55 protein-coding genes and 1 tRNA gene (1 of these 56 cut by a window edge) are annotated in these 56,756 nt (G+C 70.2%); 42 read left to right on the top strand and 14 right to left on the bottom strand.

Features of this window, described 5'->3' with window-relative positions; genetic code table 11:
- The 7 genes from ACFYRY_RS17970 to ACFYRY_RS18000 form a co-directional block, all read left to right on the top strand.
- Positions 1 to 518: the 3' portion of a DUF2637 domain-containing protein gene (locus ACFYRY_RS17970; protein ID WP_389145871.1), read on the top strand. It extends 169 nt beyond the left edge of the window; only the last 518 of its 687 coding nucleotides appear in the window; its start codon lies beyond the left edge, outside the window; it ends in the stop codon at positions 516 to 518.
- A gap of 12 nt (positions 519 to 530) precedes the next feature.
- Positions 531 to 722 carry a mobile element transfer protein gene (locus ACFYRY_RS17975; RefSeq protein ID WP_004986816.1) on the top strand — a complete coding sequence of 64 codons (192 nt, stop codon included), beginning with the start codon at positions 531 to 533 and terminating at the stop codon, positions 720 to 722.
- A 15-nt stretch (positions 723 to 737) separates the two neighbouring features.
- Positions 738 to 932: a hypothetical protein gene (locus ACFYRY_RS17980; protein WP_389145874.1), complete on the top strand. Its 195-nt coding sequence runs from the start codon at positions 738 to 740 to the stop codon at positions 930 to 932.
- Between the two features lie 25 nt (positions 933 to 957).
- Positions 958 to 1,203, top strand: a complete 246-nt coding sequence (locus ACFYRY_RS17985; RefSeq protein ID WP_389145877.1) for a SpdD protein — start codon at positions 958 to 960, stop codon at positions 1,201 to 1,203.
- Between the two features lie 155 nt (positions 1,204 to 1,358).
- Complete coding sequence (locus tag ACFYRY_RS17990; RefSeq protein ID WP_389145880.1) at positions 1,359 to 2,669, top strand: replication initiator; 1,311 nt, start codon at positions 1,359 to 1,361, stop codon at positions 2,667 to 2,669.
- Positions 2,645 to 2,839, top strand: a complete 195-nt coding sequence (locus tag ACFYRY_RS17995; protein ID WP_389145883.1) for a helix-turn-helix transcriptional regulator — start codon at positions 2,645 to 2,647, stop codon at positions 2,837 to 2,839. The genes ACFYRY_RS17990 and ACFYRY_RS17995 overlap by 25 nt, the downstream gene beginning before the upstream one ends.
- Positions 2,836 to 4,242, top strand: coding sequence for a tyrosine-type recombinase/integrase (locus tag ACFYRY_RS18000; RefSeq protein WP_389145886.1), 1,407 nt, complete (start codon positions 2,836 to 2,838; stop codon positions 4,240 to 4,242). Before ACFYRY_RS17995 ends, ACFYRY_RS18000 begins: the two co-directional genes overlap by 4 nt.
- 232 nt (positions 4,243 to 4,474) lie before the next feature.
- Here ACFYRY_RS18000 and ACFYRY_RS18005 read toward each other — a convergent pair.
- Positions 4,475 to 4,546 (bottom strand) — tRNA-Arg (locus ACFYRY_RS18005).
- Between the two features lie 289 nt (positions 4,547 to 4,835).
- Here ACFYRY_RS18005 and ACFYRY_RS18010 point away from each other — a divergent pair.
- From ACFYRY_RS18010 to ACFYRY_RS18130, 25 genes are all read left to right on the top strand, one after another.
- Positions 4,836 to 5,348: a response regulator gene (locus tag ACFYRY_RS18010; protein WP_389146327.1), complete on the top strand. Its 513-nt coding sequence runs from the start codon at positions 4,836 to 4,838 to the stop codon at positions 5,346 to 5,348.
- Positions 5,349 to 5,474: 126 nt separating this feature from the next.
- Positions 5,475 to 6,614: an ArgS-related anticodon-binding protein NrtL gene (gene nrtL / locus ACFYRY_RS18015; RefSeq protein ID WP_389145889.1), complete on the top strand. Its 1,140-nt coding sequence runs from the start codon at positions 5,475 to 5,477 to the stop codon at positions 6,612 to 6,614.
- Between the two features lie 49 nt (positions 6,615 to 6,663).
- Entirely contained in the window at positions 6,664 to 8,055 is a 1,392-nt protein-coding gene (gene lysA / locus ACFYRY_RS18020) for a diaminopimelate decarboxylase (protein ID WP_389145891.1), read from the top strand.
- Between the two features lie 184 nt (positions 8,056 to 8,239).
- Positions 8,240 to 9,532 carry a homoserine dehydrogenase gene (locus ACFYRY_RS18025; RefSeq protein WP_389145894.1) on the top strand — a complete coding sequence of 431 codons (1,293 nt, stop codon included), beginning with the start codon at positions 8,240 to 8,242 and terminating at the stop codon, positions 9,530 to 9,532.
- Positions 9,533 to 9,538: 6 nt separating this feature from the next.
- Complete coding sequence (gene thrC, locus ACFYRY_RS18030; RefSeq protein WP_389145896.1) at positions 9,539 to 10,597, top strand: threonine synthase; 1,059 nt, start codon at positions 9,539 to 9,541, stop codon at positions 10,595 to 10,597.
- A 291-nt stretch (positions 10,598 to 10,888) separates the two neighbouring features.
- A complete protein-coding gene (thrB, locus tag ACFYRY_RS18035) occupies positions 10,889 to 11,818 on the top strand; it encodes a homoserine kinase (RefSeq protein ID WP_389145899.1) in 930 nt (309 codons plus the stop codon).
- Positions 11,819 to 12,242: 424 nt separating this feature from the next.
- Positions 12,243 to 14,315: a transcription termination factor Rho gene (gene rho, locus ACFYRY_RS18040; protein ID WP_389145902.1), complete on the top strand. Its 2,073-nt coding sequence runs from the start codon at positions 12,243 to 12,245 to the stop codon at positions 14,313 to 14,315.
- A gap of 370 nt (positions 14,316 to 14,685) precedes the next feature.
- On the top strand, positions 14,686 to 15,819 hold the full coding sequence (locus ACFYRY_RS18045; RefSeq protein WP_389145904.1) for an LCP family protein: 1,134 nt from the start codon (positions 14,686 to 14,688) through the stop codon (positions 15,817 to 15,819).
- A gap of 247 nt (positions 15,820 to 16,066) precedes the next feature.
- A complete protein-coding gene (rpmE, locus tag ACFYRY_RS18050) occupies positions 16,067 to 16,288 on the top strand; it encodes a 50S ribosomal protein L31 (RefSeq protein WP_093720256.1) in 222 nt (73 codons plus the stop codon).
- A 106-nt stretch (positions 16,289 to 16,394) separates the two neighbouring features.
- The gene (gene prfA, locus ACFYRY_RS18055; protein ID WP_389145907.1) at positions 16,395 to 17,471 is read left to right on the top strand and encodes a peptide chain release factor 1; all 1,077 of its coding nucleotides are present in this window, start codon (positions 16,395 to 16,397) and stop codon (positions 17,469 to 17,471) included.
- 106 nt (positions 17,472 to 17,577) lie between these two features.
- Positions 17,578 to 18,417, top strand: a complete 840-nt coding sequence (gene prmC / locus ACFYRY_RS18060; protein ID WP_389145910.1) for a peptide chain release factor N(5)-glutamine methyltransferase — start codon at positions 17,578 to 17,580, stop codon at positions 18,415 to 18,417.
- A 64-nt stretch (positions 18,418 to 18,481) separates the two neighbouring features.
- On the top strand, positions 18,482 to 19,129 hold the full coding sequence (locus ACFYRY_RS18065) for an L-threonylcarbamoyladenylate synthase (protein WP_356763798.1): 648 nt from the start codon (positions 18,482 to 18,484) through the stop codon (positions 19,127 to 19,129).
- Complete coding sequence (locus tag ACFYRY_RS18070) at positions 19,126 to 19,797, top strand: protein-tyrosine-phosphatase (protein WP_389145913.1); 672 nt, start codon at positions 19,126 to 19,128, stop codon at positions 19,795 to 19,797. Before ACFYRY_RS18065 ends, ACFYRY_RS18070 begins: the two co-directional genes overlap by 4 nt.
- Positions 19,798 to 19,915: 118 nt before the next feature.
- Positions 19,916 to 21,157 carry a serine hydroxymethyltransferase gene (gene glyA / locus ACFYRY_RS18075; protein ID WP_389145916.1) on the top strand — a complete coding sequence of 414 codons (1,242 nt, stop codon included), beginning with the start codon at positions 19,916 to 19,918 and terminating at the stop codon, positions 21,155 to 21,157.
- A gap of 129 nt (positions 21,158 to 21,286) precedes the next feature.
- Positions 21,287 to 22,615, top strand: coding sequence for an MraY family glycosyltransferase (locus ACFYRY_RS18080; protein ID WP_389145919.1), 1,329 nt, complete (start codon positions 21,287 to 21,289; stop codon positions 22,613 to 22,615).
- 288 nt (positions 22,616 to 22,903) lie between these two features.
- Positions 22,904 to 23,317, top strand: coding sequence for a hypothetical protein (locus ACFYRY_RS18085; protein WP_389145922.1), 414 nt, complete (start codon positions 22,904 to 22,906; stop codon positions 23,315 to 23,317).
- A gap of 225 nt (positions 23,318 to 23,542) precedes the next feature.
- Complete coding sequence (atpB, locus tag ACFYRY_RS18090) at positions 23,543 to 24,364, top strand: F0F1 ATP synthase subunit A (protein ID WP_389145925.1); 822 nt, start codon at positions 23,543 to 23,545, stop codon at positions 24,362 to 24,364.
- 70 nt (positions 24,365 to 24,434) lie between these two features.
- Positions 24,435 to 24,665, top strand: a complete 231-nt coding sequence (gene atpE, locus ACFYRY_RS18095) for an ATP synthase F0 subunit C (RefSeq protein ID WP_187826499.1) — start codon at positions 24,435 to 24,437, stop codon at positions 24,663 to 24,665.
- A gap of 39 nt (positions 24,666 to 24,704) precedes the next feature.
- Positions 24,705 to 25,250, top strand: a complete 546-nt coding sequence (locus ACFYRY_RS18100) for a F0F1 ATP synthase subunit B (RefSeq protein ID WP_389145928.1) — start codon at positions 24,705 to 24,707, stop codon at positions 25,248 to 25,250.
- On the top strand, positions 25,247 to 26,062 hold the full coding sequence (locus ACFYRY_RS18105; RefSeq protein WP_389145931.1) for a F0F1 ATP synthase subunit delta: 816 nt from the start codon (positions 25,247 to 25,249) through the stop codon (positions 26,060 to 26,062). The genes ACFYRY_RS18100 and ACFYRY_RS18105 overlap by 4 nt, the downstream gene beginning before the upstream one ends.
- A gap of 124 nt (positions 26,063 to 26,186) precedes the next feature.
- Positions 26,187 to 27,776, top strand: a complete 1,590-nt coding sequence (gene atpA, locus ACFYRY_RS18110) for a F0F1 ATP synthase subunit alpha (protein WP_389145934.1) — start codon at positions 26,187 to 26,189, stop codon at positions 27,774 to 27,776.
- A 21-nt stretch (positions 27,777 to 27,797) separates the two neighbouring features.
- Positions 27,798 to 28,715 (top strand): F0F1 ATP synthase subunit gamma, encoded by a 918-nt coding sequence (locus tag ACFYRY_RS18115; RefSeq protein WP_389145937.1) that lies wholly within the window; start codon positions 27,798 to 27,800, stop codon positions 28,713 to 28,715.
- Entirely contained in the window at positions 28,715 to 30,151 is a 1,437-nt protein-coding gene (gene atpD, locus ACFYRY_RS18120; RefSeq protein ID WP_389145940.1) for a F0F1 ATP synthase subunit beta, read from the top strand. The genes ACFYRY_RS18115 and atpD overlap by 1 nt, the downstream gene beginning before the upstream one ends.
- Positions 30,152 to 30,282: 131 nt before the next feature.
- Positions 30,283 to 30,657 (top strand): F0F1 ATP synthase subunit epsilon, encoded by a 375-nt coding sequence (locus ACFYRY_RS18125; RefSeq protein WP_356763820.1) that lies wholly within the window; start codon positions 30,283 to 30,285, stop codon positions 30,655 to 30,657.
- Positions 30,658 to 30,802: 145 nt separating this feature from the next.
- A complete protein-coding gene (locus ACFYRY_RS18130; RefSeq protein ID WP_389145944.1) occupies positions 30,803 to 31,249 on the top strand; it encodes a DUF2550 domain-containing protein in 447 nt (148 codons plus the stop codon).
- Between the two features lie 38 nt (positions 31,250 to 31,287).
- Here ACFYRY_RS18130 and ACFYRY_RS18135 read toward each other — a convergent pair whose 3' ends face one another.
- The 3 genes from ACFYRY_RS18135 to ACFYRY_RS18145 all read right to left on the bottom strand — a co-directional run bounded on the left by ACFYRY_RS18135 (position 31,288) and on the right by ACFYRY_RS18145 (position 35,164).
- Positions 31,288 to 33,114: a glycosyl hydrolase family 18 protein gene (locus tag ACFYRY_RS18135; RefSeq protein ID WP_389145946.1), complete on the bottom strand. Its 1,827-nt coding sequence runs from the start codon at positions 33,112 to 33,114 to the stop codon at positions 31,288 to 31,290.
- A 115-nt stretch (positions 33,115 to 33,229) separates the two neighbouring features.
- On the bottom strand, positions 33,230 to 33,871 hold the full coding sequence (locus ACFYRY_RS18140) for a response regulator (protein ID WP_389145949.1): 642 nt from the start codon (positions 33,869 to 33,871) through the stop codon (positions 33,230 to 33,232).
- Positions 33,872 to 33,955: 84 nt separating this feature from the next.
- Positions 33,956 to 35,164, bottom strand: coding sequence for a sensor histidine kinase (locus ACFYRY_RS18145; RefSeq protein WP_389145952.1), 1,209 nt, complete (start codon positions 35,162 to 35,164; stop codon positions 33,956 to 33,958).
- A gap of 153 nt (positions 35,165 to 35,317) precedes the next feature.
- Here ACFYRY_RS18145 and ACFYRY_RS18150 point away from each other — a divergent pair, with 153 nt between their 5' ends.
- Entirely contained in the window at positions 35,318 to 35,905 is a 588-nt protein-coding gene (locus tag ACFYRY_RS18150; protein ID WP_389145955.1) for a hypothetical protein, read from the top strand.
- A complete protein-coding gene (locus ACFYRY_RS18155) occupies positions 35,902 to 36,099 on the top strand; it encodes a DUF5708 family protein (RefSeq protein ID WP_389145957.1) in 198 nt (65 codons plus the stop codon). Before ACFYRY_RS18150 ends, ACFYRY_RS18155 begins: the two co-directional genes overlap by 4 nt.
- Before the next feature lie 2 nt (positions 36,100 to 36,101).
- Here ACFYRY_RS18155 and ACFYRY_RS18160 read toward each other — a convergent pair whose 3' ends face one another.
- Positions 36,102 to 36,674 (bottom strand): cob(I)yrinic acid a,c-diamide adenosyltransferase, encoded by a 573-nt coding sequence (locus tag ACFYRY_RS18160; protein ID WP_389145960.1) that lies wholly within the window; start codon positions 36,672 to 36,674, stop codon positions 36,102 to 36,104.
- 41 nt (positions 36,675 to 36,715) lie between these two features.
- On the opposite strand from ACFYRY_RS18160, the gene ACFYRY_RS18165 reads away from it, so the two are divergent.
- The 4 genes from ACFYRY_RS18165 to ACFYRY_RS18180 all read left to right on the top strand — a co-directional run bounded on the left by ACFYRY_RS18165 (position 36,716) and on the right by ACFYRY_RS18180 (position 41,281).
- On the top strand, positions 36,716 to 36,886 hold the full coding sequence (locus ACFYRY_RS18165) for a hypothetical protein (RefSeq protein WP_389145963.1): 171 nt from the start codon (positions 36,716 to 36,718) through the stop codon (positions 36,884 to 36,886).
- A 171-nt stretch (positions 36,887 to 37,057) separates the two neighbouring features.
- A complete protein-coding gene (locus ACFYRY_RS18170) occupies positions 37,058 to 37,906 on the top strand; it encodes a 3-hydroxyacyl-CoA dehydrogenase family protein (RefSeq protein WP_389145966.1) in 849 nt (282 codons plus the stop codon).
- A gap of 173 nt (positions 37,907 to 38,079) precedes the next feature.
- Positions 38,080 to 38,403, top strand: a complete 324-nt coding sequence (locus ACFYRY_RS18175; protein ID WP_031040714.1) for an STAS domain-containing protein — start codon at positions 38,080 to 38,082, stop codon at positions 38,401 to 38,403.
- 265 nt (positions 38,404 to 38,668) lie between these two features.
- Complete coding sequence (locus ACFYRY_RS18180; protein WP_389145969.1) at positions 38,669 to 41,281, top strand: ATP-binding protein; 2,613 nt, start codon at positions 38,669 to 38,671, stop codon at positions 41,279 to 41,281.
- A gap of 74 nt (positions 41,282 to 41,355) precedes the next feature.
- Here ACFYRY_RS18180 and nucS read toward each other — a convergent pair whose 3' ends face one another.
- Entirely contained in the window at positions 41,356 to 42,027 is a 672-nt protein-coding gene (nucS, locus tag ACFYRY_RS18185) for an endonuclease NucS (RefSeq protein WP_356763840.1), read from the bottom strand.
- 245 nt (positions 42,028 to 42,272) lie between these two features.
- On the opposite strand from nucS, the gene ACFYRY_RS18190 reads away from it, so the two are divergent.
- Entirely contained in the window at positions 42,273 to 42,665 is a 393-nt protein-coding gene (locus ACFYRY_RS18190) for an SCO5389 family protein (RefSeq protein ID WP_124436702.1), read from the top strand.
- Between the two features lie 95 nt (positions 42,666 to 42,760).
- Here ACFYRY_RS18190 and ACFYRY_RS18195 read toward each other — a convergent pair whose 3' ends face one another.
- Entirely contained in the window at positions 42,761 to 43,789 is a 1,029-nt protein-coding gene (locus ACFYRY_RS18195) for an LLM class flavin-dependent oxidoreductase (RefSeq protein WP_389145973.1), read from the bottom strand.
- A 220-nt stretch (positions 43,790 to 44,009) separates the two neighbouring features.
- Here ACFYRY_RS18195 and ACFYRY_RS18200 point away from each other — a divergent pair, with 220 nt between their 5' ends.
- On the top strand, positions 44,010 to 44,342 hold the full coding sequence (locus tag ACFYRY_RS18200; protein WP_389145976.1) for an ATP/GTP-binding protein: 333 nt from the start codon (positions 44,010 to 44,012) through the stop codon (positions 44,340 to 44,342).
- 32 nt (positions 44,343 to 44,374) lie between these two features.
- Here ACFYRY_RS18200 and ACFYRY_RS18205 read toward each other — a convergent pair whose 3' ends face one another.
- The 7 genes from ACFYRY_RS18205 to mce form a co-directional block, all read right to left on the bottom strand.
- Positions 44,375 to 45,244, bottom strand: a complete 870-nt coding sequence (locus ACFYRY_RS18205; RefSeq protein WP_389145979.1) for an ABC transporter permease subunit — start codon at positions 45,242 to 45,244, stop codon at positions 44,375 to 44,377.
- Positions 45,241 to 46,563, bottom strand: coding sequence for an ATP-binding cassette domain-containing protein (locus ACFYRY_RS18210; protein WP_389145982.1), 1,323 nt, complete (start codon positions 46,561 to 46,563; stop codon positions 45,241 to 45,243). Before ACFYRY_RS18210 ends, ACFYRY_RS18205 begins: the two co-directional genes overlap by 4 nt.
- A 132-nt stretch (positions 46,564 to 46,695) precedes the next feature.
- Positions 46,696 to 47,466 carry an ABC transporter permease gene (locus ACFYRY_RS18215; protein WP_389145985.1) on the bottom strand — a complete coding sequence of 257 codons (771 nt, stop codon included), beginning with the start codon at positions 47,464 to 47,466 and terminating at the stop codon, positions 46,696 to 46,698.
- A 1-nt stretch (position 47,467) separates the two neighbouring features.
- On the bottom strand, positions 47,468 to 48,421 hold the full coding sequence (locus ACFYRY_RS18220) for an ABC transporter ATP-binding protein (RefSeq protein WP_389145988.1): 954 nt from the start codon (positions 48,419 to 48,421) through the stop codon (positions 47,468 to 47,470).
- 234 nt (positions 48,422 to 48,655) lie between these two features.
- Positions 48,656 to 49,591 (bottom strand): cellulose-binding protein, encoded by a 936-nt coding sequence (locus ACFYRY_RS18225; protein ID WP_389145990.1) that lies wholly within the window; start codon positions 49,589 to 49,591, stop codon positions 48,656 to 48,658.
- A gap of 183 nt (positions 49,592 to 49,774) precedes the next feature.
- Positions 49,775 to 53,686, bottom strand: a complete 3,912-nt coding sequence (scy, locus tag ACFYRY_RS18230) for a polarized growth protein Scy (protein ID WP_389145993.1) — start codon at positions 53,684 to 53,686, stop codon at positions 49,775 to 49,777.
- A gap of 233 nt (positions 53,687 to 53,919) precedes the next feature.
- The gene (gene mce, locus ACFYRY_RS18235) at positions 53,920 to 54,360 is read right to left on the bottom strand and encodes a methylmalonyl-CoA epimerase (protein ID WP_389145996.1); all 441 of its coding nucleotides are present in this window, start codon (positions 54,358 to 54,360) and stop codon (positions 53,920 to 53,922) included.
- A gap of 150 nt (positions 54,361 to 54,510) precedes the next feature.
- Between mce and ACFYRY_RS18240 the strand changes: the two genes are divergently transcribed.
- Positions 54,511 to 55,713, top strand: a complete 1,203-nt coding sequence (locus ACFYRY_RS18240; protein ID WP_389145999.1) for an acetyl-CoA C-acetyltransferase — start codon at positions 54,511 to 54,513, stop codon at positions 55,711 to 55,713.
- Between the two features lie 34 nt (positions 55,714 to 55,747).
- Positions 55,748 to 56,704 carry a methylmalonyl Co-A mutase-associated GTPase MeaB gene (gene meaB / locus ACFYRY_RS18245; RefSeq protein WP_389146002.1) on the top strand — a complete coding sequence of 319 codons (957 nt, stop codon included), beginning with the start codon at positions 55,748 to 55,750 and terminating at the stop codon, positions 56,702 to 56,704.
- Positions 56,705 to 56,756: the final 52 nt, after the last annotated feature.

Below are 56,756 nucleotides of genomic sequence, written 5' to 3' on the forward strand. Positions count from 1 at the left end.
GCCTGCGGACCGGCGACGCGAAAGCCTCCGGGTGGTGCTGGTTCGTCATCGCCCTCGCCGCCTCCCTCGGCGCGAACGTCGCCACCGCCGGACTCCTCGACCTGAACGCCGTGCCGGCCTGGCTCCGCATCCTCGTCGCAGGCTGGCCTGCGGTCGCCTTCCTCGGCGGAACCCTCCTCGCCCACTCGACACCGACCGCGCACAACGTGACCAAGGAGACCGACGCCAGCGAGGGCGAGGGCGAGGAGACCGAGTTCCCGCAGGATCGCGAGGACATCGAGGACCAGGAGGACGCGCCCGATCCCGTACCGGAGCTCCCGCCGCCACCAGTCGCCGCGCCCACGCCCGCCCCGACTCCTCCGCCCGCCGTCTCCGTCCCGGCCGCCCTGGTCGAGCACGCCCGCAAAGTCGCCACCGAGCACCACACCCGCACCGGGTCGCCTATCGACACTCCCACCCTCCGCGCCCGGCTCGGCGTCCCCGCCCCCATGGCCGACGCCATCGCCGCCCACCTCTGAGAGGAGATCCACATGAGCGCCAACCGCCGCTTCCGCTCCGTCACCCGCATCGGCCCCGTCCAGGTCGGCACGTCCTACGACGGTCGCGGCCGCGAGAAGCACACCGCCGCCTGCACGGCCCCGCGCTGCGGCTTCTCCGCCGACTACGACAGCCGCGCCGCCGCCGAACTCGCCGCCCGCACCCACCGCTGCCCCGTCCGCTGAAAGGACCCGCACACCGTGACCGTCAGCCTGCCGCTCGTCCTCGTCCTCGGCCTCTTCGCCTGGGGAGCGGTCAAGTTCCTCGGCGTCCGTACCTGGATCGTCGTCCTGGTCGCCCTCTTCGGCTTCTGGCTCTCGCACACCTTCATGGCCCCGGCCATCGAGTCCGGCACGCGCTCCGGCGTGGACGTCATAAACGGCTCACACGACTAGACGAGTAGATAAGGAGAACCCCGCTGTGTTCCTGCCCAAGTACCCCGACACCCCGACGCCGCCGCCCGCGCACACCCACACCGTGGCCGACCCGGCCCCCATACGGCGTCCGGCGCCCCAGATATCCGTCAGCACCGGAGCGGTCGCGGCCGTCCTCGTCGGCGGCGTCGTGCTGACCGCGCTCCTGGCCGCCGTCGCCGTCACGGCCATCTCCGTAGCCGTCGCCGCCGTGGTCCTGCGCTCGATGCTCCGCGAAAAGCACCGCCGCTGACACACCAGCCCCCGGGGCGGCTCTGATACCGCCAAGCATCCGCCGCCCCGGGGACCCTGCCCCTCCTGCCCGAAGCCAGAAGGAGAACCACCATCTTCACCCGCGCCACCCCGCCCCCGCTCCACGAACTCGGCGAGCTGGCCGCCCTCGGCACCATGCCCGCGCTCCTGCGGCAGCTCTCCGGGCTCGGCGGCTGCACTCACCCGATCCGCCTCGACGGCCACCGCACCGAGTACGACCTGAACACCCGAACTGGCGAGATCGGCAACGCCCTCCACCACCTCGACTCCTCCAGCCTCCCGGCCGGTCACCTCCTGGTCCGCTGCAACAACCGCCGCACGACCCGCTGCGTGGCCTGCGCGGAGGTCTACCGCCGGGACACCTTCCACCTGATCACCTCCGGACTGCGCGGCGGCAAGGGCATCCCCGAACGCGTCGCCGCCCACCCCCGCGTCTTCGCCACCTTCACCGCCCCCGGCTTCGGCCCGGTCCACAACCGCCCCACCGGCCCGGCCCGAACGGTCCGCCCCTGCCGCTGCGGCACCCTCCACGACCAGGACGACGACGCCCTCGGAACCCCACTCGACCCGGACACCTACGACTACGAAGCCGCCGTCCTCTGGAACGCGCACACCGGCCCGCTGTGGCGACGCTTCTCCACCTACCTCCGCCGGGAAGTCGCCAAGCGCGCCGGCCTCACACAGCGGGCCTTTCGCCAGTACGCCCGTGTGTCCTTCGCCAAGGTTGCCGAATACCAGAAGCGTGGAGCCGTCCACTTCCACGCCGTCATCCGCATCGACGGCCCCGAAGGCGGCGACACCCCGCCACCTGCCTGGGCCACCGCCGAACTCCTCACCGACGCCATCCGCGCCGCCGCTGCCAACGTCCACGTGGACGGCCCGGTCATCGACGGACGCGCGCACGCCTTCACCTTCGGCCGTCAGCTCGACGTACGCACCATCCGCTCCGCCGACTTCGACGGCGGCCAGGAACTCACCGAACGGGCCGTCGCCGCCTACATCGCCAAGTACGCCACCAAGGGCGCCGAAACCGCGACGGGAGCTCTCGACCGACCGCTCAAGTTCGCCGCCGAACTCGCCCAGCTCGACATCAGCGACCACGCCCGCCGCATGATCCGCACCGCCTGGTTCCTCGGCGCACGCAAGGACCTCGAACACCTCCGGCTCCGGGCCTGGGCCCACATGCTCGGCTTCCGCGGCCACTTCTCCACCAAGTCCCGCCGCTACTCCACCACCCTCGGCGCCCTCCGCACCGCCCGCGCTGAATGGCGCCGCGCCCAAGCCGCAGCAGCCAACGGCCCCGAGACCGACACGACGTACGTCCTCGCGCACTGGGTCTTCGCCGGAACCGGCCTCTCCGACGCCGAAGCCTGGCTGGCCGCATCCCTCGAACCCGTCCCCGGAACGGAAGGAGAACCGACATGGACCGCCGACGGGACGAACTGATGACTGTCCCGCAGATCCTCGCCGAGCTCGGCGGAGTGTCCCGCCGAACCTTCTACCGCTGGCGCGAGGTGGGGCAGGCTCCGGAAGCGATCAAGCTTCCGAATGGTGAGCTCCGCGTTTGGCGCAGTGACTTCAACGCCTGGCTCCACGGGCTCGCGGAGGCGGCGTGAAGTCGCATGACGTGAGGGTGTGGGGCATCCGCAAGCGGCCGTACAAGACGCCGTCGTATGACGTGCGATGGAAGGTCGGCGATGCCCCGCCATTCTCCGAGACCTTCCGGACGAAGGCACTTGCTGACAACTTCCGGGCCAAGCTTCTTCTGGCTGCCCAGAAGGGCGAGGCCTTCGACACGGAAACCGGTCTGCCGGACTCCATGGCACCCGCCAAAGCGTCTCGCACCTGGTACGACTTCGCACGGGCGTACGTCGCCATGAAGTGGCCGCACGCAGCTCCGAACTCCCGCGACAGCTTGAACGAGACGATGACGCTCGTCACGACTCAGCTGCTGAGTGATCGGCCTGGGCGTCCGGCTGACGATGTCTTGCGCCGTGCGCTCCGGGGCTGGGGTTTCGTCGTCCAAGCCTCGAACGAGGAAGCCCCGCCCGTCGACATCGCGAACGCTCTTCGCTGGGTGGCAAAGGCCTCGCTGCCGTTGGCGACACTCAAGAATCCGGCAGACATCCGCCTCGTCCTCGATTCGCTCAAGCTCAGACTGTCGGGCGCCCCAGCGGCCGCCGAGACGGTACGGCGCAAGCGCGCAGTCCTCTTCAACGCCCTTGCCTATGCGGTCGAACTGGGGGAGCTCCCGGAGAACCCGGTCACGCTCGTGAAGTGGAAGCCGCCGAAGGTGACCAAGGAAGTCGACCGCCGGGTAGTGGTGAACCCTCGGCAGGCACGCGAACTCCTGGTCGCAATCTCTTACGTCGGCGGCTACCGCCGGGCCCGTGGGCGGCGCCTCGTCGCGCTCTTCGCCTGCATGTACTTCGGTGGGCTTCGGCCGGCGGAAGCTGTGGCTCTGCGCCGCCCGGACTGCACGCTGCCGGAGACCGGGTGGGGTTCGCTGATCTTGGAGAAGACCCGCCCGACCGTTGGGAAACGCTGGACAGGAACCGGGGAAGTTCACGACAACCGCGGCCTCAAGAACCGTGCTGCGAACGAGACCCGCATCGTTCCGATTCCGCCTGGCCTCGTGCGCATGCTCCTCGCGCACATTGAAGAGTTCGGCACGGCCAAGGATGGACGGCTGTTCGCCAACGAGCGCGGGGGAGTGGTCGCCTCCACTACGTATTGGCGCGTCTGGGACGAGGCGCGGCACCTGGCGCTGACCCCGGAACAGGTGGCCTCGCCGCTGGCCGCTCGGCCGTACGACCTGAGGCACGCCGCGCTCTCTTCCTGGCTCAACGCCGGCGTCGATCCCACCGAGGTCGCGGAGCGCGCGGGCAACAGCGTCGAAGTGCTGCTAAGCCGGTACGCGAAGTGCCTCGACGGGCGCCAGGACATCGCCAACCGCCGGATCGCCGAACTCCTCGGCGAGGGCGACGACCAGGAGGACGGGCCCGGCGACCAGCCCTGATCCCGACAGGCCTCCGACACACGCACCTGCGGCATGATGGCCCCTGGACTACGGTCCGGGGGCTCCGTGGTTTCCGGGTCTGACCTGCGGATTCCTGCCCTGACGCCAGTCCACGCATAGTCCACAACACCCGACATACAGCCGCTCCGAGCGACACACGGCTGCACATACGCGAAGACCCCGTCCTCAGCGAAACCGCTGATGGCGGGGTCTTTAGGCACCTGAATCAAGGTGCCCCCGGCAGGATTCGAACCTGCGCACACGGCTCCGGAGGCCGTTGCTCTATCCCCTGAGCTACGGGGGCGTGTCGGCGGCTGAGCGCTTGCTCGTGGCGACGGGTAGAACACTACCAGCTCCGTCCGGGTGTTCATGAACGGGTTTTGTGGCGTCGGGCGAGGTCGTGTCGTCGGGCGAGGGGAGGGCGGGTGACTGGGGCTCGACGGGGGGAGAGGCGCTCGCGCGAGGCGGGCTTGGGGGGTGGAAGTGGGGCTGGCGTGGAGGAGGGTTGCCCGCACGGGGTGGAAGTGGGGAAAAGCCGGACGCGGTGGCCGGTCCCGACCTACTCTCGAGTTGTGCCAGGCGTGTCCGGCCGGGTGCTTGTTGTGGACGACAACAAGGTCATCCGGCAGCTGATCAGGGTCAATCTCGAACTGGAGGGTTTCGAGGTGGTGACCGCGGCCGATGGTGCCGAGTGTCTGGATGTCGTTCATCAGGTGCGGCCCGATGTGATCACCCTCGATGTCGTCATGCCCCGCCTCGACGGGCTCCGGACCGCCGCCCGGCTGCGTTCCGACCCGCGCACCCGTCATCTGCCCCTCGCCATCGTCAGCGCGTGCTCGCAGTACGAGGTCGAGAGCGGGCTCGACGCCGGGGTCGACGCCTTCCTCGCCAAACCCTTCGATCCTGCCGAACTCGTGCGCCTCGTGGGGCAGTTGATCGAGGGGGAGGGGAATAGGGGGAGCGGGAGCAGCGGGGGGAGCATGGGTGCTTTGGACGGGGCAACCGAAGGGCATCCGGAGGGGGTCGCGTTCGACGGCGTTCTCGGGACCGCCGGAGAGGCCGAGCCGGCTGGACGGGCCGATCGGGCCGGGCGGTCCGGCGGCTGATTGTTCCCGTCGCCATCCCCCGGGGGGCGTCAGAGGTGGCCGCCCGCGTCCCTGCCCCGTCCACATCCCGGAACCTTGCTCAAACCGGCTCGCCTACCCACCCCCCTCCTCCCCTACGCTGGTCCCGTGATCCCCGTCGAGCTCTCCCGTACCGTGCTGCGCGCGGTGCGTCGGGCTGTGGACCGGGGGGAGCTGACCGTGACCGTTCCGGAGCGGGCCGTGGTGACGGTGCCGGGGCCCGGGGGCTGTGGGGACTACGCCACCAACATCGCCCTTCAGCTCGCGCGGCCGGCTGAGCGGACACCCCGGTACGTCGCCGAGGTCCTCCGGCACCATCTGCTCAGTGACGACATCGGTACGGACGCCAGGGACGCCAGGGACGCCACGGACACCATGGGCGCCCGTGACGACATCGGCACCGACACCATCGACGCCGCCGACACCAGCCGTATCGCCGACGTCGTCATCACCGGCCCCGGCTTCCTGAACTTCCGCCTGCGCGGCACCGCTTCCGCCGGTCTCGTCGGCGAGATCCTGCGCAGGGGACAGGCGTACGGGTACTCCGACGCGCTCACCGGGCAGCTGCGTCGACTGCATGCCGCCCACGAGGTCCGGGCCCTCGTCGTCGCCGACGCCGGCGCCCGCCTCCTCCGCGCCCAGGGCGCACGCGTCCGCGTCACCTGTGAGGCTCGGCCCGAGCCGGAGTGGGTGGGGGGCCTCGGCGTCCACGTCGACGCGTACGGCACCCCCGAGTCCTCGGCGGAGACCACGCGCCTCACCCCCGTCCCCACCCCCGCCGACCCCACCCCCCTCGGCCCCGACGCCGCCCGCTGGGCCCTCCTCCACCCCGCCGCCCACGACCGGCCCCGGATCGGCGACGAGCACCTCGTCCAGCGTGAGAGCAACCCGCTCTTCCGTGTCCGCTACGCCCACGCCCGCACCCGGGCCGTCAGCCGCAACGCCGCCGACCTCGGTTTCCACGCCGAACCCGGCGACGTACCGGAAGAGGAATACCTGACGGGCGTCCTCGCCGATCACCCACGGATCCTCGCCGCGGCCGCCGCGCACTGCGCGCCGGACCGCCTCGCCCGGCACCTCGTCACCGTCGCCGATGCCGTCCTCCCCTTCCTTCCTACTGTCCTTCCGCGCGGCGGGGAGAAACCCTCGGCCGCCCACCGGGCCCGGCTGGCGCTTGCCGAAGCCGCCGGGACGGTGCTGGCCGGTGGCCTGACCCTGCTCGGTATCGACGCACCTGATCACCTGTGAGACAGCGCATACAGACGCACACAGACGCACAGAGAGCCCAAGAGAAGCCATGAGCCGTTCCGCACACCCCGCCGGGCCCCGTCACGCCGATGTGTATCCGGAGGGGCACTACTCCGCTCCGCCCGCCGACCTCAACACCCTCGACGCGAAGGTGTGGGCCCAGACCGTCGGCCGTGACCAGGACGGTGTCGTCACCGTCGGCGGCGTCGACGTGAAGACCCTCGCCGAACAGCACGGCACCCCCGCCTACATCGTCGACGAGGCCGACTTCCGCGCCCGCGCACGGGCGTGGCGCGCAGCCTTCGGGACCGACGCCGACGTCTTCTACGCCGGCAAGGCGTTCCTGTCCCGGGCCGTGGTCCGCTGGCTGGACGAGGAAGGGCTCAACCTCGACGTCTGTTCCGGCGGAGAGCTCGCCACCGCACTGTCGGCCGGCATGCCCGCCGACCGCATCGCCTACCACGGCAACAACAAGTCGACGGACGAGATCCACCGGGCGGTCAGCGCGGGCGTCGGCCGGATCGTGCTCGACTCCTTCCAGGAGATCGTCCGCGTCGCCCACATCGCCCAGTCGCTGGGCAGGCGGCAGCGGGTGCAGATCCGTGTCACTGTCGGGGTGGAAGCGCACACCCACGAGTTCATCGCGACCGCCCACGAGGACCAGAAGTTCGGCATCCCGCTCGCCGGCGGGCAGGCCGCCGAGGCCGTACGGCGTGCGCTGCAGCTGGACGGGATCGAGGTGATCGGGATCCACAGCCACATCGGGTCCCAGATCTTCGACATGTCCGGCTTCGAGGTCGCCGCCCACCGGGTCGTCGGGCTGCTGAAGGACATCCGCGACGAGCACGGCGTCGAACTGCCGGAGATCGACCTCGGAGGCGGTCTCGGTATCGCCTACACCAGCGACGACGACCCCAGCGAGCCGCACGAGATCGCCAAGGCGCTCAACGAGATCGTCACCCGTGAGTGCGAGGCCGCCAAGCTGCGCACGCCCCGTATCTCCGTCGAGCCCGGGCGGGCCATCGTCGGTCCCACCGCCTTCACGCTGTACGAGGTCGGCACCATCAAGCCCCTCGACGGACTGCGGACGTACGTCTCCGTCGACGGTGGCATGTCCGACAACATCCGTACCGCGCTCTACGACGCCGAGTACAGCGTCGCCCTGGTCTCCCGCACCTCGGACGCGGAGCCGATGCTGGCCCGCGTCGTCGGCAAGCACTGCGAGAGCGGCGACATCGTCGTGAAGGACGCGTTCCTGCCGGCCGACCTGGCGCCGGGTGACCTGATCGCCGTACCGGCGACGGGTGCGTACTGCCGGTCGATGGCCAGCAACTACAACCACGTACTGCGGCCGCCCGTCGTCGTGGTCAACGACGGTGAGTCCCGCGTCATCGTCCGCCGGGAGACGGAGGAGGACCTGCTGCGCCTCGACGTCGGGTGAATCCCGCCGGAGAACGTCGGTGAATCCGCCCGGATACGGAGCCGGATACAGGGGGCGGAAGATCTCCTGTCTTCCGGCCCCGTACAAATGAAATAGATGTCTCACGATCCGGACATGGGATAGAAAGTCCCGTCCGGTGAGTGAGACTGGACCAACCGTAGACGGTATGAGGAAACGAGGTCGGATGATGCGTACGCGTCCGCTGAAGGTGGCGCTGCTGGGCTGTGGAGTGGTCGGCTCAGAGGTGGCGCGCATCATGACGACGCACGCCGACGACCTCGCCGCCCGGATCGGCGCCCCCGTGGAACTCGCCGGGGTGGCCGTCCGGCGGCCCGCCAGGGTACGTGCGGGCATCGACCAGAGCCTCGTCACCACCGACGCGACCGCCCTCGTCAAACGCGGCGACATCGACGTGGTGGTGGAGGTCATCGGAGGGATCGAGCCCGCCCGCACGCTCATCACCACCGCCTTCGAGCACGGCGCCTCCGTCGTCTCCGCCAACAAGGCGCTGCTCGCCCAGGACGGCGCCGCCCTGCACGCCGCCGCCGAGGAGCATGACGCGGACCTCTACTACGAGGCCGCCGTCGCCGGAGCCATCCCGCTGATCCGGCCGCTGCGCGAGTCCCTCGCCGGTGACAAGGTCAACCGGGTGCTCGGCATCGTCAACGGCACCACCAACTTCATCCTCGACAAGATGGACACCACGGGGGCGGGCTACCAGGAGGCCCTCGACGAGGCCACCGCGCTCGGTTACGCGGAGGCCGACCCCACCGCCGACGTCGAAGGCTTCGACGCCGCCGCCAAGGCCGCCATCCTCGCCGGGATCGCCTTCCACACGCGGGTGCGCCTCGACGACGTCTACCGCGAGGGCATGGCCGAGGTCACCGCCGCCGACTTCGCCTCCGCGAAGGAGATGGGCTGCACCATCAAGCTGCTCGCGATCTGCGAGCGGGCCGCCGACGGGGCGTCCGTCACCGCGCGCGTGCACCCCGCGATGATTCCGCTGACCCACCCGCTCGCCTCCGTGCGCGGCGCGTACAACGCCGTGTTCGTCGAGTCCGACGCCTCCGGTCAGCTGATGTTCTACGGCCCCGGTGCCGGCGGCGCCCCCACCGCCTCCGCCGTCCTGGGTGACCTGGTGGCCGTCTGCCGCAACCGGCTCAACGGCGCCACCGGCCCCGGCGAGTCCGCGTACACCGCACTGCCCGTGTCGGGCATGGGCGAGGTCGTCACGCGGTACCACATCAGCCTCGACGTGGCGGACAAACCGGGAGTTCTCGCCCAGGTTGCCACCGTGTTCGCCGAGCACGGCGTGTCGATCGATACGGTTCGCCAGCAGGGGAAGGACGGCGAGGCCTCCCTCGTCGTCGTCACGCACCGCGCGTCGGACGCCGCCCTGGGCGGGACCGTCGAGGCGTTGCGCAATCTCGACACCGTGCGTGGTGTCGCCAGCATCATGCGGGTTGAAGGAGAGTAACCAGCAATGACCCACCAGTGGCGCGGAATCATCGAGGAGTACCGGGAGCGGCTGCCGGTGTCCGACACCACGCCGGTCGTGTCGCTCCGCGAGGGCGGTACGCCCCTCGTCCCCGCGCAGGTGCTCTCCGAGCGCACCGGCTGCGAGGTCCACCTCAAGGTGGAGGGCGCCAACCCCACCGGGTCCTTCAAGGACCGCGGAATGACGATGGCGATCACGCGTGCAAAGGAGGAGGGCGCGAAGGCTGTCATCTGCGCCTCCACCGGCAACACCTCCGCCTCCGCCGCCGCGTACGCGGTGCGCGCCGGCATGGTCTGCGCCGTGCTCGTCCCGCAGGGCAAGATCGCGCTCGGCAAGATGGGCCAGGCCCTCGTGCACGGCGCGAAGATCCTCCAGGTCGACGGCAACTTCGACGACTGCCTCACTCTGGCCCGCGCGCTGAGCGACAACTACCCCGTGGCCCTGGTCAACTCGGTCAACCCGGTGCGTATCGAGGGTCAGAAGACGGCCGCCTTCGAGATCGTGGACATGCTCGGTGACGCGCCGGACATCCACGTCCTGCCGGTGGGCAACGCGGGCAACATCACCGCGTACTGGAAGGGGTACAAGGAGTACGCCGCCGACAGCGTCGCCGCGAAGACTCCCCGCATGTGGGGTTTCCAGGCGTCCGGCAGCGCCCCGATCGTGCGCGGCGAGGTCGTCAAGGACCCGTCGACCATCGCCACCGCCATCCGGATCGGCAACCCCGCGTCCTGGCAGTACGCGCTGGCGGCGCGGGACGAGTCGGGCGGCTTCATCGACGAGGTGACGGACCGTGAGATCCTGCGCGCCTACCGGCTGTTGGCCTCTCAGGAGGGTGTCTTCGTCGAGCCGGCGTCCGCCGCTTCCGTGGCCGGTCTGCTGAAGGCCGCCGAGCAGGGCAAGGTCGACCCCGGGCAGAAGATCGTGTGCACCGTCACCGGCAACGGGCTCAAGGACCCCGACTGGGCCGTCGCCGGCGCACCGCAGCCGGTCACCGTCCCGGTCGACGCGGCGACCGCCGCCGAGCGCCTGGGCCTCGTCTGACCTGAGGGATGACCTGAGCGATGACCTCTGGGAACGGGTGACCGCCAGAGGGGGTGCACAGGGGGCTTACGACACGCATCGTGCGCCTCCTGTGCGCCCTATGTCGCCACAGAACCTTCCTTCGATAGGCTGTAGGCGAACCCGCCCGCCGCATATGCCTCGCATACGGCCGGGTGCCGCGCCGTCTCCGCGGCCCGGAAGCGGTCCCACGGTTCCTCAGAGGTCCCCAGGACCTCATGCACGTATCGAACGTCTTCGACAGTTCCGCAGCTCAAGGAGAGTCATCGAGCGATGGCCGGTCCAGCTTTCCGCGCCGCCGCCGTCCGGGTGCGCGTCCCCGCCACCAGCGCCAACATCGGTCCGGGCTTCGACGCCTTCGGCCTGTCGCTGGGGCTCTACGACGACGTGGTCGTCCGGGTCGCCGACTCCGGGCTGCACGTCGACATCGCGGGAGAGGGCAGCGAGACGCTCCCGCGTGACGAAAACCACCTTCTCGTACGGTCCCTGCGCACCGCCTTCGACCTGCTGGGCGGACAGCCGCGGGGCCTGGAGATCGTCTGCGCGAACCGTATCCCCCACGGCCGTGGCCTGGGCTCCTCCTCGGCCGCCATCTGCGCCGGCATCGTCGCCGCGCGTGCCGTGACCATAGGCGGCGACTCCCGGCTCGACGACGCCGCGCTGCTGGAGCTCGCCACCGAGATCGAGGGCCACCCCGACAATGTGGCCGCTTGTCTGCTCGGCGGTTTCACGCTCTCCTGGATGGAGTCCGGAGCCGCCCGGGCGATCAGGATGGAGCCCTCGGATTCCATCGTTCCGGTGGTTTTCGTGCCCGGTAACCCGGTCCTGACCCAGACCGCGCGCGGACTGCTGCCGCGCACCGTGCCACACGTCGACGCCGCCACCAACGCGGGCCGCGCGGCCCTGCTCGTCGAGGCCCTGACCAGGCGTCCCGAGCTGCTGCTGCCCGCCACCGAGGACCGGCTCCACCAGGAGTACCGCGCACCGGCCATGCCGGAGAGCACGGCACTGGTGGAGCGGCTGCGGGCCGACGGGGTCCCGGCGGTGATCTCCGGCGCGGGACCGACGGTGCTGGCCCTCGTCGACGAGGCCAGCGCCGACAAGGTCGCCCATCTGGCGGGCGAGGGCTGGGCCGCCAACCGGCTGAAGCTCGACGCACGGGGTGCCGGCGTGATGCCGCTGGCCAGCACCAGCGACATCTGACGTTGACAGGTGAAATCCGGCGGCGCTCGCCGGATTTCGAGAGGGGGAATGTTTGTTGGATCCGGTAGTGTTAACCTCAAGTCTGCACCCGACCCCACCATGGCGAGGTGCATCGCGTCCCCGTCCGGGACAGACATCCTTCCGGGAGCCTCCCAAGCCGCACTGTGTTCAGTACGCCGTACGCGGGCAGTACGTCGTACCCGAGCGCTGAGCGACCTGCCGGGCACGCTCCGGAACCGGTGCGACCAAGCAACGTGACACAGACACTCAGTGCCACGGCTTTGGGAAGCGCCGTCACCACATTCCTCCGCCGTTCAGGCGGACCACCGCCCCGGCAGGGTCCACACAGCAAGGACCACTGCCGGACAGCACAAACGGTCGCCGAGCCAGACAGGCCGACGTCCGCTCCAGGGAAGGACCCTTCGTGAGCGACACCACCGATCTGATGGGCGCACGTGTCGAGGAGACCGCTGCCGCGCCCGCCACGGACGCCTCCGCGCCTGCCACCGGTGCCGGCTCCCGGCGGCGCCGCGGTACCGGCCTCGAGGGCATGGTGCTGGCCGAGCTGCAGCAGGTCGCATCCGGCCTCGGCATCAGGGGCACCGCGCGTATGCGCAAGAGCCAGCTGATCGAGGTCATCAAGGAGGCGCAGGCAGGTGGGGGCGCCCCGGCCGCGAAGGCCGACGCCACCGAGACCAAGCCGAAGCGCCGGGCCACCTCCAAGGCCCGTACCGGCGACGACACCGCGTCCGTCGCCGAGAAGAAGGCGGCCGCGAAGGCCGAGGCGCCCGCCGAGAAGGCCGTGGCCCAGCAGCAGATCGAGATTCCCGGCCAGCCCGCCGGCAACACCTCCCGTGATGGTGCGTCCCGTGCGAACGGGACCGAGCGCGGGGGAGACGACGCTCCCGCGGAGCGCCGCCGCCGTCGTGCCACCGCCGAGGCCGGCAGCCCCGACACGGTCGTCGCCGAGGCCAAGAGCGAGCCGAAGGCCGAGACGCCCGCCCAGACGCAGTCGCAGGGCGACTCCAAGGGCGGCGACGCCGATGGTGGCGACGGCCGCCGCCGCGACCGCCGTGAGCGCGGCCGGGACCGCGACCGTGACCGCCGTGGCGGCAAGGGCGACGAGCAGCAGGGCGGCCAGGGTGGCGGCCAGCAGCGCCAGGACCGTCAGGACCGCCAGGACCGTCAGCAGCAGGGCGGCGGCCGTCAGGACCGTCAGGACCGTCAGCGTGACAACGGCCCGCAGGACGACGACGACTTCGAGGGCGGGCGCCGTGGCCGCCGCGGCCGCTACCGGGACCGCCGTGGCCGCCGTGGCCGCGACGACGTGGCCGCCGAGCCGCAGCTCGCCGACGACGACGTCCTGATCCCCGTCGCGGGCATCCTGGACATCCTCGACAACTACGCCTTCATCCGTACGTCGGGCTACCTGCCGGGCCCCAACGACGTGTACGTCTCCCTCGCCCAGGTCCGCAAGAACGGCCTGCGCAAGGGTGACCACGTCACCGGTGCCGTGCGTCAGCCCAAGGAGGGCGAGCGCCGCGAGAAGTTCAACGCGCTGGTCCGCCTGGACTCCCAGAACGGCATGGCGCCCGAATCCGGGCGCGGGCGGCCGGAGTTCAACAAGCTGACGCCGCTGTACCCGCAGGACCGCCTCCGTCTGGAGACGGACCCCGGCATCCTCACCACCCGCATCATCGACCTCGTCGCGCCGATCGGTAAGGGCCAGCGCGGTCTGATCGTGGCCCCGCCGAAGACCGGCAAGACCATGATCATGCAGGCGATCGCCAACGCGATCACGCACAACAACCCCGAGTGCCACCTGATGGTCGTCCTGGTCGACGAGCGTCCGGAAGAGGTCACCGACATGCAGCGGTCGGTCAAGGGCGAGGTCATCTCCTCGACCTTCGACCGTCCGGCCGAGGACCACACCACGGTCGCCGAGCTCGCCATCGAGCGCGCCAAGCGTCTGGTGGAGCTGGGCCACGACGTCGTCGTGCTGCTCGACTCGATCACGCGTCTGGGCCGTGCGTACAACCTCGCCGCGCCCGCCTCCGGCCGCATCCTGTCCGGTGGTGTCGACTCGACCGCCCTGTACCCGCCGAAGCGCTTCTTCGGTGCGGCCCGCAACATCGAGGACGGCGGCTCGCTGACCATCCTCGCCACCGCGCTGGTGGACACCGGGTCCCGCATGGACGAGGTCATCTTCGAGGAGTTCAAGGGCACCGGCAACGCCGAGCTCAAGCTCGACCGGAAGCTCGCCGACAAGCGCATCTTCCCGGCGGTGGACGTGGACGCGTCCGGCACCCGTAAGGAAGAGATCCTGCTCGGCAGCGACGAGCTCGCCATCGTCTGGAAGCTGCGCCGGGTGCTGCACGCGCTCGACCAGCAGCAGGCGATCGAGCTGCTGCTCGACAAGATGAGGCAGACGAAGTCGAACGCCGAGTTCCTGCTGCAGATCCAGAAGACGACGCCGACGCCGGGCAACGGTGACTAGTCGTCCCCGGAAGTGACAGAGGGCCGTCCCCGACGCGGGGGCGGCCCTTTGTGCTGCGCGGGATCGCAGCCGCCGAACCGCCCGGAAAGACGACGCCCGGCGAGACCTTTGCCACAAGGATCTTCGTAAGCGGCGATTTCCCGCCGTACCGCATCTTTGGCCGAAACCGCAGGTGAACGGTGTTTGGCCGGAAGAATCCGTTACGTGTTGTGGCTGCCTGCCCACAGGGCGGTCACCGTGCGTTGTGCAACCCTTTCCCGAGTTCCGCCGTCTGACCAGGCGGAGCGACGATGGTGCGGTACGGGTCCACCCGGACCGCATCTGGCCCTGAAAGCAGGGGGTAACCGACCGGACCAGATTCGAGGAGCGCATGTCCGCCGAGAGCACACCGGAGCCCGGCATACCGGGAGAGCCCGGAAGCACAGGCCGCCATCGAGCCAAGGGCAGCCGCCGTAAACCCCGTGGGAAACGCAAGGGTGTCCTGATCATGGCCTGGGTGGCGGCGGGCATCGTCGTCCTGGGCGGCACCGGAGCCGGCTATCTGTACTTCAAGCTCAACGGCAACATCAAGAGCGTCGACATCGACTCCGTCCTCGGCACCGACCGGCCCACCAAGGTCGACAACGGCTCCGAGAACATCCTGGTCCTCGGCTCGGACACCCGTTCCGGCAACAACAAGAAGCTCGGCGGCGGCACCGACGACGGCAGCGCACGCTCCGACACCGCGATGGTCGTGCACGTCTACCAGGGCCACAAGAAGGCCAGCGTGGTGTCCATACCGCGCGACACCATCATCGAGCGCCCCGAGTGCACCGACGCCAAGGGCGTCGAGCACGACGCCGCGTCCGGCGTGATGTTCAACTCCGCGTACACCACCGGCGGAGCGGCCTGCGCGGTCAAGACCGTCGAGTCCCTCAGCGGCATCCGCATGGACCACTACCTGGAGGTCGACTTCAGCGGCTTCCAGAAGCTCATCGACGAGCTCGGCGGCGTCGAGGTCACCACCACCAAGGCCATCAAGGACCCCGACAGCCACCTCGACCTGAAGGCCGGCAGGCACCAGCTCGACGGCGAGCAGGCCCTCGGCCTGGTCCGCACCCGGCACGGCGTCGGAGACGGCTCCGACCTCGGCCGTATCCAGCTCCAGCAGGCCTTCATCAAGGCACTGATCAACCAGGTCAAGCACGTCGACCTGTTCGGCAACCCCAAGAGCCTGTACAACCTCGCCAACACCGCGACGAAGGCCGTGACGACCGACTCCGACCTCGGCTCCGTCAACTCGCTCATGTCGTTCGCCGACGGCCTCAAGGGCATCAGCTCCTCGAACATGAAGATGGTCACGATGCCGGTCCAGTACGACCCGACGAACATGAACCGCGTGATCGTCCAGAAGAGCAAGGCCAAGCAGGTGTGGACGGCCCTGGAGAACGACCGGGCGATCCCCAAGTCGGCCACCGAGGGCAACGCCAAGGGCGACGCCGCCGGTGTCGTGACCTCGTCGTAGTCGACGGCAACCGGAAGCGGCCGGCAGCCGCCGGAAGCAGTCGGCCGTAGCCGACGGTAGCCGACCGTGACCGTCGGCAGTCGGCGGCGGCCGGTCGAACGGCCCCCGCGGAGCCCGGGGAATAGAACGGCACGTCCCCCGGTTTTGGGGGATGCGCCCAGTCCTGGCAGACTGGTACGTCGGTCCCGGTTCACGCTTCCGCATCCTGCGGTGGCGACCCGGCGCCCTCCCGAAACTAGGAGACACCTTGAAGCGCGACATCCACCCCGAGTACGTCGAGACGCAGGTCAGCTGCACCTGTGGCGCGTCGTTCACCACCCGTAGCACGATCTCCAGCGGAACCATCCGCGCCGAAGTCTGCTCCGAGTGCCACCCGTTCTACACGGGCAAGCAGAAGATCCTCGACACCGGTGGCCGCGTGGCCCGCTTCGAGGCCCGCTTCGGCAAGGCCGCCGGCTCCAAGAAGTAGCGAGCCCCCATTCGCCGGTCCACGGTCGCGCCCCTTCCCCGGGCGCACCGGGACCGGCGTTTTTGGTCGCCCGCCTTCCCCCTCATCGCCGTATCAGGAGCCCAAGATGTTCGAGGCCGTCGAGGAACTCGTCACCGAGCACGCCGACCTGGAGACGAAGCTCGCCGACCCGTCGGTCCACTCCGACCAGGCCAACGCGCGCAAGCTGAACAAGCGTTACGCCGAGCTCACCCCGATCGTCGCCACGTACCGCTCCTGGAAGCAGGCCGGCGACGACATGGAGACCGCGCGCGAGTTCGCCGCCTCCGACCCCGACTTCGCGGCCGAGGTCAAGGAGCTGGAGCGGGAGCGCGAGGAGCTGACCGAGAAGCTGCGCCTGCTGCTCGTGCCGCGCGACCCCAGCGACGACAAGGACGTCATCCTCGAGATCAAGGCGGGCGCGGGCGGCGACGAGTCCGCCCTGTTCGCCGGTGACCTGCTGCGGATGTACCTGCGCTACGCCGAGCGGATCGGCTGGAAGACCGAGATCATCGACGCCACCGAGTCCGAGCTGGGCGGCTACAAGGACGTCCAGGTCGCCGTGAAGACCAAGGGCGGCCAGGGTGCCACCGAGCCCGGCCAGGGCGTCTGGGCCCGCCTGAAGTACGAGGGCGGCGTGCACCGCGTGCAGCGCGTGCCCGCGACCGAGTCGCAGGGCCGTATCCACACCTCCGCGGCCGGTGTCCTCGTCACGCCCGAGGCGGAGGAGGTCGACGTCGAGATCAACGCGAACGACCTCCGCATCGACGTCTACCGCTCCTCCGGACCCGGCGGCCAGTCGGTCAACACCACCGACTCCGCGGTGCGCATCACGCACATTCCCACCGGAGTCGTCGCCTCCTGCCAGAACGAGAAGAGCCAACTGCAGAACAAGGAACAGGCGATGCGTATCCTGCGCTCCAGGCTGCTCGCAGCGGCGCAGGAGGAGGCGGAGAGGGAGGCCGCCGACGCCCGCCGCAGCCAGGTCCGCACCGTCGACCGCTCCGAGAAGATCCGCACGTACAACTTCCCGGAGAACCGCATCTCGGACCACCGCGTCGGCTTCAAGTCGTACAACCTGGACCAGGTCCTGGACGGCGACCTCGACGCGGTGATCCAGGCCTGCGTCGACGCGGACTCGGCGGCGAAGCTGGCGGCCGCGTGAGCGCGTAAGGACGTATAAACGCGTAAGGACGTACCCACGCACGAGTACGACACGGAGGACCTGCGTGCAGCAATCATTTGGGGGGCGGCCCCCCAACCCCCGAGGCGTGCTGCTCGCTGAGGTAGCCCAGGCCACCCAGCGGCTGGCCGACGCCGGCGTGCCCTCGCCGCGCAACGACGCGGAGGAGCTCGCCGCGTTCGTGCACGGCGTGAAGCGGGGCGAGCTGCACACCGTGAAGGACTCGGACTTCGACGCCCGCTACTGGGAGGTCATCGTCCGGCGTGAACAGCGCGAGCCGCTGCAGCACATCACCGGACGGGCCTTCTTCCGGTACCTGGAACTCCAGGTCGGGCCCGGGGTGTTCGTCCCGCGTCCGGAGACCGAGTCGGTCGTCGGGTGGGCCATAGACGCCGTCCGCGCGATGGACGTCGTCGAGCCGCTGATCGTCGACCTGTGCACCGGCTCCGGCGCCATCGCGCTGGCCCTCGCCCAGGAGGTCCCGCGCTCCCGGGTGCACGCCGTGGAGCTCTCCGAGGACGCCCTGCGGTGGACCCGCAAGAACGTGCAGGGGTCCAGGGTGGACCTGCGTCAGGGCAACGCCCTGGACGCCTTCCCGGACCTCGACGGCCAGGTCGACCTGGTCATCTCCAACCCGCCGTACATCCCGCTCACCGAATGGGAGTACGTCGCTCCCGAGGCGCGGGACTACGACCCCGAACTCGCCCTGTTCTCGGGGGAGGACGGCCTCGAACTGATCCGCGGCATCGAGCGCACCGCGCACCGGCTGCTGCGTCCCGGCGGGGTCGTCGTCATCGAGCACGCCGACACCCAGGGCGGCCAGGTGCCGTGGATCTTCACCGAGGAACGGGGCTGGGCCGACGCGGCCGACCATCCCGACCTCAACAACCGCCCGCGCTTCGCGACCGCCCGCCGGGCGATGCCGTGAGCACCCCGCAGACTCTCGACCCGCAGCTGAACGTGTACTTCGTGTACGAGGAGGCCCGCTAGACATGGCTCGGCGATACGACACCAACGACGCGACCGACCGCACGACCGGTCTGCGCGAAGCCGCGTCCGCCGTCCGCCGTGGCGAGCTCGTGGTGCTGCCGACCGACACGGTGTACGGCATCGGCGCCGACGCGTTCTCCTCGGAAGCGGTGCACGACCTGCTGGAGGCCAAGGGCCGCGGCCGCAACATGCCCACCCCTGTCCTCATCGGCTCCCCGAACACGCTGCACGGCCTGGTCACCGACTTCTCCGAGCTGGCCTGGGAGCTGGTCGACGCGTTCTGGCCGGGCGCGCTCACGCTGGTCGCCAGGCACCAGCCGTCCCTCCAGTGGGACCTCGGGGACACCCGCGGCACGGTCGCCGTACGGATGCCGCTGCACCCGGTCGCCATCGAGCTGCTGACCGAGTTCGGCCCCATGGCGGTCTCCTCGGCGAACCTCACGGGCCACCCCGCGCCGGAGGACTGCGACGCGGCCCAGGAGATGCTCGGCGACTCGGTCTCCGTGTACCTGGACGGCGGCCCGACCCCGGGCAACGTGCCGTCCTCGATCGTCGACGTCACCCGCGAGGTGCCCCTGCTGCTGCGCGCGGGCGCGATCTCCGCGGACGAGCTCAGGAAGGTCGTACCCGACCTCGAGGTGGCGAATTGACGGCCCCTGACGCGGGGCGTGGCATATGGGACGGGGAAGAGACGCGGACCTTCACAGGGCTACCGCGTGACAGCTTCCGCATCCTCCACGTCAGCACCGGCAACGTGTGCCGCTCACCGATCACCGAGCGGCTGACCCGTCATGCCCTGGCGGACCGGCTCGGCGACCCCCTGTGGGGCGGGCTGATCGTGGAGAGCGCGGGCACCTGGGGCCACGAGGGCGCGCCCATGGAGGCCAACGCGGAGGCGGTCCTCGCCGACTTCGGCGCCGACGCCTCCGGCTTCATCGGCCGGGAACTGCTCGACGAGCACGTCATCATGGCCGACCTGGTCCTGACCGCGACCCGCGACCACCGCGCCCAGGTCATCTCCATGGGCCACTCGGCGGGCCTGCGCACCTTCACCCTGAAGGAGTTCACCCGCCTGGTGAAGGCGATAGACCCGGCGACCCTGCCGCCCCTGGAGCACGGCATGGTGGCCCGCGCCCGCGCCCTGGTCCGCGCGGCCGCGGCGCTCCGCGGGTGGCTGCTGGCCCCGACGGCGGAGGCGGACGAGGTCTACGACCCGTACGGTGCCCCGCTGCCCTTCTTCCGCTCGATCGGGGACGAGATACACCAGGCCCTGGATCCGGTGGTGACGGCGCTGACCGGGGTGCCCGCGCGTATGTGACGTGGCCGCCCGGTGGTCACCGTCCCACCGGAGTCCCCGCGAAGGCGTAACAGCCGAGCACCCCACCCGCCCCGGGCCTACATTGGACGTACGCCATCGTCGACGCCCGGAGTCCACCATGTCGGTCACCCATGCCCCAGAGACCGTCGATGCCCTGCGGCGGCAGGACCCCGAGCTGGCCGAGATCCTGCTCGGGGAGGCGGACCGGCAGGCGACGACGTTGCAGCTCGTCGCCGCCGAGAACTTCACCTCGCCGGCCGTGCTGGCCGCCCTCGGCTCACCGCTGGCGAACAAGTACGCGGAGGGGTATCCAGGGGCCCGGCACCATGGCGGCTGCGAGATCGTGGACGTCGCCGAGCGGGTCGCCGTGGAGCGGGCGAAGGCGCTGTTCGGGGCCGAGCACGCCAACGTGCAGTCGCATTCGGGATCGTCGGCCGTGCTGGCCGCGTACGCCGCGCTGCTGCGGCCCGGGGACACCGTCCTCGCCCTCGGCCTGCCCTACGGCGGTCACCTCACGCACGGTTCGCCCGCCAACTTCTCCGGCCGCTGGTTCGACTTCGTCGGGTACGGGGTGGACGCGGAGACCGGGCTGATCGACCACGAGCAGGTACGCACGCTCGCCCGCCTGCACCGGCCGAAGGCGATCGTGTGCGGGTCCATCGCCTATCCCCGGCACTTCGACTACCCCTTCTTCCGTGAGGTCGCCGACGAGGTGGGCGCCTATCTGATCGCCGACGCCGCCCATCCCATCGGGCTCGTCGCCGGGGGAGCGGCGCCCAGTCCGGTGCCGTACGCCGATGTGGTGTGCGCCACCACCCACAAGGTGCTGCGCGGTCCGCGCGGCGGCATGATCCTGTGCGGGGCCGACCTGGCCGAGCGGGTCGACCGGGCGGTGTTCCCGTTCACTCAGGGCGGCGCCCAGATGCACACCATCGCCGCCAAGGCCGTCGCGTTCGGCGAGGCGGCGACGCCGGCCTTCACGGCGTACGCCCACCAGGTGGTCGCCAACGCGCGGGTGCTGGCGGCCGGGCTGGCCGCCGAGGGCCTCGTGGTCACCACCGGCGGGACCGACACCCATCTGGTGACCGTCGACACGGCGCCGCTGGGCGTCGACGGACGCTCGGCCCGCGGCCGTCTCGCCGCCGCCGGCGTGGTGCTCGACTGCTGTGCGCTGCCTCACGGTGACGCCCGTGGACTGCGCCTGGGCACGGCCGCGGTGACCACGCAGGGCATGGGGGAGCTGGAGATGGCACGGATCGCGATGCTGTTCGGGCAGGTGCTCAGAGGGGAGACCGAGGCCCAGCGGGCTCGTGAAGATGTACGGGAGTTGGTCGGCGGATTTCCGCCCTATCCCGGCTGAGCGTGGGTAGGCGCACATCCGTACACAGCCACACGTGCAACCATCGTCGCTACCCGAAAGTCCCCAACGGTATGCGTGCATCGCTAGTGTGTGGGGCTGAGATGGCCAGCGAGACCTGTGGGGAAGCCCGTGCGTGAATACCTGCTGACGCTCTGCGTGACGGCCGCGGTGACGTATCTGCTGACAGGGCCGGTACGGAAGTTCGCGATCGTTGCCGGAGCGATGCCGGAGATCCGGGCACGTGACGTGCACCGGGAGCCAACTCCGCGGCTCGGCGGGATCGCCATGTTCTTCGGTCTGTGCGCGGGGCTGCTGGTCGCCGACCACCTCGCCAACCTCAACGAGGTCTTCGCGGAGTCGAACGAGCCGCGTGCGCTGCTCTCCGGGGCGGCGGTGGTCTGGCTGGTCGGCGTCCTGGATGACAAGTTCGAGATCGACGCGCTGATCAAGCTGGGCGGCCAGGCGATCGCCGCAGGCGTGATGGTCATGCAGGGTCTGACGATCCTGTGGCTGCCGATCCCCAGCGTCGGCACAGTCGCGCTCACGCAGTGGCAGGGCACTCTGCTGACGGTCGCGCTGGTCGTCATCACCATCAACGCGGTCAACTTCGTGGACGGTCTCGACGGCCTCGCCGCCGGAATGGTGTGCATCGCGTCGGCCGCGTTCTTCATGTACGCCTACCGCATCTGGTACTCGTACGGCATCGAGGCGGCCGCCCCGGCCACGCTGTTCGCGGCGGTCCTGATGGGCATGTGCGTGGGCTTCCTGCCGCACAACATGCACCCGGCGCGAATCTTCATGGGCGACTCGGGCTCGATGCTCATCGGCTTGGTGCTGGCCGCCGGCGCGATCTCCATCACGGGGCAGGTCGACCCGGACAACCTGTTCAGCGGGTCGGAGCGCAGTGCGGTACACCAAATGGTGCCGATCTACATCCCGCTGGTGATGCCGCTCACGATCATCGCGATCCCGGCCGCCGACCTGGTGCTGGCCATCGTGCGCCGCACCTGGCGCGGCCAGTCGCCGTTCGCGGCGGACCGCGGGCACCTGCACCACCGCCTGCTGGAGGTCGGCCACTCGCACAGCCGCGCGGTACTGATCATGTACTTCTGGTCGGCGCTGATCGCCTTCGGCACGCTCGCCTACTCGGTCAACTCGGCGTCCATGTGGATCGTCCTGGGTGTGGTCATCCTCAGCGCGATCGGGCTCCTCCTCCTGCTGCTGCCCCGCTTCACCCCGCGCGCCCCGCGCTGGGCCGAGCACCTCCTGCCGCCGCGCTACCGCCGTCGGCGGCAGGCCGTCGAGGACCTGGTGCCCGCGGCACCGCTGGAGGACGAGAAGGGCCGTACCTCCGTGGTCACGGGTGTGGCGGGTGTCAACGGGGCGACCGCCCTCGGCGCTCGTTCACACGTCCTGGACGGGCGAAGGCAGGCCCCTCGTGCTGACGTCACAAGGTAAGAATCTGACTAGAGCATTGCCAACTCGTGGGGAAGCAAAGCCGCCCAATACCAGACAAGACACCCCGGTTCTTGCACAGACGCGCACTGTCACTCTCATGTGTGACAGCGAGCACACCCACTTGGTAAAGACCGCATCAAATAGTTTGTGATACGGTTCACGAGAACCCGGATAGAGCCAAAGGACCGCAGTGCGACGGTTCATTGGTGCGAGATCTCGACACTCGGCCCGGGGACTACGCTCGTCCATGACGACACCCTGCCCCCCTGCGAAAGCGGAGTTGCCGCCATGCCGTCCAACGACGTCCGAATCCTCCTCCAGGCCGCTGTACCCACAGCTGCCGTCGGCGCGATTGCCGCCGTCGTCAGTGGTGTGGTCGCCGGTGGCAAGGGAGCGGTCGGAGCCGTCGTCGCGACGCTGGTCGTGATCCTCTTCATGGGGCTGGGCCTTTACATTCTGCAGCGCACTGCCAAATCGCTTCCGCACCTCTTCCAGGCGATGGGTCTCATGCTGTACGCGACCCAGATCCTGCTGCTGTTCGTCTTCCTGGCCGCGTTCAAGCACACCACGCTCTTCCACCCCAGGGCCTTCGCGTTCACGCTGGTCGCCGGCACCCTCGCCTGGATCGCCGCGCAGACCCGTGCGCACATGAAGTCCAAGATTCTCTACGTCGAGCCCGAAAAATCGGGGCACTCGTCGTGAGGGGTAGGGCCGGAATAAAGGCGCACGAGATCTCCTGCTATCGTCCGGTGCCAACTGCGGCATCGCGGGCGCGGGCATCTGAGCTGACGCCTGTTCAATCGCGAGGCGAGATGCCCAAGAGCCGCCCCCACATCCGAAACACCAGTCCCGTGCCGAACCGCGGCTGCATGCCGCGCCGACACAACGAGGTTGCCGTACCTATGCGTCACGCTGAAGGAGCCCGCGGTGAGTGCTGACCCGACGCAGGTGCTCGCCTTCGAGACCGATTGCCACATCTTCGATGGTTGTGGCTTCCCCTCTCCCGGCCTGCACTCGTTCCTGTTCGAGCCCATCTGGGGCGACGGGGACAGCAACGTGTACTTCAACAAGACGATGCTTCTGGCGCTCCTCGGGTCGATCATCATCGTCGGCTTCTTCTGGGCCGCCTTCCGTAAGCCGCAGGTCGTTCCCGGCAAGCTCCAGATGGTGGCCGAGGCGGGCTACGACTTCATCCGGCGCGGGGTCGTCTACGAGACCATCGGGAAGAAGGAAGGCGAGAAGTACGTACCGCTCGTCGTCTCCCTCTTCTTCTTCGTCTGGATGATGAACCTGTGGTCGGTCATCCCGATCGCCCAGTTCCCGGTGACGTCGATCATCTCGTACCCGCTGGTGCTGGCCCTGCTCGTCTACATCCTGTGGGTCTCGCTGACCTTCAAGCGGCACGGCTTCGTCGGCTTCTTCAAGAACGTGACGGGCTACGACAAGTCGCTCGGCCCGGTGCTTCCGCTGGCGATGACGATCGAGTTCTTCTCGAACATCCTGATCCGCCCGTTCACGCACGCCGTGCGACTCTTCGCGAACATGTTCGCGGGCCACACCCTGCTGCTGCTCTTCACGATCGCCAGCTGGTACCTGCTGAACGGCATCGGCATCGCGTACGCGGGTGTCTCGTTCGTGATGACCATCGTGATGACCGCCTTCGAGCTGTTCATCCAGGCCCTGCAGGCGTACGTGTTCGTCCTGCTGACCTGCACCTACATCCAGGGCGCGCTGGCCGAGCATCACTGAGCCACCCGCACCCGACCAAGCCGTCCGGTGGCCAACCCCCACCGGTCCGTAGAGAAAAGGAAGAACTGGCATGTCTACCCTTGCCGCTGTCACCGGCTCGCTCGGCTCCATCGGTTACGGCCTCGCCGCGATCGGCCCCGGCGTCGGCGTCGGCATCATCTTCGGTAACGGCACCCAGGCCCTGGCCCGTCAGCCCGAGGCCGCCGGCCTGATCCGTGCCAACCAGATCCTCGGCTTCGCCTTCTGTGAGGCGCTGGCCCTGATCGGTCTGGTCATGCCCTTCGTCTACGGCTACAACTAAACCGCCCCCGGACCAGCCGACTAGACGAAAGGCATACACATGAGCCAGCTGCTCATCGTGGCGGCCGAGGAGATGGAGAATCCCCTCGTCCCGCCGATCCCCGAGCTCGTCATCGGCCTCATCGCCTTCGTCATCGTCTTCGGCTTCCTCGCCAAGAAGCTCCTCCCGAACATCAACAAGGTTCTGGAAGAGCGCCGCGAGGCCATCGAGGGCGGTATCGAGAAGGCCGAGGCCGCGCAGACCGAGGCCCAGAGCGTGCTTGAGCAGTACAAGGCTCAGCTCGCCGAGGCCCGTCACGAGGCCGCGCGTCTGCGCCAGGAGGCGCAGGAGCAGGGCGCCACGCTCATCGCCGAGATGCGCGCGGAAGGCCAGCGGCAGCGTGAGGAGATCGTCGCCGCCGGTCACGCCCAGATCGAGGCCGACCGCAAGGCCGCCTCGTCGGCGCTGCGCCAGGACGTCGGCAAGCTCGCCACCGACCTGGCCGGCAAGCTCGTCGGCGAGTCCCTCGACGACCACGCCCGGCAGAGCCGCGTCATCGACCGCTTCCTCGGCGAGCTCGAGGAGAAGGCCGAGGCCGCGCGATGAACGGAGCGAGCCGCGACGCCCTGGCAGCCGCACGTGAGCGACTGGACGCGCTGACGGACTCCACGTCCGTGGACGCCGGCTCGCTCGCCGACGAGCTGGCCGCCGTCACCGCGCTGCTCGACCGCGAGGTGTCCCTGCGTCGGGTCCTGACCGACCCGGCACAGGCCGGTGAGGCCAAGGCCGAGCTGGCCCAGCGACTGCTCGGATCCCAGGTCAGCGGCTCGACCGTCGACCTGGTGTCCGGCCTGGTGCGTTCTCGCTGGTCGCAGTCGCGCGACCTGGTGGACGCCCTGGAGGAGCTGGCGAACCTCGCCGACCTCACCGCGGCCCAGAAGGCGGGCACGCTCGACAGTGTCGAGGACGAGCTGTTCCGGTTCGGCCGGATCGTCACCTCGAACACCGAGCTGCGCGCCGCGCTGACCGACCGCAAGGCCACCGTCTCGGCCAAGAGTGAGCTGCTGCGCAGCCTCCTCGGCGGCAGGGCGGCCCCGACCACCGAGCGTCTGGTGACGCGCCTTGTCGCCGCGCCGCGGGGACGTAGCCTGGAAGCGGGACTCGAGTCCCTGTCCAAGCTGGCCGCCGATCGCCGGGACCGCATGGTGGCAGTCGTCACCTCGGCGGTTCCGCTGAGCGCCCCGCAGAAGCGGCGCCTGGGTGCCGCCCTCGCGAAGCTCTACGGCCGCACGATGCACCTCAACCTGGACGTGGACCCCGAGGTCCTCGGCGGAATCAGGGTGCAGGTCGGCGACGAGGTCATCAACGGTTCCATCGCGGACCGCATCGAGGACGCCGGCCGCCGACTGGCGAGCTGACCGCAACTTCATAGCAGTACGTACGTGATGACGGCCCATGTTGGGCCGTGCAGAAGAATCCTGGGGGTCGCCCCCAGACCCCAAAGTGAAACTTCGGGCCCAACAAGGAGAGCAGGGAACCCAGATGGCGGAGCTCACGATCCGGCCGGAGGAGATCCGGGACGCGCTGGAGAACTTCGTCCAGTCGTACAAGCCGGACGCGGCCTCGCGCGAAGAGGTCGGTACGGTCACGCTTGCCGGCGACGGCATCGCGAAGGTGGAGGGTCTCCCCTCGGCCATGGCCAACGAACTGCTGAAGTTCGAGGACGGCACCCTCGGCCTCGCGCTCAACCTGGAAGAGCGCGAGATCGGTTGCGTCGTCCTCGGTGAGTTCAACGGCATCGAGGAAGGCCAGCCGGTCACCCGTACCGGTGAGGTGCTCTCCGTGGCTGTCGGCGAGGGCTACCTCGGCCGCGTCGTCGACCCGCTCGGCAACCCGATCGACGGCCTCGGCGAGATCGAGACGTCCGGCCGCCGTGCCCTGGAGCTGCAGGCTCCCGGCGTCATGGCCCGTAAGTCGGTGCACGAGCCGATGGAGACCGGCTACAAGGCCGTCGACGCCATGACCCCGGTCGGCCGCGGTCAGCGTCAGCTGATCATCGGTGACCGCCAGACCGGCAAGACCGCCCTGGCCGTCGACACGATCATCAACCAGCGCGACAACTGGCGTTCCGGCGACCCGAAGAAGCAGGTCCGCTGCGTCTACGTCGCCATCGGCCAGAAGGGCTCGACCATCGCCTCCGTGCGTGGCGCCCTCGAAGAGGCCGGCGCGCTGGAGTACACGACCATCGTCGCCGCCCCGGCGTCCGACCCGGCCGGCTTCAAGTACCTGGCGCCGTACACCGGTTCGGCCATCGGTCAGCAGTGGATGTACGAGGGCAAGCACGTCCTCATCATCTTCGACGACCTCTCCAAGCAGGCCGACGCCTACCGCGCCGTGTCGCTGCTGCTGCGCCGTCCGCCGGGCCGCGAGGCCTACCCGGGCGACGTCTTCTACCTGCACTCCCGTCTGCTGGAGCGCTGCGCGAAGCTCTCCGACGACCTGGGCGCCGGGTCGATGACCGGTCTGCCGATCGTCGAGACCAAGGCGAACGACGTGTCGGCGTTCATCCCGACCAACGTCATCTCCATCACCGACGGCCAGTGCTTCCTGGAGTCGGACCTGTTCAACGCCGGTCAGCGCCCCGCGCTGAACGTCGGTATCTCCGTCTCCCGAGTCGGTGGTTCCGCGCAGCACAAGGCGATGAAGCAGGTCTCCGGCCGCCTTCGCCTCGACCTCGCCCAGTACCGTGAGCTGGAGGCGTTCGCCGCCTTCGGTTCCGACCTGGACGCCGCGTCGAAGTCGCAGCTGGAGCGCGGTCAGCGCCTGGTCGAGCTGCTCAAGCAGCCTCAGTACCAGCCGATGCCGACCGAGGACCAGGTCGTCTCCGTGTGGGCCGGTACCACCGGCAAGATGGACGACGTTCCGGTCTCCGACGTCCGGCGCTTCGAGAAGGAGCTCCTGGAGTTCCTGCACCGCAAGGAGCAGGGCCTCATGACCTCCATCAAGGAGGGCGGCAAGATGTCGGACGACACCCTCACCGCCATCGCGGACGCCATCGCCGAGTTCAAGAAGCAGTTCGAGACCTCGGACGGCAAGCTCCTCGGCGAGGACGCCCCGGCCGCGGCCAAGTGACGTAAGGAAGGGACCTGACTCATGGGAGCCCAGCTCCGGGTCTACAAGCGTCGCATCCGATCCGTCACCGCGACCAAGAAGATCACCAAGGCGATGGAGATGATCGCCGCCTCGCGCGTCGTCAAGGCGCAGCGCAAGGTGACGGCCTCCGCGCCGTACGCGACCGAACTCACCCGCGCGGTCACGGCGGTCGGTACCGGGTCGAACACGAAGCACCCGCTGACCACGCAGGCCGAGACGGTCGTGCGGTCCGCGGTCCTGCTCCTGACCAGCGACCGCGGTCTGGCCGGCGCCTTCAACTCCAACGCCATCAAGGCGGCGGAGCAGCTGACCGAGCGCCTGGAGCGTGAGGGCAAGCAGGTCGACACGTACATCGTCGGCCGTCGTGGCCTCGCCCACTACAACTTCCGCGAGCGCAAGGTCGCGGAGTCGTGGTCCGGGTTCACCGACGAGCCGACGTACGCGGACGCCAAGAAGGTCGCGGCCCCGCTGATCGAGGCCATCGAGACGGACACGGCGGACGGCGGGGTGGACGAGATCCACATCGTGTTCACCGAGTTCGTGTCGATGATGACGCAGACGGCGCTCGACGACCGGTTGCTGCCGCTCAGCCTCGACGAGGTGGCTCAGGAGTCGACGACGAAGGACGAGATCCTTCCGCTGTTCGACTTCGAGCCGTCGGCGGAGGACGTCCTCGACGCCCTGCTGCCGCGCTATGTGGAGAGCCGGATCTACAACGCGCTGCTCCAGTCGGCCGCCTCCAAGCACGCCGCGACGCGGCGCGCGATGAAGTCGGCGACCGACAACGCCGGAGAGCTCATCGAGACCCTCTCCCGCCTTGCCAACGCGGCCCGCCAGGCCGAAATCACCCAGGAAATCAGCGAGATCGTCGGTGGCTCCGCAGCCTTGGCCGACGCGAACGCGGGGAGTGACAGGTAATGACGACGACAGTTGAGACGGCCGTTGCCACGGGCCGCGTCGCCCGGGTCATCGGCCCGGTCGTCGACGTGGAGTTCCCCGTCGACGCCATGCCGGAGATCTACAACGCCCTTCACGTCGAGATCGCCGACCCGGCCGAGGCCGGCAAGAAGAAGACGCTGACCCTGGAGGTCGCCCAGCACCTGGGTGACGGCCTGGTCCGCACGATCTCGATGCAGCCCACCGACGGTCTGGTCCGCCAGGCCGCCGTCACCGACACCGGCACGGGCATCACCGTCCCGGTCGGCGACTTCACCAAGGGCAAGGTGTTCAACACCCTCGGTGAGGTGCTGAACGTCGACGAGACCTACGACGGTGAGCGCTGGTCCATCCACCGCAAGGCCCCGAACTTCGACGAGCTCGAGTCGAAGACCGAGATGTTCGAGACCGGCGTCAAGGTCATCGACCTGCTGACCCCGTACGTCAAGGGCGGCAAGATCGGTCTGTTCGGTGGTGCCGGCGTCGGCAAGACGGTGCTCATCCAGGAGATGATCTACCGCGTCGCCAACAACCACGACGGTGTCTCCGTGTTCGCCGGTGTCGGCGAGCGCACCCGTGAGGGCAACGACCTCATCGAGGAGATGGCGGAGTCGGGCGTCATCGACAAGACCGCCCTGGTCTTCGGCCAGATGGACGAGCCCCCGGGCACCCGTCTGCGCGTGGCTCTGGCCGGTCTGACCATGGCGGAGTACTTCCGCGATGTGCAGAAGCAGGACGTGCTGTTCTTCATCGACAACATCTTCCGCTTCACGCAGGCCGGCTCCGAGGTCTCCACCCTGCTCGGCCGGATGCCCTCCGCGGTGGGCTACCAGCCGAACCTGGCCGACGAGATGGGTCTCCTCCAGGAGCGCATCACCTCGACCCGTGGTCACTCGATCACCTCGATGCAGGCGATCTACGTCCCCGCGGACGACCTGACCGACCCGGCCCCGGCCACCACCTTCGCCCACCTCGACGCGACGACGGTTCTGTCCCGTCCGATCTCCGAGAAGGGCATCTACCCGGCCGTGGACCCGCTGGACTCCACGTCCCGCATCCTGGACCCCCGCTACATCGCGGCGGACCACTACAACACCGCGATGCGCGTCAAGACGGTCCTGCAGAAGTACAAGGACCTCCAGGACATCATCGCGATCCTCGGTATCGACGAGCTCGGCGAGGAGGACAAGCTCACCGTCCACCGTGCCCGTCGCGTGGAGCGCTTCCTGTCCCAGAACACCCACGTCGCCAAGCAGTTCACCGGCGTCGACGGGTCGGACGTCCCGCTGGACGAGTCGATCACCGCGTTCAACGCGATCATCGACGGCGAGTACGACCACTTCCCGGAGCAGGCGTTCTTCCTGTGCGGTGGCATTGAGGACCTCAAGGCCAACGCCAAGGAGCTGGGCGTCTCCTGAACGCCGGGTTCAGTAAATCTGAGCTCTGAGCTCGTGTGAGGGGGCGGGCGCGTCCCGCCCCCTCTTTCACGCCCACTAGACTTGTAACCAACACCCGGCACAACCGCCGGGTGGTGACCCGAGGAGCCACCTTGGCTGCTGAGCTGCACGTCGCGCTGGTCGCGGCCGACCGAGAGGTCTGGTCCGGCGAGGCCACCCTGGTCGTCGCGCGCACCACGTCCGGCGACATCGGCGTCATGCCCGGTCACCAGCCGCTGCTCGGTGTGCTGGAGTCGGGCCCGGTGACCATCCGTACGAGTGACGGTGGAACGGTCGTCGCCGCTGTGCACGGCGGTTTCGTCTCGTTCGCCGACAACAAGCTGTCGCTGCTGGCCGAGATCGCCGAGCTGTCGGACGAGATCGACGTCCAGCGCGTCGAGCGTGAGCTGGAACGCGCGAAGGCGGAGGGTGACGCGTCCGCCGAGCGTCGCGCCGACGTACGACTGCGCGCGGCGACAGCACGCTGACCCGCCACGTCACGCGATGACGTCACTCAGCCGCGGCTGGAACCGGAGCGATCCGGTACCGGTCGCGGCTGAGGCGAATGTGGGTGTTTTTTCCATTCCGTTACCGAGAAATCCGTAACCGAGGAGACGAGGAGGGTCGGTGTCGATGGTCCTCGCTCTGACTGTGTGCGGATTGGTCGTGGCCCTGGTGGTCGTGGGGCTGTTCGTCTTCGGCCTGCGCCGCAGGCTCATCCAGCGTTCCGGCGGCACCTTCGACTGCAGTCTGCGCTGGGACGTACCGGAGAAGTCCGACACCAGCGGCAAGGGCTGGAGCTACGGCGTCGCCCGCTACAACGGCGACCGTGTCGAGTGGTACCGCGTCTTCTCCTACGCCTACCGCCCCCGCCGAGTCCTGGAGCGCGCCGCCATCGAGGTGGCCGGCCGCCGTCTGCCCGAGGGCGAGGAGGAGCTGGCGCTGCTCTCCGACGCCATCATCCTCACCTGTCTGCACCGCGGCACGCGTCTCGAACTCGCGATGAGTGAGGACGCGTTGACCGGTTTCCTCGCCTGGCTGGAGGCGGCCCCGCCCGGACAGCGAGTGAACGTCGCGTAACCACGTCCGCGCGCTGTCCGGGGGAGGCCGACGCCTCCTTACGACAGCCCGTTGTTGATGGCGCTCACCAGTTCGCCACCCGCGGTGTCCCCGCTGAACTCCCAGAAGAAGGCGCCGCCCAGACCCTGGTTCTTGGCCCAGGTCATCTTCCCGGCGATCGTCGAGGGAGTGTCGTACGACCACCAGTTGTTGCCGCAGTACGCGTAGGCCGTGCCCGCGATGGTGCCGGTGGCCGGGCAGGACGTCTTGAGCACCTTGTAGTCCTCGATGCCCGCCTCGTACGTGCCGGGTGCCGCGCCGGTCGCCGTGCCGCCCGGGGCGGACTGGGTGACGCCGGTCCAGCCGCGGCCGTAGAACCCGATGCCGAGCAGCAGCTTGGCGGATGGGACACCCTTCGACTTCAGCTTCGCGATCGCGTCGGCGGAGTTGAAGCCGGCGGTCGGGATGCCGGAGTACGAGGTCAGCGGCGAGTGCGGGGCGGTCGGACCGTCCGCGTCGAAGGCGCCGAAGTAGTCGTAGGTCATCACGTTGTACCAGTCGACGTGCTTCGAGGCGCCACCGTAGTCGGCCGCGTCGAGCTTGCCGCCCGAGGAGCCGTCGGCGGTGATCGCCGCGGTGACCAGGTAGCTGGAGCCGAACTCCGAACGCAGCGCCCCCATCAGGTTCTTGAAGGCCGCCACTCCGCTGGTGTCACAGGTCAGACCGCAGGCGTTCGGGTACTCCCAGTCGATGTCGATGCCGTCGAAGACGTCGGCCCAGCGCGGGTCCTCCACGACGGACTTGCAGGACGCGGCGAAGGCGGCGGGGTTGGCCGCGGCCTGGGCGAAGCCGCCGGAGTAGGTCCAGCCGCCGAACGAGTACAGCACCTTGATGTGCGGGTACTTGGCCTTCAGCTGGCGCAGCTGGTTGAAGTTGCCGCGCAGCGGCTGGTCCCAGGTGTCGGCGGTGCCGCTGACGGACTGGTCGGCGGTGTACGCCTTGTCGTAGGCGGCGTAGGTGTCGTCGACGACGCACTTGCCGTTCTTGACGTTGCCGAAGGCGTAGTTGATGTGCGTGATCTTGGACGCCGAGCCCGAGGTCACCAGGTTCTTGACGTGGTAGTTGCGGCCGTAGACGCCCCACTCGGTGAAGTAGCCGAGCTTGACCTTGGCACCGCTCGGCGGCGGGTCCGTGGGACCGCCGGTGGTGCGCACCGCGACCGCCGCGCTGGCCGGACCGGTCTGGTCGGCGGTGTCGCGGGCCTGGACGGTGTAGGAGTAGTCGGTGCCGGCGGTCAGACCGGTGTCGGTGTACGAGGTGGTCGTCACGGTGGCGACCTTCGCACCGTCGCGCAGCACGTCGTAGTTCTTGACGCCTTTGTCGTCGGTGGCCGCGCTCCAGGCCAGCTTCACCGAGGTGTTGGTGACGTTGGACGCGGTCGGCTTGCCGGGGGCGGAGGGGGCCGCGTCACCGGGGACCGTGCCGCCGTCGCAACTGCCGCCGTTGAGCTTGCAGTTGGCGGGGGAGCCGGATCCGGTGCCGTTGAAGCCGAAGGAGACGGACGCGCCGGGGGCGAGGGAGCCGTTCCAGGACTTGTTCCTGGCGGTCCAGTGGGTGCCGGAGGAGGTGACGTCGGCGTCCCAGGCGGAGGTGACGGATGTGCCGGAGGGGAAGTCCCACTCGACGGTCCAGGAGCTGAGGGCGGTGGTGCCGGTGTTCTTCACCGTCCACTTGCCCTCGAAGCCGGAGCCCCAGTCCTGGGTCTTGGCGTACGTGGCGGTCGCGCCCCCGCTCTCGGCCTCCGCGGAGCTCGCGAGGCCGACCAGGCCGGCGAAGGGGAGCAGCAGGGTCGCCAGACCTGCCGCGGCTCTGTGTCTGAAGCGCATGCGGCGCCTCCTCGGGGATTGGGGGCGTGGCTGAGCCTTCACGCCCACGGTTCCGCGAGAATAGAAAGGTCTGGACCACGGGTCAATAGGTCTGGACCAGTTCTGTTACGAGGTGTCAGATCCCCAACTCCTGTGCCAGTACGGCCGCTTGGACCCGGCTGCGCAGCTCGAGCTTCCCCAGCAGACGGCTGACGTGTGTCTTCACGGTCGCCTCGGCCATGGTGAGACGGGTCGCGATGTCCGCGTTGGACAGCCCCTCGCCCAGACAGGAGAGCACCTCGCGTTCACGACGGGTGAGGCCCCGAAGGACGGCGGGGTCGGCGCCCGGCTGCCGTACCGGCTTCGCCGCGAACTCGGCGATCAGACGCCGGGTGACGGCCGGGGCGATCAGGCCCTCCCCGCGGCCCACCGCGCGCACCGCCTCCAGCAGGTCCTTCGCCTCCGTGTTCTTCAGCAGGAACCCGGCCGCACCGGCGCGCAGCGCTCCGAAGACGTACTCGTCGAGGTCGAAGGTGGTCAGGACGAGCACGTCGGCCAGTCCCTCGGCGACGACCTGCCGGGTCGCCGACACCCCGTCGAGGCGAGGCATCTGAATGTCCATCAGCACCAGGTCGGGCCGCAGCTCCCGGGCCAGCGCCACCGCCTGCTCGCCGTCCGCCGCCTCGCCCACCACCTCGATGTCGGGGGCGCTGCGCAGGATGAGGACGAGTCCGGCGCGGACGGCGGACTGGTCCTCGGCGACGAGGACACGGATCATGCGGATTCACCTTTCACGCGGGACCCCGGGCGACTCGTCCGGGGCCTTGGTCGGCGCTGGCGCGCGGGGTCTGTCGTGACGGTTTCACGCGGGGCCTCCGTCCTTGAGGGGCAGGGTGGCGCGTACGGCCCAGATCCTGCCGCCCGCCGAGTCCTCCGGCCCGGCCTCGAAGGTGCCGTGCAGCAGCGCGGCCCGCTCCCGCATGCCGACGAGTCCGGCGCCCGAGCCGGGCGCGCTCGGCCCGTCCCGGTCACCGCACGGGCTGGTCACCTCGACCGTGAGCGAGCCGTTCGGCTGATCCAGGCTCACCGTGACGCGGCCGGGGGAGGCGTGCTTGAGGGCGTTGGTGAGGGACTCCTGCACGATGCGGTAGGCGGCGAGTTCGACCGGGGCGGGGACCTGGCCGTGCGTGAGGTCGGGGAGGGTGACGAGGGTGACGTCGAGGCCGTTGCCGCGGGCGCCGGCGACGAGCGCGACGAGTGAGTCGAGCGTCGGGGTCGCGGCCGGCTCGCCGTCGCCGTCGCGCAGGATCCCGATCAGGCGCCGCATCTCGGCGAGGCCCTCGACGCTGTTCTCCCGGATGACCGCGAGCGCCTCCCGGGAGGTCTTCGTGTCGTCCAGGGAGAGCGCGGCCGTGGAGTGGATGGCGATCGCGGAGAGGTGGTTGGCGACCATGTCGTGCAACTCCCGGGCCATCCGGGCCCGTTCGGCGACCACCGCCTGGGTGCGGTCCATCTCGGCGAGCAGGGCCGTCTGCTCGGCACGCAGTTGGGCGGCTTCGGCGACATCGCGGTGGTTGCGGACGATCAGCCCGGTGGACGCGGGCGCGAACGACACGATGCCGACGCCAACCCCGATCAGCAGGGTCTCGGGCGCCCGCCACAACGCGAACGGCACCAGCGCCCCGGCCACCGAGAGCAGCCCGGTGATCCAGGGGATGCGGCGGGCCGACGCGGGCGTGCCGTACAGGACGGCCGCGTACATCAGGTCGGTGTACATCAGGACCGTGAGCAGGTTCCCCTGGGTGACGAGGTCCAGGACCACCGCGGCCGTGCCGACCAGCAGGGCCGTACGGGGGGCGGCCCGGCGTAGCACCTCGCAGCCCGCTGTGACGGCGAGCGGCAGCAGGATCACCCAGCGCCCGTCGAGGAGCACGATCGGTTGGTCGGCCGGCCGGGTGCTAAGGCCGATGCCCCACAGGAGCAGCCCGCCGAGCAGCCCGGACACCGCGGCGTACACGTCGAAGCGGTGCGGGCGGGGCGCACGGCGCGGGCGGGGTGCTGCGGGGGTCATGCCTCAATCCAACACGGCCCGCGCGGCGCACGCCTGCTGCCCGCGGACGGTCCCGCACTGCATCTTTCGATGTACCGGAGGTTCGTCACCGGCGACGACGACCCGGTCCGTCCGCGGCGGCAGCCTGGGGAAGGAGACCGAGAGGAGCGAACCGTGATCGTCGCCTTGATCGCCGCCTGCGAGATCGGCTTCTGGGTGCTGCTGGCCGCCGGCCTGGCCGTCCGGTACCTGTTGCGGATGGAGCGCACGGGCATGGCGCTGCTGCTGTGCGAACCCCTGCTGGAGGTCGTCCTGCTGGTGGTCACCGCGGTCGACTTGAAGAACGGGGCGGACCCGAGCTGGAAGCACGGGCTGGCCGCGCTGTACATCGGCTACACCGTCGGTCACGGCCACCGCACGGTGAAGTGGCTCGACGGTCACGCCGCGCACCGCCTGGCCGGAGCGCCGAAGCCCGTCGGACCGCCGCGCCACGGGATGCCGCGGGCCCGGCACGAGGGCAGGGTGTGGCTGGGCACGGTGGCTGCCGCCGCCGTCGCGACGGTCCTGCTCCAGATCGCCGTCTGGTACGTCGACGACTCGTCCCGCACCGGCTCCCTGGAGAGCTGGCGCGCCACCGCCTGGCGGGCCGCCGGCATCCACGGCCTGATCGCGCTGACGTACCTGATCTGGCCGAAGAAGGGCCCGGGCGACCGCGAGCCGGAACACCGGACGATCCTCACGAAGGAGAGCGCACGGCGATGAGCAAAGCGACGCGGAACCTGCTGGAAGGCGCCGGCACCCTCGTGGTCGGCCTGGTGCTGTGGCTGTTCACCGGGGACGTGGAGGTCCCCTTCGTGACCTTGACGAAGACCGGGGTGGTCATGATGTGCGTCGGGGGATCACTCGTCCTGACGGGCGGCTACCAGGCGCTGCGCTCGTCGGCGGCGGACCGCTAGCGTCAGCGCTCCCCGCCAGGCACCCACAGGACATCGCCCGCGGCCTTGTTCGCCGTCCGCGCCAGGATGAACAGCAGGTCGGACAGCCGGTTGAGGTAGGTCGCGGTGAGGGGGTTCATCGTCTCGCCGTGCGCCTCCAGCGCCGCCCAGGTGGAGCGCTCGGCGCGGCGTACGACCGTGCAGGCCTGGTGGAGCACGGCCGCGCCGGGGGTGCCGCCCGGGAGGATGAAGGAGCGGAGCTTCTCCAGCGGTTCCAGGAAGCGGTCGCAGTCCGCCTCCAGCTTGTCCACGTAGAACTGCTCGACCCGCAGGGGCGGGAACTTCGGGTCCTCCACGACCGGCGTCGACAGGTCCGCGCCCACGTCGAACAGGTCGTTCTGGACGCGGGTGAGGACCTTGACGATCTCCTCGTCCAGGCCGCCCAGCGCGATCGCCGTGCCGAGGACCGCGTTCGCCTCGTTGGCGTCCGCGTACGCGGAGATCCGCAGATCGGTCTTGGCGACCCGGCTCATGTCGCCGAGGGCGGTGCTGCCCTGGTCGCCGGTCCTGGTGTAGATGCGCGTCAGATTGACCATGAGGTCAGCGTAGTTATGTGCCGTACGTCCGGCGCGTTGGTGTGCCCATCCTCACGGACCGCGCGGCACCGCGGACGGCCGCCGGGACGCCGTACGGCAGGGGCCGGCGCAATCCGGACGAAGGGGAGCGAGTGGTCCTCGCGCTTCTCGGCGGCATGGAGGAGCTGTTGGGCCGGGAGGTGCCCAACTACGCCGTCCGTGGCGTCGAATGACCCGTGGCGGTGTGATGTCCGTCAGATGAGACGTGACGCGCGTTACTTACCGGTCACACCGCCCTTCACGGGCGCTAGGGTCCGCCGGAGAGGCAAACATGAACAGCGTGTGAGCGCACGTGTGCAGTCATGTGAGCGCTCGTGTGCAGTCATTCGAAGGGGAGTCGCACAGTGGCACGGAAGCTTGCCGTCATCGGCGCCGGCCTGATGGGTTCCGGTATCGCCCAGGTCTCCGCGCAGGCGGGCTGGGACGTCGTACTGCGCGACGTCACCGACGAGGCGCTGAGGCGCGGCACCGACGGCATCAAGGCCTCGTACGACAAGTTCGTCGGCAAGGGCAAGCTCGAGGCGCACGACGCCGACGCGGCCCTCGCCCGGATCACCGCGACCACCGACCTGGACGCGGTCGCCGACGCGGACATCGTCGTCGAGGCCGTCTTCGAGAAGCTCGAAGTGAAGCACGAGATCTTCCGCGCGCTCGACAAGATCGTCCGCGACGACACGGTCCTCGCCTCCAACACCTCCGCGATCCCGATCACCAAGATCGCGGCCGTGACGGAGCGCCCGGAGCGGGTCGTCGGCGCGCACTTCTTCTCGCCGGTCCCGATGATGCAGTTGTGCGAGCTGGTGCGCGGCTACAAGACGAGCGACGAAACCCTCGCCACCACGCGGGAGTTCGCCGAATCCGTCGGCAAGACCTGCATCGTCGTCAACCGGGACGTGGCCGGCTTCATCACGACCCGGCTCATCTCGGCGCTCGTCGTCGAGGCGGCCAAGCTCTACGAGTCGGGCGTGGCCACCGCCGAGGACATCGACCTCGCCTGCAAGCTGGGCTTCGGCCACACGATGGGCCCGCTGGCCACGGCGGACCTCACCGGCGTCGACATCCTGCTGCACGCCACCAGCAACATCTACACCGAGTCCCAGGACGAGAAGTTCGCCCCGCCGGAGCTGATGCGCCGGATGGTGGACGCCGGTGACATCGGACGTAAGAGCGGGCAGGGCTTCTACAAGCACTGAGAGCTCTCACCTCGCACAGGCCCCTGGCGCATCACACGCCAGGGTGAATTCGATATCGGTTCGCTTACAGACGGCAACCTCTGACCGCTCACCGCCGTCAGAGGTTGCATCACCTGGCACACGGCAAGGCAACTCATTCGCGGAGCACGGCACGCACGCACAGGGGAGCGAGTATGTACATCAGGGGCGACCACGCCGAGCTGGTCGTCGGGGGCCGCCTCGACGTACGCAGCGCGGCGGACGCCCGTACGGTCCTGCACTCGGCCGTCGATGACGGCGTCGGCGACCTGGTACTGGACCTGTCCGAGCTGGACTCCTGGGACGCCACCGGCCTCGGGGTGATCATGGGGGCACACCGGCGGGCCGGCCGCTGCGGCCGACGCCTGGTCCTGCGCGACGTACCGCCGCAGATGCAGCGCCTGCTGGTCGCCACCAGACTGCACCGCATCCTGGCGATCGAGGGCGGCATCGGGGTGGAGTCGCTGCCCCGGGTGTGACCCGCGAAGCGAGTGCGGTCCGGCGGGTGGAAGCGTCCGACCGGTGTGTCACGAAACGTACGACGCACGCAATCCTCACGAGACCGTGACGTCTCGGACGGCGCGGCACCCCGGTATGTCGGAGATACTGTGCGAAGGTTTAGGGTTCGGTCGCCCGCAGCGTGACAACCCTCAAGCGGGCCCGGACCAGAGGCGACAGCGCGGTGAGCAACAGGTCGGGAGGGGCCGGAGCTGGGCACACGACGCTTTTGGGGGCTTGGACCTGATGGACCCTGACAACCGGGAACCCGAGGAGTACGGCCACGACGACGGCGGTACCTCCCGGTCGAGTGCGTTCGAGACCGGCGGAGGCCACGCGTCGCGCCAGCGTCCGTTCAGGGACGCCCTCACCTCCGACTTCGTTCCGCAGACGCCCCCACTCGCCCGCACGGTGCGGCTCGTCGCGGGCGACTACCTGCTCACCGTCAATCCCGTCGACGGCAGTGAGATCGAGGTCTGCCCGCCGGGCGAACGCCCCGGACGGCCCGAGAAGCTCACCGCGGCCGAGCGCGCCGAGTCCGCCCGCGCGGCCGGACCACCCACCCCGCCCGGCCCGGCCTGGCCCGAGCTGCCGCTGCCGGCCCGCCGGGACGAACGCGAACGCCTGGTGCGGCTGCTCGCCCGGGGCCGCTCCGTCCGCCTGACCGGCCCCGCCGGCTCCGGCCGCACCAGCCTCCTCGACCTCGTCGCCGAGGACTGCGCGGACCTCGCCCCCGACGGCGTCATCCGCCTCAGCGGCGTCCACCGCACCCCGGATGAGCTGCTGCACGACCTCTTCCACGCCGTCCACGACGCGCCCCTGCTCCGCCCGGACCGGGACGCCTTGCTCGCTCACGTCCGGGAGATCGGCGCGGTCGTCGTCCTGGACGACGTCGAGTTCGGCGGCGCCGCCCTCGACGAGCTGCTGGACGCCACTCCCGAGTGCGCCTTCCTCGTCGCGGCCACACCGGACGTGCCCGCCCCGTCCGCCGACTCCGCGCTCGAAGAGGTCTTCCTGGGCGGCCTGGAGCGCGCCGACGGGCTGGAACTCCTGGAGCGTGCCGTCGGCCGCGTCCTCACCGAGGAGGAGGCCAACTGGGCCGGCGACCTCTACTTCGAGTCCGAGGGCCTGCCGTTGCGCTTCGTCCAGGCCGGGGCCCTGCTGCGGCAGCGCGACCGGCAGCGGGCCGGGGCCACCGACGAGTTCGGTGTCTTCACGGACCTGACCGACGCGCCCTTCGCCCCGCTCCTCGACCCGGACGACGCCGAGACCATCCCGCTGCCCTCGCTCGGCGAGGCCGCCGCGCCCGCCCCGCTGCTCGCCGCCCAGCTCAGCGACTCGGCACGCGCCACCCTGCGGTTCGCCGTCGCACTCGGCGGCGAGGTGCCGCACCAGGCGCACCTGCCCGCCCTGGTCGGCCACACCCACGCGGACGCCGCGCTGGGCGAGCTGACCGCCTGCGGACTGGTCTCCCCGGCAGGCTCCCACTACCGCCTCGCCGCCGGTGTCCAGACCCAGCTGGAGGCCGCCGGGTACGGCGACGACACGGAGTCCCAGGCGTTCGCCGCCGCCCAGCACTACGCATGGTGGGCCGGCCACCCCTCGGTCACCCCGGAGCGCGTGTGCGCCGAGGCGGGCGCCCTGCTCGCCGCCCTCAGCGTCCTCGCGCCGACCGCCACCGCGCCCGCCGAGGGCGAGGAGAGCGTCGCCGTGCAGCTGGCCCGGGCGGCGGCGCCCGCCTTCGCGGCCGGGCTGCACTGGGGTGCCTGGGAGCGGGCGCTGCGTTCCGGCGCGGAGGCCGCCCGGCTCGCCGGTGAGGTCGCCGAACAGGCCTACTTCCATCACGAGCTCGGCGTCCTCGCCCTCTGCGGCGGACAGTACGACCGGGCCAGGGCCGAGCTGGAGGCCTCCATCGGCCTGCGCGGCGCCCTCTCCGACAAGCGCGGCACCGTCGCGGGCCGCCGCGCCCTCGCCCTGGTCGCGGACCGCTCCGGTACGGTGCCCGGCCTCCCCGCGACGGCGGGGGAGGAGGTGCCGGACGCGCGGTACGAGGAGTCGCAGTCGCCCTCGGACGGTGTCCCCGCGGCCTTCCCGTCGCTCCAGCCGCCCACCGACAGCGGCACGCTGGTCACCTACGGCTCGCCCTCCGGCCCTCCCGGGCCGTCCGGGTCCACCAGGGTCTTCGGCATGTCCCCGTCGACGCACAAGGCGCGGGGCGGCCTGCGGGGCATGGCCCGGCGCAACCTCGTGGCGGCGGGCGCGGGCGCCCTGCTGGTGGCCGTGCTCGGCACGGTGGTCACACTCGGCGCCACCTCCGACAACGACGCCAAACCACCGGCCGACCACGTGGGGGTCAACCCCTCCGCCAGCCAGGGCCCGGACGACGGCGGCCTGAGCGCGGACGTCCCGAAGAACAACGACGGCAACAGCGACACCGGCACGGCGACCAGCAGGCCGGTCGACCCCGGCCCCGACGGCACCCTCGGCACCGCCGACGACCCGACGCCGACCGGCCCGGCGCAGCCGTCCGACGACCCGAGCGGGACGAGGAAACCGAGCGGCAGTCCGTCGACCTCGTCGAAGCCGCCGACCTCGCCGAGGCCGCCCAGCTCGCCGTCGAAGCCGCCGTCGGGCACCCCGACCGACCCGCCCACGGACACGCCCACCGACACCCCGACGGACACTCCCACGGACCCGTCCACGGAACCGCCGACGGACACCCCGACGACGCCGCCGGAGACCACCGACACGGCCAGCGGCCCCGCGACCGCCAGCGCCCCCGTGGAGACCAGCAGCTCCGCGAGCGCCCCGGCGAGCGACGAGGCAGGTACACCGAGCGACTCGGCGCCCGTGATCTGACCCCTCGTACAGCGCGTGAAGGGCCCGGTCCACCAGCGGACCGGGCCCTTCACGTCGTCGTGGCGGAGCGACCGTCAGAACAGGCGCAGCTTGTCGTCCTCGATGCCGCGCAGGGCGTTGTAGTCGAGGACCGCGCAGCCGATGCCGCGGTCCGTGGCCAGGACGCGGGCCTGCGGCTTGATCTCCTGTGCGGCGAAGACGCCGCGGACCGGGGCGAGATGCGGATCGCGGTTCAACAGCTCCAGATAGCGCGTGAGTTGCTCGACCCCGTCGATCTCACCGCGCCGCTTGATCTCCACCGCGACGGTCTTGCCCTCCGCGTCCCGGCACAGGATGTCGACGGGCCCGATCGCCGTCATGTACTCGCGGCGGATGAGCGTGTAGCCCTCGCCGAGGGTCTCGATGCGGTCGGCGAGGAGTTCCTGGAGGTGCGCTTCCACGCCGTCCTTGATCAGGCCGGGGTCGACGCCCAGTTCGTGCGAGGAGTCGTGGAGGACTTCCTCCATCGTGATGATGAGCTTCTCGCCCGCCTTGTTGATGACGGTCCAGACGCCGTCCTCGTCACCGGAACCCTCCTTCAGCGTGCAGGGCGGCGACATCCAGTTCAGAGGCTTGTAGGCCCGGTCGTCCGCGTGGATCGAGACGCTGCCGTCCGCCTTCACCAGGATCAGCCGGGGGGCCGAGGGGAGGTGGGCGGTGAGCCGGCCCGCGTAGTCGACGGAGCATCGGGCAATGACGAGACGCATGGTGGGCAACGCTACTCGACGGGCACAGGTGCACGCGATTCGGCCCGGTAAACCCCTGTTCGGTTGTGGCCGATTGTGTGCCCAATGAGGCCTCTGCATGTACGCATTCTGCTGGTGCCGTCACCGTCCGCTGCTTACCGTAGTAAACGGGAGGTCGCGAGTTGTGTACGCAGCGTGTTCTGTATCACGAACTCCCTCTATCTGTCCGGCAACCCCTGGTGATCGGGGGTGCGAGAGGAGAACCCATGTCGCTCGACGTCTCACCGGCCCTACTCGAACAGGCCGAGCGAGGCGAGGTCGACGAAGCTGCCTTCGTCGACTGCGTCCGGACCTCCCTGCCCTATGCGTGGGAGATGGTCAGCTCCCTGGTGGCCCAGCTGAAGGTCGACGGCGGTCAGTTCGCCGACAACCAGACGCCTCCGCCGGACGAGCAGGCACGCGGTCAGCTGCTGCGTGCGCTCGCGAGTGACGCGATACGCGGCGCCCTGCAGCGACACTTCGGTGTGCGGCTGGCCTTCCAGAACTGCCACCGGGTGGCGGTCTTCCCGTTGGACTCCTCCGTCGACGAGACGCTCGCCCGCTTCACTTCGGTGCGCAACCAGCTGTTGAACCAGTCCCCGGAGTTCCGGGACTGCTGACAGCGGTGAGCTGCCGGCTTGCCGCTCCGTACCCAGGAGGTGCCTCACTACCGGGGCGGCAAGTTCCCCGCCGGACAGGACAGTTGACGGGGTCGTCAGCCGAGGTGCGGAATGACCTCCGCACCCAGCCGCCGTACGTTCTCCTCGGTGGCCGCGAGGTCTCCCGAGCCCTCGACAAGCAGGGCGAAACGGGAGATGCCGGTCCGCTCGCTGGTCGCGGCGAGACGGTCGGCGCACAGCCGGGCGGTGCCCACCGGGTGCAGTTCGCAGAGCAGTTCGGTGTACGCCAGCGGGTCGCGCATCCGGCGTTCGCTGCCGTCCACCGTGACATGGGCGCCGAGCCCCTGCTTCAGCCAGCCCGGCATCGCCTTCGACAACGCCTCCACCGCGTCCTGGCGCCGGTCCGCGATCTGGCAGACCCCGGCCGAGACATGGGCCGCGCCGAGGACCTCCGCCGGCGGATGCCCGCTCGCGCGTGCGTGCCTGCGCCACAGGGCGACCATCTCGGCCTTTTCCTCGTCCCCGGCGTGCATCCCGAGCAGCATCGGCAACCCGCGCTCCGCGGCCAGCCGCACACTCGCCGGGGAGGTGCAGGCGACGACCACCTCGGGGCCGACGGTGTCGGTCAGCGCCTCCGACGGCCGGGGCACGACCGGCACCTCACGGAACCTGAACCGCTCGCCCGTCGCCCCGACCGCCGGTTCACGCAGCCAGCGCACCAGCAGATCGAGTGATTCCGGGAACCCCGACTCGTACGCCTCCAGACCCGCGCCGAACACCTCCAGGTCGACCCACGGGCCGCCGCGCCCGACGCCCAGCGAGAAGCGGCCGCCGCTCGTCAGGTGCAGCAGCGCGGCCTGTTCGCCCAGGGCCACGGGGTGGGCGGTGGGCAGCACGCTGACGGCCGTGCCGACCTGGATCCGGCGGGTGCGGCCGAGCAGAAACGCGGCCAGGGTGATCGCCGACGGACAGGTGCCGTACGGCACGAAGTGGTGCTCGGCCAGCCAGACCGCGTCAAGCCCGGCTTCCTCGGCCACCTCGGCCGAGCGGACCGCGCGGTGCAGCGCCTCCCCTTGGCCCTGCCCCGGGAACTGGGCCGCCAACACGAAACTGCCTACGTGCATTGCTCTTCCTGCTTCCTTGGCTCCGACAGGGAGCTCCCCCACCCGGCATAACCGTCTGACACGTGCCGAGGACACGGTCTGGCGAAGGGATTTGCGGATTGTCTGCAGAATGAGTCGACGGAGGGGGACTTGCGGGGGTCCGTTCCCTGCCTGTACCCCCGCCTCTGCCGCGTACGCTGGGCATGAGCCCTGCATCCTGTATAGCCCCGTGAGGTGTCCTGTGTCCCCGCGTCGCAACCGACCCAAGGGATCCGACTCGTCGAGCCACAGCGCCGAGGACGATCGGCCAGGCCGTTACGGCGGCTGGCAGAGCGCGGAGGACTGGCGGGGCGAGCAGTGGAGCGTGCGGCACGTGGCCGGGGCGAGCGCCCAGGGCAAGACGTACCGCTGCCCGGGCTGCGAGCAGTTGATCCCGGACGGCGTCGCGCACGTGGTGGCCTGGCCGGAGCACTCGGGCGTCGACGAGCGCCGTCACTGGCACAAGGCGTGCTGGAACGCGAAGGACCGCCGCACCACGCGGGTGCAGCGGTCCCGTAACGCGCCGAGGTTCTGAGACCCCGGCTCTCAGGGGTCCTTGGACCTGGGTCACACGTCGCGCTTCTCCAGCAGGGCGTAGGCAGCGGCGAACACGGCGGCCGTCACGCCGAGGGCGATCCACAGCGGGTCCCAGCCGGACGGGCCGGACTCGGTCAGGGAGTTGGAGTAGAAGACGCTGAGCTGGTTCGGGATGGAGTACTCGAACAGGGCCTCGCGCAGCTTCTCCAGCGACTCCGAGAACATGAACAGCGCGATGACCAGCGGGGCCAGCACCAGGCCGATCATGATGGTGATCGCGCCCGCGGAGTGCCGGATGATCGAGCCCACGACCAGCGAGATCAGCCCGAGCAGTGCGATGTACAGCGAGACGCCGACCGTGCCCTTGAGCCACTCCTGAGTGGTCGGCTCCCTGGCGCCGTCCAGCATGGCGACGTCCGCGAGCGCGACGACGAGGGCCGACGCCAGGGTGACCACGAACGCGACCGCGAAGAACACGATCGACTTCGCGGCGAGGACCCGGCCACGGGACGGGCAGGCCACCATCGTGGTGCGGATCATGCCGGTGCCGTACTCGGAGGCCGTGGTCAGCACGCCGAGCGTGATCACGCACATGCTGCCGAGCAGCAGGCCGAAGAACCCGAACGACAGCGGGTTCTCGTTCTGCAGGCCCGCGTCTTCGGTGTTGCCGGCCACCACCGCGCCGGCCGCCAGTCCGATGCCGACGACGAGCAGCACGAACACACCGAGCGTCCACATCGTGGAGCGCACCGACTTGATCTTCGTCCACTCGGAGGCGAGCGCGTGCCCGAGGTGCGTGCGCACGACGGGGATCGGCGAGGTGTAGCCGGGGTACGACGGTCCGGGCGCCGCCTGCCAGGCGGGGGCGGCCTGCGGCATCGGGGGCTGCGGGGTGCTCATCGGGCGTCCTCGGGCTTGGTCAGGTCGGAGGCGGAAGCGGAGGCGGAGGCAGAGGGGCGCGCGGTCGGCGCGGCGGGAGCGTCGGCCGGGGCCGGGGCCGGGGCCTGCGGCGTCGCCTGCGGTTGCGCGTAGGGGTTGGGCGAGCCGCCGGCGGCGGGAGCGGCACCGGGCGCGCCGGGAGCCCCGTAGGGGCCCGCGGCGGGCTGCGCGGGGGCCACCGGCTGCCCGTGCGGCCCGGGCTGTCCCGCCGGGAGAGGCTGGCCCTGCGCCCCCGCGAACGGCGGCTGTCCGCCCTGCTGGGGCGCCGGCGGGGCGTACCAGCCCGGCTGGCCCTGCCCCGGCACCGGCATCGGCGGCTGCGCGCCGGGCGGCAGCGGCTGCTGGAGCCCGGCCTTCTGGTCGATGGTCGAGCGGTAGTCGACCGCGCCCTGGGTCATCCGCATGTACGCCTCCTCCAACGAGGCCTGGTGCGGCGACAGTTCCCACAGGCGTACGTCCGTGCCGTGCGCGATGTCGCTGATGCGTGGCAGCGGCAGTCCCGTCACGCGCAGCGCGCCGTCCTGCTCCGGCATCACGTGCCCGCCCGCCTCGGAGAGCGCGGACGACAGCTTCTCGCGCAGCTGCGGCTCGGTGTCGGGCGTACGCACGCGTGCGAAGTCGGCCGAGTTCGCCGAGATGAAGTCCGTGATGCTCATGTCGGCGAGCAACTGACCGCGTCCGATGACGATCAGGTGGTCGGCGGTCAGGGCCATCTCGCTCATCAGGTGCGAGGAGACGAAGACGGTACGGCCCTCCGCCGCGAGCGCCTTCATCAGGTTGCGCACCCAGAGGATGCCCTCGGGGTCGAGGCCGTTGACCGGCTCGTCGAACAGCAGCACCTGCGGGTCGCCGAGCAGCGCGGCGGCGATGCCGAGCCGCTGGCCCATACCGAGGGAGAAGCCCTTGGAACGTTTCTTCGCCACCTCCTGGAGGCCGACCACGCCCAGCACCTCGTCGACCCGGCGGGCCGGGATGCCGGACAGCTGGGCCAGGCTCAGCAGGTGGTTGCGGGCGGCACGGCCGCCGTGCACGGCCTTGGCGTCGAGCAACGCACCTACCTGGCGAGGGGCGTTGGGAAGCCTGCGGTAGGGATAGCCGCCGATCGTCACCTGCCCCGACGTGGGGTTGTCCAGCCCCAGGATCATCCGCATCGTCGTCGACTTGCCGGAGCCGTTGGGCCCGAGGAAGCCGGTGACGGTGCCGGGCCGCACCTGGAAGGAAAGGTTGTACACAGCGGTCTTGTCGCCGTAGCGCTTGGTCAGGCCGACTGCCTCGATCATGCTCCGCACCCATCGCAAGGTTCAGGACAGCGGGGCACACGCCCCCCGTAAGGGTTAGGAGCTTATCGGGGCGCTGACGGTTCCGCTCACTTCAAAACAAGCCCCGAAGCCCCCCGGTGTCCCGCCGGCGGCTCAGGCGTCCCTCCTCTTGAGCAGCACGTACCCTCCGGCGAGCGCGACGAGCACCCACAGCGCCATGATGCCGAGGCCGCCCCAGGGACCGTACGGAGTGTCGTCGTTGGCCGGGGTGACCACCTGCATGATCTTGCTGCCGGCCTGGTCGGGCAGGAACCGGCCGATCTTCTTCGTCGCTGAGACGTTCCCCAGGATGTTGGAGATCAGGAAGAAGAACGGCATCAGGATGCCCAGCGACAGCATGGGCGAGCGCAGCATCGCGGCGACGCCCATCGAGAACATCGCGATCAGCGTCATGTAGAGCCCGCCGCCGATGACCGCGCGCAGCACCCCGGCGTCACCGATCGACGCCTTGTGCTCGCCGAGCATCGCCTGCCCGAGGAAGAAGGTGACGAAGCTGGTGGCGAGGCCCACCACGAGCACCAGCCCGCTGGCCACCGCGATCTTGCCGGCCAGGAAGGCGCCGCGCCGCGGTACGGCGGCCAGCGAGGTGCGGATCATGCCGGTGCTGTACTCGTTCGACACCACGAGCACCCCGAACACGATCATCGCGAGCTGCCCGAGGCTCATGCCGGCGAAGCTGGTGTAGGTCGGGTCGAAGGAGAGCCTGTCCTGCGCGTTCATTTTGTCGAACTCGTTCTTCGACAACGCCGAGATCAGCATGCCGAGCGCGATGGTGACGACCACGGCCAGCGACAGCGTCCACACCGTGGAGGCCACCGACCGGATCTTGGTCCATTCGGACCGGACGACCTGGATCGCCGCCATCTCAGTTCCCCTTCCAGCCGTCGCCCCACGGCTGCTGCTCGGCGGGCGCGTCGGAGTGTGCGTGGTACTCGACCGACCCCGCGGTCAGTTGCATGAACGCCTCCTCCAGGGAGGCCTGCTGGGGGCTCAGCTCGTGCAGCACGACCTGGTTCTGGGCGGCCAGCTCGCCGATGTACTCGGCCTTGCTGCCGTCGACCTCCAGCGAGCCGTTGCCGGTCTCCACGACGGTGACCCCGGCGCGGTGCAGCACGTCGAGCAGCCGCTCGCGCTGCGGGCTGCGGACCCGGACGTACGAGCGCGAGTTCTGCGCGATGAAGTCGGCCATGGAGGTGTCGGCGAGCAGCCGCCCCTGGCCGATGACGACGAGGTGGTCGGCGGTCAGCGCCATCTCGCTCATCAGGTGCGAGGAGACGAAGACCGTACGGCCCTGCGCGGCCAGCGTCTTCATCAGGTTGCGGATCCAGTGGATGCCCTCGGGGTCGAGCCCGTTGACCGGCTCGTCGAACATCAGGATCCGCGGGTCGCCGAGCAGCGCGCCCGCGATGCCGAGGCGCTGGCCCATGCCGAGCGAGAACCCCTTGGCCTTCTTCTTCGCGACCGCGGTGAGACCCACCGTGTCCAGCACCTCGTGCACCCGCTTCTTCGGGATGCCGTTGCTCTGCGCGAGGCACAGCAGGTGGTTGTGGGCGCTGCGGCCGCCGTGCATGGCCTTGGCGTCCAGCAGGGCGCCGATGTACGTCAGCGGGTCCTTGAGCTGGTGGTAGTGCTTGCCGTCGATACGGACGTCCCCGGCGGTGGGGCGGTCGAGGCCGAGCATCATGCGCATGGTCGTCGACTTCCCGGCGCCGTTCGGCCCGAGGAAGCCCGTCACGATGCCGGGTCTGACGGTGAAGGTCAGGTTGTTGACCGCCGTCTTCTCGCCGTACCGCTTGGTGAGGCCCTCCAGCTCGATCATGCGACCACGCTAGGACCCGTGTTCCGCGAATGCCAACCGGCTGGGCAAACGGGGGCCGACGAGTGTGACAAGAAACGTGAAAGTCCGCCGGGATCCGGCCACCGGCAGCACGCCGACGGAGGTCGCTGACGGCTTGTTCTCGCCGCCGGTCGGGTCGAGCTCGGGCACGACGAAGGCCCGCACCCCCTGCACGGGGGATGCGGGCCTCGGCCGTCCTACGTCACCCGCTCGCGGTCAGCGGGACTGCTGAGCCGGGACACCCCGGGAGATCGGCTCGTCGTCGGCCGGCGTGCCGGCTGCGGCCACCGCGGCGCCCGTGAGCGTGGCGAGCATCTCGCGCACGTTCGTCAGCTGGGCATTGATGGAGTCGCGGCGGTTGGTGAGAGCCGCCAGCTCCCGCTCGGACTCCGAACGGATGCGGTCCGCCTTGGCGTTGGCGTCGGCCACGATGTCCTCGGCCTGGCGCTGAGCCGTCTCGACGGTCTGACGGGCGCGACGCTCGGCGTCCGTGCGCAGCTTCTCCGCCTCCAGGCGCAGCTGCTCCGCGCGGTGCTCGATCTCCGCGAGACGCTTCTCCGCCTTCTGCTGACGGGACGCCAGGTCGCGCTCCGACTGCTCGCGGCGCTTGGCGAGGTTCGTCTCGAAGTCGGCGGCGGCCTGCGCGGCCTTCGCGCGGGTCTCCTCGAAGAGGGCGTCGGCCTCCTCACGCTTCGACTGCGCGTCCTTCTGGGCCTCGGAACGCAGCTGCGAAGCGTCGCTCTTGGCCTTCTCGACGATCCGGGCGCCCTCGTCCTCGGACTTGGACTTGCGCTCCGCAGCGAACGATTCTGCGTCGTTGCGAACCTGCTGGGCGGCCGACTCGGCCAGCTCACGGTGCTGCTCGGCGGCGCGACGCGCCTCCTCGCGCAGGTCCTTGGCCTCTTCCTCGGCGAGACGGAGGATCTTCTCGACACGCGCGCCCAGACCGGCGTACGACGGCTCGGCGTCGTTCACCTGGGCCTGGGCGTTCTGCGTCTCGAGGTGGAGCTCCTCGATGCGCTTTTCCAGAGCGGTGATGCGGGCGAGAGCGCTGTCACGATCGGAGACGAGCTTCGAGATCCGTTCGTCCACCTGCGCGCGGTCGTACCCACGCCGCACAAGCTCGAAGCCGTAGGGGGAAGTGTCGCTCATGGGGTTCCTGTCAAATGAGACCGGTGAGGTGATAGGGGGAATCCTAGGGGCCGAAGCGGTCTGTCATCGAGCGGATGCGCGTTTGATCTGGAGAATGACACCCCTTTTGGGTGGCTAACCGTGGGACGACTTGCCAAAGACTCGGTCAAAGGCCCCAGAAGGTACCGGAATCCGCCGCCTGTTCTAACCCTCTGACGGCTTGCCACCCGAACGAGGGGCACCGACCACGGCGCCCGCCTTGACGCCGTCCTTGCCCGCTCCCGGCGCCTCGAAGGATTCCAACGCCTCCAGGACGTCCTGGACACGGGAGATCTCGGCGTTGATGTCCTCGCGGCGGCGAACCAGGACCTCCAGCTCGCGCTTGCCCTCCTCGACCGTGCGCTTCGCCTCACGGATCGCCTCCGCCCTGAGCTCCTCGGCCTCCCTGATCAACGCCGCCTTCTTCTGCTCGGCCTCCTTCAGGAGCCCCTCGGCCTTCTTCACGGCGGCGATCCGGACCTTGCCCGCCTCGGAGTTGGCCTCCGAGACCAGTTCCTTGGCCTTCGCCTCGGCCTTGGCGAGCTGCTCCTCGGCCGCCTTGATGAGGGCGTCGCAGCGGTCGCCGGTCGTCTTCATCGTCTCGGCGGCCTCGCGGCGGGCCCGCTCGTGCAGGTTCTCGATCTCGCCCGTGATGCGCTCGCGCAGCTCCTCGGCGCGCTCCCTGATCGCGGTGGCGTCCCGGCGGGCACCGACGAGCAGCTCGTCCGCGTCCGTGCGGGCCCGCTCCACCAGCGCGTTGCCCTCGACCGTCGACTCGGACACCAGCCGGTCCGCCTCGGTGCGGGCCGCGCCGACCATGCTGTCGGCCTGGGACTCCGCCTCCGCGGTGGTCTTCTGCGCCTGCTGCTGCGCCTCGGTGAGCAGCTTGTCGGCCTCGGCGGTGGTCTCCGTGATGAGCTTGTCGACCTGCTCGGCCGCCTCGGAGCGGCGCTTGTTGGCGTTCTGCCGGGCCTCGTCGAGGGTGTGCTCGGCCTCCTCGCGCGCGGAGTTGACCAGCCGCTCGGCCGCCGTCTCCGCCTCCGTCCGGACCCGTTCCGCCTCGGCGCGGACCCGCTCGGAGTGCTGCTGGGCCGCCCCGACGGTGTCCGCGGCCTCCGCGCGCAGCCGCTCCGCTTCGCCCCTGGCCTCGCCGACCAGCTGGTCGGCCTGGGCGAGCGCCTCGGACCGTACGCGCTCGGCCTCGGCGATCGTCTCCAACCGCAGCCGCTCCGCCTCGGCCACCGTCTCCCGGCGCAGCCGGTCGGTGTCCGTGATCGTCTCGGTGGTGAGCCGCTCGGCCTCGTTGCGTGCCTCGGTGATCAGGGCGTCGGCCTGCGTGGCCGCGTCCGACCGGATGCGGTTGGCGTCCTCGCGGGCTTCCGCCCGGGTGCGCCCCGCCGCCTGGTCGGCCTCGGCGGTGGTCTCCGAGGCCTGCGTACGGAGCCGCTGGGCGTGCTCGGACGCCTCCGACCTGAGCCGCTCCGCCTCCGCGATCGCCTCCGAGACCGTGCGCTCCGCGAGCGACTTGGCGGCCTCGGACTCCTCGTTCGCCTGGCGCCGGACCCGGCCCGCGTCCTCGGTGGCGCGCTCCCGCTCGGAGTAGGCGTCGGAGCGGACCCGGTCCGCCTCCTCCTGGGCCTCCCGGCGGGTACGGTCCGCCGCGTGCTCGGCGGCGCTGCGCAGCCCGGTGATCTCCTCCTGCGCCTGCTCGTGCAGCCCGGCGACCGAGTCCCGCACCTGCTGGGCGTGCTGCTCGGCGGCGGACACCATCTCGCCGGCCCGCCGCTCGGCCTCCTCGACCAGTCGTACGGCCTCGGTCTGCGCCTCCTCCACGCGCTTGCGCGCCGAGGCCAGCAGTTCCTCGCTCTGCTCGCGGGCCCGCTCACGCTCCTGGTCGGCCTCCTGCCGGGCGGAACCGAGGTACTCCTCGGCCTCGCGCCGACGCCGGTCGGCCTCCTCCCGCGCGGCGGCCAGCGTCTCCGACGCCTCCGTCGACAGCCGCTCGGCGGCGGCCTGTGCCTCCGCCCGGACCCGGTCGGCGGTGTCCTTCGCCTCCGACTTCAGCCGCTCGGCCTCGGACGCGGCCTCCGACCGCAGGCGTACGGCGACGGCCTCGCCCTCCGCGCGGGACGCGGACGCGTCCGACGCGGCCTCGGTGCGCAGCCGCTCCGCCTCCGCCTCGGCCTGCTGCTGGAGCGAACGGATCCGCTCGGCGGCCTCGCCGCGCAGCCGGTCGCTCTCCTCGCCGGCCTCGCGGCGGATCCGGGAGGCCTCCTCGCGGGCGTCGGTCAGCGCCTGCTCGGCGGAGGCGAGCCGTTCCTCGGCCTCGGTGTGCAGCCGGGCCAGTTCTTCGGCGGCCTCCGCGCGACGGGCCTCGACGGCCCGCTCGCTCTCCTCGCGCAGCTCGTCCGCGGCCCGCTCGGCGGCGGCCTGGATCTCCTCGGACAGCTCGACGGCCTCGGCGCGCTGCTGCTCGGCCTCGTTGCGGGTGCGCTCCAGCGTCTCTTCGGCCTGCCGGCGCAGAGTGGTCGCCCGCTCGATGGCCTCGGTGCGGACCTTCTCGCTGTCCGCGGTGGCCTTCTGGCGCAGCTCGTCCGCGTCCTGCCGGGTCTTGGCCAGCAGTTCCTCGGCGGTCCTGGCCGCCTCCTCGATCTGCTGGACGGCCTCCTTGCGGGCCTCGGAGCGGATCTTCTCGCCCTCGGCGACCGCGTCGGCGCGCAGCTGCTCGGCCTCGCCGCGCAGCCGACGGGCCTCCTCCTGCAGCTCGACCGTCTTGGCGCGGTACTCCTTGGTGTCGTCCTTCGCCGTGCCCTTGAGCTGCTCGGCGATGTCGTGCGCCTCGGCCCGCAGCCGGTCCGCCTCGGTCTCCGCCTCGGTGCGGATCCGCTCGGCCTCCTCGGCGGCGGCCCTGGTGGTGCTCTGCGCGTCCTCCTGGGCCCTGGTCAGGACCTCCTCGGCGGTCTTGGCCGCCTTGGACAGCTGGGTCGCGCTCTCCTCGGCGGTGAGGGTGCGGGCCTTCTCGGCTGCCTCGTCCAGCAGCTTCTCGGCCTCGGCGCGGGCGTCCGCGACGATCTGCTCGGCGGACTCCCGGGTGGCTTCGGCCTCCTTGGTGGCCTCGGTGACCAGCCGGGCGACCTGCTCCTTCGCCGTGCGGGTGCGCTGCTCGTTGGTCGACTCGGCGCTCGACAGCGCCTTCTCGGCGGCCGCCTTGGCCTCGGCGACCAGCTTCTCCGCCTCGGAGCGGGCCTCCCGCAGAGCGGTGTCGGCCTCCGCCATGCGCTGCTCGGCGGTCCGGCTGAGCTCCTGCGCCTCACGACGGGCCGTGTCCGACTCGGTCGCGGTGGACGTCCGCAGCTGCTCGGCGTGGTCGGTGGCCTCCTGGGCCTGGGTGGAGGCGGCGTTCAGCAGGCGCTCGGCGTCCGCGCGGGCCCGCCGCAGCAGCTGCTCGGCCTCGGCGCGGGCGGACTCTGCCTCGCTCTGCAACCGTTGCCGGGCCTCCGCGGTCACCCGTTCGGCCTCCGCGCGGGCGGCGGCCATGGCCTGCTCGGTCTCCGCGCGGGTCTCGTCGAGAAGCCGGCGGGCCTGCTGCTCCGTCCGGGCGCGCAGCTGCTCGGCCCACGCCACGTTCTCGTTGACGTGCGACTCGACGGTCTGCCGGCGCTCGGACAGCTCCTGGTCCAGCTGCTGGCGGCGGTTGACCGCCTCCTGGTGCAGCTCCGCCTGGAGCCGGGCGGCCTGCTCGGCGTGCTCCTGGAGGATGCGCTGGGTCTGCGACCTGGCCTGGCTCAGCTCACGCTCGGCCTCCTGGCGCAGCTGGTCGGCCTGGACCTGCGCGTTGCGCAGCAGCTGCTCGGCCTGGTAGCCGAGATCACCGCCGTCGAAGGAGGGCCGGGACATGATGGTGCGCCGCGCCTCGTGCAACTTGGCGCGCAGCACCTCGACCTGGTAGCCGAGGTCCTCGGCGTGCTGGATCGCCTTTTCCCGCTCGGTCTTCAGCCGCTTCATCTCGGCTTCGAAACGAGTGAGGTGGTCGACGTCAGCCGCCGGTTCCCGCTCCTGGCTCTCGTAGCCCCGCACTGCGCGGTCCCATCCGTCCCCTGGTCGCAAGTCTCTCCGTACGAGCTCCGTCCGTACGCCGAACGGGGCTCCCGGGGAATGGTGTCAGATCAACGGCGGAGCACGGGCTGCTGCCCCGACGCTCGTCCCCCGAAACCCGGACCCCGGTCAGGTCCCGCCGCAAGGACAGGACCCCGGTCGCCCTCGTTGCGAGCGGCGACCGCCCCAACCCTACCGGCCCATATGTACGAGGGTCAGTGCTCAGGTGACTCAACAGGCGCCGAAGTGACCAGTTCTGTCAGTACGCCGTGGCAATCCTTCGGGTGCAGGAAGGTGATTCGTGACCCCATGGAACCGCGTCGCGGCTCTTCGTACAGGACGCGTACGCCCTTGCCCTGGATGTCGGCGGCCTCCCCGTCGACATCCGCCGTACCGAAGGCGATGTGGTGGACGCCCTCGCCGTTCTTCGCCAGCCACTTCGCGACGGTGGAGTCCTCCCGCGTCGGCTCCAGGAGCTGCAGGTAGGAGGCCCCGCCGTCGGATGTGTCGTTGATCTTGAGCATGGCCTCACGCACGCCCTGCTCCTCGTTGACCTCGGAGTGGAACACCTCGAAGCCGTAGGTGGCCCGGTAGAACTCGACGGTCTTGTCGAGGTCGAAACAGGCGATCCCGATGTGGTCGATTCGCGTCAGCATGAATTCAGTGCAGCGCGGCAGCGGTGGTTACGCAACGTGCGCGCGATCACACCGACAGCCGGATGACGGAGTGTGCTACCGCTCAGTACATTCGAAGTAAACCCTCGTTCACTCCTCGGCCTGTGCGGGCCGGTAAGGGGATCGCAGCTCATGACTGGATCGAACAGCACGACCTCGGTGATCGTCGCCGGTGCCCGGACGCCCATGGGGCGGTTGCTGGGCTCGCTGAAGTCCTTCTCAGGAGCCGACCTCGGCGGCTTCGCGATCAAGGCCGCCCTCGACCGCGCGGGGATCGGCGGCGACCAGGTGCAGTACGTCATCATGGGCCAGGTGCTGCAGGCCGGGGCGGGACAGATCCCGGCACGTCAGGCCGCCGTCAAGGCCGGCATCCCGATGAACGTCCCGGCGCTCACCGTCAACAAGGTGTGTCTGTCCGGCCTCGACGCCATCGCGCTGGCCGACCAGCTGATCCGCGCCGGCGAGTTCGAGGTGATCGTCGCGGGCGGCCAGGAGTCCATGACCAACGCCCCCCACCTGCTGCCGAAGTCCCGCGAGGGCTTCAAGTACGGCGCGGTCGAGATGCTCGACGCGATGGCGTACGACGGTCTCACCGACGCCTTCGAGAACATCGCCATGGGCGAGTCCACGGAGAAGCACAACACCCGTCTGGGCATCGCCCGTCCGGAGCAGGACGAGTTCTCGGCCCTGTCCCACCAGCGCGCGGCCGCCGCCCAGAAGAACGGCCTGTTCGAGGCCGAGATCACCCCGGTCGAGATCCCGCAGCGCAAGGGCGAGCCGGTCGTGTTCAGCAAGGACGAGGGCATCCGCGGGGAGACCACCGCGGAGTCGCTCGGCAAGCTGCGCCCCGCGTTCACCCGGGACGGCACCATCACCGCCGGTTCGGCCTCGCAGATCTCCGACGGCGCCGCCGCGGTGGTCGTGATGAGCAAGGCGAAGGCGCAGGAGCTGGGCCTGGAGTGGATCGCGGAGATCGGCGCCCACGGCAATGTGGCGGGCCCCGACAACTCCCTTCAGTCCCAGCCGTCCAACGCCATCCTGCACGCCCTCAAGAAGGAGGGCCTGGAGGTCGCCGACCTCGACCTGATCGAGATCAACGAGGCCTTCGCGGCCGTCGCGGTGCAGTCAATGAAGGACCTCGGGGTGTCCACGGAAAGGGTGAATGTCAACGGCGGTGCCATCGCCCTCGGTCACCCGATCGGCATGTCCGGCGCCCGTCTGGTGCTGCACCTGGCCCTGGAGCTGAAGCGGCGCGGCGGCGGGGTGGGCGCGGCCGCGCTGTGCGGCGGCGGCGGTCAGGGTGACGCGCTGGTGGTGCGGGTACCGAAGCCCTGAGCGCGCCGTACGTCGTCAGCAGAACGGAGCTGTGATGCAGGACGTCTCCTCGCTGGTCGCCCAGGCCAGGGAAGGCCGGCCGCGGGCCGTGGCCCGGCTGATCTCCCTGGTGGAGGGGGCGTCCCCACAGCTGAGGGAGGTCATGGCGACGCTGGCCCCGTTGACGGGCACGGCGTACGTGGTGGGGCTGACGGGCTCGCCGGGCGTGGGCAAGTCCACCTCGACCTCCGCGCTGGTGACGGCGTACCGCAAGCAGGGCAGGCGGGTCGGTGTGCTGGCCGTCGACCCGTCCTCACCGTTCTCCGGCGGGGCGCTGCTCGGCGACCGTGTCCGCATGTCCGACCACGCGTCCGACCCCGGCGTCTACATCCGCTCGATGGCGACCCGAGGCCACCTCGGCGGCCTCGCCTGGGCGGCCCCGCAGGCGATCCGGGTCCTGGACGCGGCGGGCTGCGACGTGATCCTGGTCGAGACGGTCGGCGTGGGCCAGTCGGAGGTCGAGATCGCCTCCCAGGCGGACACCTCGGTAGTGCTGCTGGCCCCCGGGATGGGCGACGGCATCCAGGCGGCCAAGGCCGGAATCCTGGAGATCGGCGATGTGTACGTCGTCAACAAGGCCGACCGTGACGGGGCCGACGCGACCGCGCGCGAACTGAACCACATGCTGGGCCTGGGCGAGTCCCGGGGCCCCGGCGACTGGCGCCCGCCCATCGTCAAGACGGTCGCCGCCCGCGGCGAGGGCGTCGAGGAGCTCGTCGAGGCCCTGGAGAAGCACCGGGCCTGGATGGAGGAACGGGGCGTCCTGGCGGACCGCAGGCGGGCCCGCGCGGCTCGCGAGGTGGAGACCATCGCGGTCACGGCGCTGCGGGAGCGCATCGCGGACCTGCACGGGGACCGGCGGCTGGGCGCGCTGGCCGAGAAGATCGTCGCCGGCGGCCTGGATCCATACCGGGCGGCGGACGAGCTGGTGGCCGGGCTGACGGAGGGCTGAGCACCGCAACGCCGGACGGGCTGGTTCCGCGGCCCGTCCGGCGTGTGCGCGA

The organism is Streptomyces sp. NPDC005263 (assembly GCF_042872365.1).
Classification (GTDB): domain Bacteria; phylum Actinomycetota; class Actinomycetes; order Streptomycetales; family Streptomycetaceae; genus Streptomyces.

Coding starts and splice junctions, on each gene's coding strand:
- ACFYRY_RS17975 (WP_004986816.1), top strand. CDS start 531: ATGAGCGCCAACCGCCGCTTCCGCTCCGTCACCCGCATCGGCCCCGTC.
- ACFYRY_RS17990 (WP_389145880.1), top strand. CDS start 1,359: ATGCCCGCGCTCCTGCGGCAGCTCTCCGGGCTCGGCGGCTGCACTCAC.
- ACFYRY_RS17995 (WP_389145883.1), top strand. CDS start 2,645: ATGGACCGCCGACGGGACGAACTGATGACTGTCCCGCAGATCCTCGCC.
- lysA (WP_389145891.1), top strand. CDS start 6,664: ATGAGCCGTTCCGCACACCCCGCCGGGCCCCGTCACGCCGATGTGTAT.
- ACFYRY_RS18025 (WP_389145894.1), top strand. CDS start 8,240: ATGATGCGTACGCGTCCGCTGAAGGTGGCGCTGCTGGGCTGTGGAGTG.
- thrC (WP_389145896.1), top strand. CDS start 9,539: ATGACCCACCAGTGGCGCGGAATCATCGAGGAGTACCGGGAGCGGCTG.
- thrB (WP_389145899.1), top strand. CDS start 10,889: ATGGCCGGTCCAGCTTTCCGCGCCGCCGCCGTCCGGGTGCGCGTCCCC.
- ACFYRY_RS18045 (WP_389145904.1), top strand. CDS start 14,686: ATGTCCGCCGAGAGCACACCGGAGCCCGGCATACCGGGAGAGCCCGGA.
- prfA (WP_389145907.1), top strand. CDS start 16,395: ATGTTCGAGGCCGTCGAGGAACTCGTCACCGAGCACGCCGACCTGGAG.
- ACFYRY_RS18065 (WP_356763798.1), top strand. CDS start 18,482: ATGGCTCGGCGATACGACACCAACGACGCGACCGACCGCACGACCGGT.
- glyA (WP_389145916.1), top strand. CDS start 19,916: ATGTCGGTCACCCATGCCCCAGAGACCGTCGATGCCCTGCGGCGGCAG.
- ACFYRY_RS18085 (WP_389145922.1), top strand. CDS start 22,904: ATGCCGTCCAACGACGTCCGAATCCTCCTCCAGGCCGCTGTACCCACA.
- atpE (WP_187826499.1), top strand. CDS start 24,435: ATGTCTACCCTTGCCGCTGTCACCGGCTCGCTCGGCTCCATCGGTTAC.
- ACFYRY_RS18100 (WP_389145928.1), top strand. CDS start 24,705: ATGAGCCAGCTGCTCATCGTGGCGGCCGAGGAGATGGAGAATCCCCTC.
- ACFYRY_RS18105 (WP_389145931.1), top strand. CDS start 25,247: ATGAACGGAGCGAGCCGCGACGCCCTGGCAGCCGCACGTGAGCGACTG.
- atpA (WP_389145934.1), top strand. CDS start 26,187: ATGGCGGAGCTCACGATCCGGCCGGAGGAGATCCGGGACGCGCTGGAG.
- ACFYRY_RS18115 (WP_389145937.1), top strand. CDS start 27,798: ATGGGAGCCCAGCTCCGGGTCTACAAGCGTCGCATCCGATCCGTCACC.
- atpD (WP_389145940.1), top strand. CDS start 28,715: ATGACGACGACAGTTGAGACGGCCGTTGCCACGGGCCGCGTCGCCCGG.
- ACFYRY_RS18130 (WP_389145944.1), top strand. CDS start 30,803: ATGGTCCTCGCTCTGACTGTGTGCGGATTGGTCGTGGCCCTGGTGGTC.
- ACFYRY_RS18135 (WP_389145946.1), bottom strand. CDS start 33,114: ATGCGCTTCAGACACAGAGCCGCGGCAGGTCTGGCGACCCTGCTGCTC.
- ACFYRY_RS18140 (WP_389145949.1), bottom strand. CDS start 33,871: ATGATCCGTGTCCTCGTCGCCGAGGACCAGTCCGCCGTCCGCGCCGGA.
- ACFYRY_RS18145 (WP_389145952.1), bottom strand. CDS start 35,164: ATGACCCCCGCAGCACCCCGCCCGCGCCGTGCGCCCCGCCCGCACCGC.
- ACFYRY_RS18155 (WP_389145957.1), top strand. CDS start 35,902: ATGAGCAAAGCGACGCGGAACCTGCTGGAAGGCGCCGGCACCCTCGTG.
- ACFYRY_RS18160 (WP_389145960.1), bottom strand. CDS start 36,674: ATGGTCAATCTGACGCGCATCTACACCAGGACCGGCGACCAGGGCAGC.
- ACFYRY_RS18175 (WP_031040714.1), top strand. CDS start 38,080: ATGTACATCAGGGGCGACCACGCCGAGCTGGTCGTCGGGGGCCGCCTC.
- ACFYRY_RS18180 (WP_389145969.1), top strand. CDS start 38,669: ATGGACCCTGACAACCGGGAACCCGAGGAGTACGGCCACGACGACGGC.
- nucS (WP_356763840.1), bottom strand. CDS start 42,027: ATGCGTCTCGTCATTGCCCGATGCTCCGTCGACTACGCGGGCCGGCTC.
- ACFYRY_RS18190 (WP_124436702.1), top strand. CDS start 42,273: ATGTCGCTCGACGTCTCACCGGCCCTACTCGAACAGGCCGAGCGAGGC.
- ACFYRY_RS18195 (WP_389145973.1), bottom strand. CDS start 43,789: ATGCACGTAGGCAGTTTCGTGTTGGCGGCCCAGTTCCCGGGGCAGGGC.
- ACFYRY_RS18205 (WP_389145979.1), bottom strand. CDS start 45,244: ATGAGCACCCCGCAGCCCCCGATGCCGCAGGCCGCCCCCGCCTGGCAG.
- ACFYRY_RS18210 (WP_389145982.1), bottom strand. CDS start 46,563: ATGATCGAGGCAGTCGGCCTGACCAAGCGCTACGGCGACAAGACCGCT.
- ACFYRY_RS18215 (WP_389145985.1), bottom strand. CDS start 47,466: ATGGCGGCGATCCAGGTCGTCCGGTCCGAATGGACCAAGATCCGGTCG.
- ACFYRY_RS18220 (WP_389145988.1), bottom strand. CDS start 48,421: ATGATCGAGCTGGAGGGCCTCACCAAGCGGTACGGCGAGAAGACGGCG.
- ACFYRY_RS18225 (WP_389145990.1), bottom strand. CDS start 49,591: ATGAGCGACACTTCCCCCTACGGCTTCGAGCTTGTGCGGCGTGGGTAC.
- mce (WP_389145996.1), bottom strand. CDS start 54,360: ATGCTGACGCGAATCGACCACATCGGGATCGCCTGTTTCGACCTCGAC.
- ACFYRY_RS18240 (WP_389145999.1), top strand. CDS start 54,511: ATGACTGGATCGAACAGCACGACCTCGGTGATCGTCGCCGGTGCCCGG.
- meaB (WP_389146002.1), top strand. CDS start 55,748: ATGCAGGACGTCTCCTCGCTGGTCGCCCAGGCCAGGGAAGGCCGGCCG.